Source organism: Buttiauxella sp. JUb87, from assembly GCF_004361975.1.
Lineage (GTDB): Bacteria > Pseudomonadota > Gammaproteobacteria > Enterobacterales > Enterobacteriaceae > Buttiauxella > Buttiauxella ferragutiae.
The window spans coordinates 1,588,758-1,646,428 of sequence record NZ_SNVY01000001.1; the positions used below are offsets into that span (position 1 = coordinate 1,588,758).

At 50.8% G+C, this 57,671-nt stretch carries 53 protein-coding genes (2 of these 53 cut by a window edge); 19 read left to right on the forward strand and 34 right to left on the reverse strand.

The window, feature by feature from the left end; genetic code table 11:
• Both ligA and zipA read right to left on the reverse strand, forming a co-directional pair.
• Nucleotides 1–275, reverse strand: partial view of an NAD-dependent DNA ligase LigA gene (gene ligA, locus EC843_RS07515; protein WP_064544594.1) — the start only. Its footprint begins 1,744 nt before the window's first position; 275 of the gene's 2,019 nt are visible here — the first part of the coding sequence; the start codon lies at nt 273–275; its stop codon lies beyond the left edge, outside the window.
• 68 nt (nt 276–343) lie between these two features.
• Nucleotides 344–1,354, reverse strand: a complete 1,011-nt coding sequence (zipA, locus tag EC843_RS07520) for a cell division protein ZipA (protein WP_064544592.1) — start codon at nt 1,352–1,354, stop codon at nt 344–346.
• 231 nt (nt 1,355–1,585) lie between these two features.
• On the opposite strand from zipA, the gene cysZ reads away from it, so the two are divergent.
• The 5 genes from cysZ (at nt 1,586) to crr (ending at nt 6,458) form a co-directional block, all read left to right on the forward strand.
• Complete coding sequence (gene cysZ, locus EC843_RS07525; RefSeq protein WP_064544590.1) at nt 1,586–2,347, forward strand: sulfate transporter CysZ; 762 nt, start codon at nt 1,586–1,588, stop codon at nt 2,345–2,347.
• A gap of 164 nt (nt 2,348–2,511) precedes the next feature.
• Nucleotides 2,512–3,483, forward strand: coding sequence for a cysteine synthase A (gene cysK / locus EC843_RS07530; protein ID WP_064544589.1), 972 nt, complete (start codon nt 2,512–2,514; stop codon nt 3,481–3,483).
• Between the two features lie 395 nt (nt 3,484–3,878).
• The gene (gene ptsH / locus EC843_RS07540) at nt 3,879–4,136 is read left to right on the forward strand and encodes a phosphocarrier protein Hpr (RefSeq protein ID WP_034459025.1); all 258 of its coding nucleotides are present in this window, start codon (nt 3,879–3,881) and stop codon (nt 4,134–4,136) included.
• 44 nt (nt 4,137–4,180) lie between these two features.
• The gene (gene ptsI / locus EC843_RS07545; RefSeq protein ID WP_064544588.1) at nt 4,181–5,908 is read left to right on the forward strand and encodes a phosphoenolpyruvate-protein phosphotransferase PtsI; all 1,728 of its coding nucleotides are present in this window, start codon (nt 4,181–4,183) and stop codon (nt 5,906–5,908) included.
• Between the two features lie 40 nt (nt 5,909–5,948).
• Nucleotides 5,949–6,458, forward strand: coding sequence for a PTS glucose transporter subunit IIA (gene crr, locus EC843_RS07550; protein ID WP_034459029.1), 510 nt, complete (start codon nt 5,949–5,951; stop codon nt 6,456–6,458).
• Nucleotides 6,459–6,551: 93 nt separating this feature from the next.
• On the opposite strand, the gene EC843_RS07555 is transcribed toward crr, so the two are convergent.
• The 12 genes from EC843_RS07555 to EC843_RS07610 all read right to left on the reverse strand — a co-directional run bounded on the left by EC843_RS07555 (nt 6,552) and on the right by EC843_RS07610 (nt 19,233).
• Complete coding sequence (locus EC843_RS07555; RefSeq protein ID WP_133521997.1) at nt 6,552–9,206, reverse strand: alpha-L-rhamnosidase; 2,655 nt, start codon at nt 9,204–9,206, stop codon at nt 6,552–6,554.
• Between the two features lie 42 nt (nt 9,207–9,248).
• Nucleotides 9,249–10,553 (reverse strand): MFS transporter, encoded by a 1,305-nt coding sequence (locus EC843_RS07560; RefSeq protein ID WP_133521998.1) that lies wholly within the window; start codon nt 10,551–10,553, stop codon nt 9,249–9,251.
• A 94-nt stretch (nt 10,554–10,647) separates the two neighbouring features.
• On the reverse strand, nt 10,648–11,505 hold the full coding sequence (locus EC843_RS07565; protein WP_064544583.1) for a helix-turn-helix domain-containing protein: 858 nt from the start codon (nt 11,503–11,505) through the stop codon (nt 10,648–10,650).
• A 203-nt stretch (nt 11,506–11,708) separates the two neighbouring features.
• Nucleotides 11,709–12,620, reverse strand: a complete 912-nt coding sequence (cysM, locus tag EC843_RS07570; RefSeq protein WP_133521999.1) for a cysteine synthase CysM — start codon at nt 12,618–12,620, stop codon at nt 11,709–11,711.
• A 71-nt stretch (nt 12,621–12,691) separates the two neighbouring features.
• Nucleotides 12,692–13,792, reverse strand: coding sequence for a sulfate/thiosulfate ABC transporter ATP-binding protein CysA (gene cysA / locus EC843_RS07575; protein ID WP_064544579.1), 1,101 nt, complete (start codon nt 13,790–13,792; stop codon nt 12,692–12,694).
• Nucleotides 13,782–14,657: a sulfate/thiosulfate ABC transporter permease CysW gene (gene cysW / locus EC843_RS07580; RefSeq protein WP_064544576.1), complete on the reverse strand. Its 876-nt coding sequence runs from the start codon at nt 14,655–14,657 to the stop codon at nt 13,782–13,784. Before cysW ends, cysA begins: the two co-directional genes overlap by 11 nt.
• A complete protein-coding gene (cysT, locus tag EC843_RS07585) occupies nt 14,657–15,490 on the reverse strand; it encodes a sulfate/thiosulfate ABC transporter permease CysT (protein ID WP_064544574.1) in 834 nt (277 codons plus the stop codon). The genes cysW and cysT overlap by 1 nt, the downstream gene beginning before the upstream one ends.
• Nucleotides 15,490–16,506 carry a sulfate ABC transporter substrate-binding protein gene (locus tag EC843_RS07590; protein ID WP_133522000.1) on the reverse strand — a complete coding sequence of 339 codons (1,017 nt, stop codon included), beginning with the start codon at nt 16,504–16,506 and terminating at the stop codon, nt 15,490–15,492. The genes cysT and EC843_RS07590 overlap by 1 nt, the downstream gene beginning before the upstream one ends.
• A gap of 212 nt (nt 16,507–16,718) precedes the next feature.
• Nucleotides 16,719–17,618 (reverse strand): Dyp-type peroxidase, encoded by a 900-nt coding sequence (locus EC843_RS07595; protein WP_121815127.1) that lies wholly within the window; start codon nt 17,616–17,618, stop codon nt 16,719–16,721.
• A gap of 103 nt (nt 17,619–17,721) precedes the next feature.
• Nucleotides 17,722–18,297: an RpoE-regulated lipoprotein gene (locus EC843_RS07600; RefSeq protein WP_064544568.1), complete on the reverse strand. Its 576-nt coding sequence runs from the start codon at nt 18,295–18,297 to the stop codon at nt 17,722–17,724.
• Between the two features lie 64 nt (nt 18,298–18,361).
• Nucleotides 18,362–18,808: a DUF2919 domain-containing protein gene (locus EC843_RS07605; RefSeq protein WP_133522001.1), complete on the reverse strand. Its 447-nt coding sequence runs from the start codon at nt 18,806–18,808 to the stop codon at nt 18,362–18,364.
• Nucleotides 18,808–19,233: a GNAT family acetyltransferase gene (locus EC843_RS07610; protein WP_064544564.1), complete on the reverse strand. Its 426-nt coding sequence runs from the start codon at nt 19,231–19,233 to the stop codon at nt 18,808–18,810. The genes EC843_RS07605 and EC843_RS07610 overlap by 1 nt, the downstream gene beginning before the upstream one ends.
• Nucleotides 19,234–19,429: 196 nt before the next feature.
• On the opposite strand from EC843_RS07610, the gene amiA reads away from it, so the two are divergent.
• Both amiA and hemF read left to right on the forward strand, forming a co-directional pair.
• The gene (amiA, locus tag EC843_RS07615; protein ID WP_064544604.1) at nt 19,430–20,302 is read left to right on the forward strand and encodes an N-acetylmuramoyl-L-alanine amidase AmiA; all 873 of its coding nucleotides are present in this window, start codon (nt 19,430–19,432) and stop codon (nt 20,300–20,302) included.
• A gap of 5 nt (nt 20,303–20,307) precedes the next feature.
• The gene (hemF, locus tag EC843_RS07620; protein WP_064544603.1) at nt 20,308–21,213 is read left to right on the forward strand and encodes an oxygen-dependent coproporphyrinogen oxidase; all 906 of its coding nucleotides are present in this window, start codon (nt 20,308–20,310) and stop codon (nt 21,211–21,213) included.
• A gap of 55 nt (nt 21,214–21,268) precedes the next feature.
• On the opposite strand, the gene maeB is transcribed toward hemF, so the two are convergent.
• Complete coding sequence (gene maeB, locus EC843_RS07625; RefSeq protein WP_064544563.1) at nt 21,269–23,548, reverse strand: NADP-dependent oxaloacetate-decarboxylating malate dehydrogenase; 2,280 nt, start codon at nt 23,546–23,548, stop codon at nt 21,269–21,271.
• A 269-nt stretch (nt 23,549–23,817) separates the two neighbouring features.
• Between maeB and tal the strand changes: the two genes are divergently transcribed.
• Nucleotides 23,818–24,768 (forward strand): transaldolase, encoded by a 951-nt coding sequence (gene tal / locus EC843_RS07630; protein ID WP_064544560.1) that lies wholly within the window; start codon nt 23,818–23,820, stop codon nt 24,766–24,768.
• Nucleotides 24,769–24,789: 21 nt separating this feature from the next.
• Nucleotides 24,790–26,787, forward strand: coding sequence for a transketolase (gene tkt / locus EC843_RS07635; protein ID WP_133522002.1), 1,998 nt, complete (start codon nt 24,790–24,792; stop codon nt 26,785–26,787).
• 101 nt (nt 26,788–26,888) lie between these two features.
• Here the strand turns inward: tkt and EC843_RS07640 are convergent, their stop codons facing one another.
• The 8 genes from EC843_RS07640 to aegA all read right to left on the reverse strand — a co-directional run bounded on the left by EC843_RS07640 (nt 26,889) and on the right by aegA (nt 35,455).
• Complete coding sequence (locus EC843_RS07640; RefSeq protein WP_064544557.1) at nt 26,889–27,932, reverse strand: DUF1176 domain-containing protein; 1,044 nt, start codon at nt 27,930–27,932, stop codon at nt 26,889–26,891.
• Between the two features lie 146 nt (nt 27,933–28,078).
• Complete coding sequence (gene nudK / locus EC843_RS07645; protein WP_064544556.1) at nt 28,079–28,654, reverse strand: GDP-mannose pyrophosphatase NudK; 576 nt, start codon at nt 28,652–28,654, stop codon at nt 28,079–28,081.
• Nucleotides 28,655–28,816: 162 nt separating this feature from the next.
• Nucleotides 28,817–29,419, reverse strand: coding sequence for a cytochrome c-type protein NapC (napC, locus tag EC843_RS07650; RefSeq protein ID WP_064544554.1), 603 nt, complete (start codon nt 29,417–29,419; stop codon nt 28,817–28,819).
• 8 nt (nt 29,420–29,427) lie between these two features.
• The gene (napB, locus tag EC843_RS07655) at nt 29,428–29,865 is read right to left on the reverse strand and encodes a nitrate reductase cytochrome c-type subunit (protein WP_133522003.1); all 438 of its coding nucleotides are present in this window, start codon (nt 29,863–29,865) and stop codon (nt 29,428–29,430) included.
• Between the two features lie 10 nt (nt 29,866–29,875).
• Nucleotides 29,876–32,362: a nitrate reductase catalytic subunit NapA gene (gene napA / locus EC843_RS07660; RefSeq protein ID WP_121815124.1), complete on the reverse strand. Its 2,487-nt coding sequence runs from the start codon at nt 32,360–32,362 to the stop codon at nt 29,876–29,878.
• On the reverse strand, nt 32,359–32,622 hold the full coding sequence (napD, locus tag EC843_RS07665; RefSeq protein ID WP_064544547.1) for a chaperone NapD: 264 nt from the start codon (nt 32,620–32,622) through the stop codon (nt 32,359–32,361). Before napD ends, napA begins: the two co-directional genes overlap by 4 nt.
• Nucleotides 32,612–33,103: a ferredoxin-type protein NapF gene (napF, locus tag EC843_RS07670; RefSeq protein WP_133522004.1), complete on the reverse strand. Its 492-nt coding sequence runs from the start codon at nt 33,101–33,103 to the stop codon at nt 32,612–32,614. The genes napD and napF overlap by 11 nt, the downstream gene beginning before the upstream one ends.
• A gap of 351 nt (nt 33,104–33,454) precedes the next feature.
• A complete protein-coding gene (aegA, locus tag EC843_RS07675) occupies nt 33,455–35,455 on the reverse strand; it encodes a formate-dependent uric acid utilization protein AegA (RefSeq protein WP_133522005.1) in 2,001 nt (666 codons plus the stop codon).
• A gap of 450 nt (nt 35,456–35,905) precedes the next feature.
• Between aegA and narQ the strand changes: the two genes are divergently transcribed.
• The 3 genes from narQ to acrD all read left to right on the forward strand — a co-directional run bounded on the left by narQ (nt 35,906) and on the right by acrD (nt 41,565).
• Complete coding sequence (gene narQ, locus EC843_RS07680) at nt 35,906–37,621, forward strand: nitrate/nitrite two-component system sensor histidine kinase NarQ (protein ID WP_133522006.1); 1,716 nt, start codon at nt 35,906–35,908, stop codon at nt 37,619–37,621.
• A gap of 32 nt (nt 37,622–37,653) precedes the next feature.
• Entirely contained in the window at nt 37,654–38,298 is a 645-nt protein-coding gene (gene narP, locus EC843_RS07685) for a nitrate/nitrite response regulator protein NarP (RefSeq protein WP_064544536.1), read from the forward strand.
• A gap of 150 nt (nt 38,299–38,448) precedes the next feature.
• Nucleotides 38,449–41,565, forward strand: a complete 3,117-nt coding sequence (gene acrD / locus EC843_RS07690; RefSeq protein ID WP_064544534.1) for a multidrug efflux RND transporter permease AcrD — start codon at nt 38,449–38,451, stop codon at nt 41,563–41,565.
• An 86-nt stretch (nt 41,566–41,651) separates the two neighbouring features.
• Here the strand turns inward: acrD and ypfM are convergent, their stop codons facing one another.
• On the reverse strand, nt 41,652–41,711 hold the full coding sequence (ypfM, locus tag EC843_RS07695; RefSeq protein WP_087867655.1) for a protein YpfM: 60 nt from the start codon (nt 41,709–41,711) through the stop codon (nt 41,652–41,654).
• Between the two features lie 415 nt (nt 41,712–42,126).
• Between ypfM and EC843_RS07700 the strand changes: the two genes are divergently transcribed.
• From EC843_RS07700 to EC843_RS07710, 3 genes are read left to right on the forward strand one after another with little or no spacing between them, the layout of a single operon-like run.
• Entirely contained in the window at nt 42,127–42,483 is a 357-nt protein-coding gene (locus tag EC843_RS07700) for an ArsC family reductase (RefSeq protein WP_064544531.1), read from the forward strand.
• A gap of 4 nt (nt 42,484–42,487) precedes the next feature.
• Nucleotides 42,488–43,615 (forward strand): succinyl-diaminopimelate desuccinylase, encoded by a 1,128-nt coding sequence (gene dapE / locus EC843_RS07705; RefSeq protein ID WP_133522007.1) that lies wholly within the window; start codon nt 42,488–42,490, stop codon nt 43,613–43,615.
• 30 nt (nt 43,616–43,645) lie between these two features.
• On the forward strand, nt 43,646–43,837 hold the full coding sequence (locus EC843_RS07710) for a YpfN family protein (protein WP_064544527.1): 192 nt from the start codon (nt 43,646–43,648) through the stop codon (nt 43,835–43,837).
• A gap of 72 nt (nt 43,838–43,909) precedes the next feature.
• Here EC843_RS07710 and ypfH read toward each other — a convergent pair whose 3' ends face one another.
• The 6 genes from ypfH to dapA all read right to left on the reverse strand — a co-directional run bounded on the left by ypfH (nt 43,910) and on the right by dapA (nt 50,481).
• Nucleotides 43,910–44,608, reverse strand: coding sequence for an esterase (gene ypfH, locus EC843_RS07715; RefSeq protein WP_064544523.1), 699 nt, complete (start codon nt 44,606–44,608; stop codon nt 43,910–43,912).
• Nucleotides 44,609–44,682: 74 nt separating this feature from the next.
• Entirely contained in the window at nt 44,683–46,698 is a 2,016-nt protein-coding gene (locus EC843_RS07720; protein ID WP_166642046.1) for a GNAT family N-acetyltransferase, read from the reverse strand.
• 24 nt (nt 46,699–46,722) lie between these two features.
• Nucleotides 46,723–47,598 carry a neutral zinc metallopeptidase gene (locus tag EC843_RS07725; RefSeq protein WP_133522008.1) on the reverse strand — a complete coding sequence of 292 codons (876 nt, stop codon included), beginning with the start codon at nt 47,596–47,598 and terminating at the stop codon, nt 46,723–46,725.
• A 132-nt stretch (nt 47,599–47,730) separates the two neighbouring features.
• A complete protein-coding gene (gene purC, locus EC843_RS07730) occupies nt 47,731–48,444 on the reverse strand; it encodes a phosphoribosylaminoimidazolesuccinocarboxamide synthase (protein ID WP_064544519.1) in 714 nt (237 codons plus the stop codon).
• Nucleotides 48,445–48,551: 107 nt separating this feature from the next.
• Complete coding sequence (gene bamC / locus EC843_RS07735) at nt 48,552–49,586, reverse strand: outer membrane protein assembly factor BamC (RefSeq protein WP_064544517.1); 1,035 nt, start codon at nt 49,584–49,586, stop codon at nt 48,552–48,554.
• A gap of 16 nt (nt 49,587–49,602) precedes the next feature.
• On the reverse strand, nt 49,603–50,481 hold the full coding sequence (gene dapA, locus EC843_RS07740; protein ID WP_064544515.1) for a 4-hydroxy-tetrahydrodipicolinate synthase: 879 nt from the start codon (nt 50,479–50,481) through the stop codon (nt 49,603–49,605).
• A gap of 145 nt (nt 50,482–50,626) precedes the next feature.
• On the opposite strand from dapA, the gene EC843_RS07745 reads away from it, so the two are divergent.
• Nucleotides 50,627–51,184 (forward strand): glycine cleavage system transcriptional repressor, encoded by a 558-nt coding sequence (locus EC843_RS07745; RefSeq protein ID WP_064544513.1) that lies wholly within the window; start codon nt 50,627–50,629, stop codon nt 51,182–51,184.
• Nucleotides 51,185–51,198: 14 nt separating this feature from the next.
• Complete coding sequence (gene bcp, locus EC843_RS07750; protein ID WP_064544511.1) at nt 51,199–51,669, forward strand: thioredoxin-dependent thiol peroxidase; 471 nt, start codon at nt 51,199–51,201, stop codon at nt 51,667–51,669.
• 175 nt (nt 51,670–51,844) lie between these two features.
• On the opposite strand, the gene EC843_RS07755 is transcribed toward bcp, so the two are convergent.
• A complete protein-coding gene (locus EC843_RS07755) occupies nt 51,845–52,915 on the reverse strand; it encodes an AI-2E family transporter (protein WP_133522009.1) in 1,071 nt (356 codons plus the stop codon).
• A gap of 211 nt (nt 52,916–53,126) precedes the next feature.
• Between EC843_RS07755 and bepA the strand changes: the two genes are divergently transcribed.
• Both bepA and arsC read left to right on the forward strand, forming a co-directional pair.
• Nucleotides 53,127–54,590, forward strand: a complete 1,464-nt coding sequence (gene bepA / locus EC843_RS07760) for a beta-barrel assembly-enhancing protease (protein ID WP_064544507.1) — start codon at nt 53,127–53,129, stop codon at nt 54,588–54,590.
• 11 nt (nt 54,591–54,601) lie between these two features.
• Complete coding sequence (gene arsC, locus EC843_RS07765) at nt 54,602–54,958, forward strand: arsenate reductase (glutaredoxin) (protein ID WP_064544505.1); 357 nt, start codon at nt 54,602–54,604, stop codon at nt 54,956–54,958.
• Nucleotides 54,959–55,091: 133 nt separating this feature from the next.
• On the opposite strand, the gene EC843_RS07770 is transcribed toward arsC, so the two are convergent.
• The 3 genes from EC843_RS07770 to upp form a co-directional block, all read right to left on the reverse strand.
• The gene (locus EC843_RS07770) at nt 55,092–55,793 is read right to left on the reverse strand and encodes a DnaA inactivator Hda (RefSeq protein ID WP_221200562.1); all 702 of its coding nucleotides are present in this window, start codon (nt 55,791–55,793) and stop codon (nt 55,092–55,094) included.
• Nucleotides 55,794–55,892: 99 nt separating this feature from the next.
• Nucleotides 55,893–57,179 carry a uracil permease gene (gene uraA, locus EC843_RS07775; protein ID WP_121815115.1) on the reverse strand — a complete coding sequence of 429 codons (1,287 nt, stop codon included), beginning with the start codon at nt 57,177–57,179 and terminating at the stop codon, nt 55,893–55,895.
• Nucleotides 57,180–57,382: 203 nt separating this feature from the next.
• On the reverse strand, nt 57,383–57,671 hold the 3' portion of the coding sequence (upp, locus tag EC843_RS07780) for a uracil phosphoribosyltransferase (RefSeq protein ID WP_034459132.1). Its footprint extends 338 nt past the window's final position; 289 of the gene's 627 nt are visible here — the last part of the coding sequence; its start codon lies off the right edge, out of view; it ends in the stop codon at nt 57,383–57,385.

Consider the following 57,671-nt stretch of genomic DNA (forward strand, 5'->3'; position numbering starts at 1 on the left):
AGGTAACTCGCTTCATCAAAGGCGTTATCGAGCGACAACATCGGCACTTCATGGCGAACTTGGGTAAATTCGCTTAAAGGTGCAGCCCCTACGCGCTGTGTCGGTGAATCGGGGGTAATGAGCTCAGGATGCGCTTCTTCAAGTGAGCGCAATTCCCCCATCAGGCGGTCGTATTCCGCATCAGGGATTTCTGGGTTATCAAGCACATGATAAAGGTATTCATGATGGCGAAGCGTGGTTCGCAGTTGAGTAATTTGTTGTTCGATTGTGTCCATATCGCACCATCAATATAAAAAACCCCCGACATGCGGGGGTTTAGGGATAAACATGTTCAGGATGGGTATCAGTGGGTTGCGTTTGCTTCAACCACTTCGCGGATACGATCCTGATATTCACGCATTTTTTGCGGCGTCATCATGCGACGTTGATCATCAAGCACAACACCACCGACTTCATCAGCAATATGCTGAGCAGACTGAAGCATCAGCTTAAAGTTCTGCGCCGGGTCGCCATAAGATGGTACCTGCATGAAGATTGTCACGCCAGGCGTTGCAAAATTCGTCATGCTTTCTGGGTCAAACGAACCTGGTTTAACCATATTAGCAAGGCTGAACAGAACCGGGCCGCTACCATCAGGACTCAGATGACGGTGGAAAATATTCATTTCGCCAAAAATAAAGCCCGCCTGCTGAATACTGTTTAACAGCACATCACCGTTAATCATACTGCCCGCATGAGCCGAGACATTAAGCACAATCACCGTTTCTTTACGACGTTCCGGTGGTTCTGGTGTCGGAGCCGGTTGAGCAACAGCCGGTTCAACCGCAGGTTCTACGTGCTGAACTGTTGGCTGTTGAATCGGAGCTTGCGGTGCCACTGGCGGTACAACAGGCTGTTGTAGCGCCGGTTGTGGGGCTTGATGGACCGCCGGCTGCACATGCTGTTGAGGTGCTGGCTGGTGATTAGTCGGTGCGACTGGCACTTCCTGACGCGGCATGACCGGTTCAGGCTGACGCACAGGCGAACTCTGACGTGGTTCAGCAGAAGCGTAAGGTGGCTCGTATTGGTGTTGAGGTGCTTGCGGCTGACGAGGCATTTCTGGCTCGCGAGTCACTGTTTCTGGCGCAGGAGTTACCCGACGCACACGCACCTCACCTACTCCATCATCTTGCTCATCGTCAGCCTCGTCGCCATCCGGCTCGTATTCGTCACGCTTAGACTTCATGCGCTTCAATGGACGATCACGAAAAACGGATGAACGTTCCTTACGACTCGTCCACAGACCGTGAACCAGTAAGGCTATTATGGCGATCGCGCCAACAATGATTAATATCAGACGCAAATCCTGCATCATTATATTCTCTGTTGTTCTAACACCTTGCCACCGCGGCAAACATTTACTCACTAAGAGTATTTGCCCATCTGCTCAAGTGCAAGTCCGCACAGAGTTTTCTCAGCATAAAGATGGACTGAAATCGACTTTTTGCTGTTTTTTCGACCATTTCCTAATAAGTTTTTCTGCTGACACTCAGTTATGATGGATATGCATGTCAAAGCAAAGCCCAAAAAGGAGTTCGTTCAGATTATGGTTTCACCATCAGGAAGCGTGCCACGCAGTGGCGTTTATTATTTTTCGCAGGGCTGGAAGTTGGTCCGTGAGCCTGGAATCAAACGTTTCGTGCTCATGCCGCTATTGGTCAATATTTTACTGATGGGTGGCGCATTCTGGTGGCTATTTTCACGCCTGGATGTGTGGGTTCCAACCCTACTTTCATACGTTCCAGACTGGTTGCAGTGGTTAAGCTATTTGATTTGGCCAGTGGCAGTGGTCTCTATCCTGTTGGTATTTGGTTATTTCTTCTCGACCATTGCGAACGTGATTGCCGCACCATTCAACGGATTGCTGGCAGAGCAACTTGAAGCGCGTCTGACAGGGAGCACCCCGCCAGATACCGGCGTGTTGGGCATCATGAAAGATGTCCCACGGATTATGAAACGCGAATGGCAGAAGCTGTCCTGGTATTTACCGCGTGCTTTGGTGCTGCTGGTGCTCTACTTCATACCGGGCATCGGCCAAACTGTTGCACCCGTTTTATGGTTCTTATTTAGCGCCTGGATGCTAGCTATCCAGTATTGCGACTATCCGTTTGATAACCATAAAGTGCCATTCAAGGAGATGCGCATTTCGTTGCGTGAGAAGAAAGGTATTAACATGCAGTTTGGTTCGCTGATCAGTCTGTTCACACTGATTCCTTTCCTGAACCTGGTCATCATGCCGGTTGCGGTCTGCGGCGCGACCGCGATGTGGGTTGATTGTTATCGCCCAAAACACGCCATGTGGAAGTAGTTTTTTCTGGAGCGGTTTCTACCGCTCCTTATTCCTTGTTATTCCTTCTTGCTACAGCTTATTACCCTTCTACATATAGATATACGATTTCTTTACTTCCGCATAACTTCTAAGCAGGTATGCTGAAGAGGTTTCCCAAATTTCATACAGTTAAAGGACAGGCTATGAGCAAGATCTATGAAGACAACTCTCTGACAATCGGTCATACGCCGCTGGTTCGCCTGAACCGTATCGGTAATGGACGCATCCTGGCAAAGGTAGAGTCCCGCAACCCGAGCTTTAGCGTCAAATGCCGTATCGGAGCCAATATGATTTGGGATGCCGAGAAACGCGGTGTACTCAAGCCGGGAGTCGAGTTAGTTGAGCCTACCAGTGGTAACACAGGTATCGCCCTGGCTTACGTTGCTGCAGCGCGTGGCTACAAGTTAACGCTAACCATGCCTGAAACCATGAGTATTGAACGTCGTAAACTGTTGAAAGCACTTGGCGCTAATCTGGTACTAACTGAAGGCGCGAAAGGCATGAAAGGTGCAATTCAGAAAGCTGAAGAAATCGTTGCCAGCGATCCAGAAAAATTCCTGTTGTTGCAGCAGTTCAGTAACCCGGCCAACCCAGAAATCCACGAAAAAACCACAGGCCCAGAAATCTGGGAAGATACTGACGGTGAAGTCGATGTCTTCATTGCCGGCGTCGGTACTGGCGGTACGCTGACCGGCGTGAGCCGCTATATCAAAAACACCAAAGGCAAAACGGATCTGATAAGCGTGGCCGTTGAGCCAACGGATTCTCCAGTCATTGCTCAGGCGTTAGCAGGTGAAGAAATCAAACCTGGGCCGCACAAAATTCAGGGTATTGGTGCAGGCTTCATTCCTGGCAACCTCGACCTCAAACTGATCGACAAAGTTATCGCCATCACTAACGACGAAGCTATTTCTACTGCGCGCCGTCTGATGGAAGAAGAAGGCATACTTGCTGGGATTTCATCCGGTGCGGCAGTGGCTGCAGCATTAAAACTTCAGGAAGATGAAGCATTTACCAATAAAAATATTGTGGTTATACTGCCATCCTCCGGGGAGCGTTATCTGAGTACCGCCCTGTTTGCCGATCTTTTCACTGAAAAAGAACTGCAACAGTGATGCCAACCAGGTAGGTTTGAGTAAAAAAGCACCCAAATGGGTGCTTTTTTGTGGCATCCGTCAAACTTTTAGCTACCCTGGCATTGCGTCACCCTTTCAGGTCTGGTATCTATCCAGCAAATTATTTTGATGCGCGAAATTAATCGAAGTGTGAGATACGTCTGCTGAATCGATTTATCGATTTGGTGCAAAATCACATTTCACGGCATAATGATTAATGACGAGCGAGCCGCGAAGCGCATGGTAAATGTCAGAGCACATTTCGTGGTTCCCGAAAGCATCCTGTGTCGCGTAAAGTCTTCAGTTAACGTCGACGCTAACTATACAGGCTAAAGTTTTGCCACCAGGCTAGACTTTAGTTCCACAACACAAAACCTATAAGTTGGGGAAATACAATGTTCCAGCAAGAAGTTACCATTACCGCTCCAAACGGTCTGCATACCCGCCCTGCTGCTCAGTTTGTTAAAGAAGCTAAAGGCTTCACTTCTGAGATCACTGTGACCTCCAACGGCAAAAGCGCAAGCGCCAAAAGCCTGTTCAAACTGCAAACTCTGGGCCTGACTCAAGGGACTGTAGTGACCATCTCCGCTGAAGGTGAAGATGATCAGAAAGCAGTTGAGCATCTGGTAAAACTGATGGCTGAACTCGAGTAAGTTCTGGGTTCTTCGTAAATATCAGTCACAAGTAAGGTAGGGTTATGATTTCAGGCATTTTAGCATCCCCGGGTATCGCTTTCGGCAAGGCACTTTTGCTGAAGGAAGATGAAATTGTCATCGACCGGAAGAAAATTTCTGCCGACAAAGTTGCGCAGGAAGTTGAACGTTTCTTAAGCGGGCGCGCGAAAGCGTCAGCACAGCTGGAAACGATCAAAATTAAAGCTGGCGAGACCTTCGGTGAAGAAAAGGAAGCTATCTTCGAAGGGCACATTATGTTGCTGGAAGACGAAGAGCTTGAGCAGGAAATCATAGCCCTCATCAAAGATAAATTAGTGACAGCTGATGCAGCGGCTCACGAAATTATCGAAGGCCAGGCGGTCGCGCTGGAAGAGCTAGACGATGAATACCTGAAAGAACGTGCGGCTGACGTACGCGATATCGGTAAGCGTCTACTGCGCAATATCCTCGGTCTGGCAATTATCGACCTTAGCTCTATTCAGGATGAAGTTATCCTGGTGGCTAAAGATTTGACTCCGTCTGAAACTGCACAGCTGAACCTGCAAAAGGTGCTGGGTTTCATCACCGATATCGGCGGCCGTACTTCCCATACCTCCATCATGGCGCGTTCTCTTGAACTGCCAGCGATCGTCGGTACCGGTAGCGTGACCAGCCAGGTGAAGAACGGCGATTACCTGATCCTCGATGCTGTTAACAATAAAGTTTACGTTAACCCAACCAACGACGAGATCGAAGCCCTGCGCGCTGTACAGCAGCAAGAAGCTTCTGAGAAAGCTGAACTGGCAAAACTGAAAGACCTGCCAGCAATCACTCTCGATGGTCATCAGGTAGAAGTATGCGCAAACATCGGTACTGTTCGTGATGTCGACGGTGCTGAGCGCAATGGTGCAGAAGGTGTAGGTCTGTATCGTACAGAATTCCTGTTCATGGACCGTGATTCACTGCCAACTGAAGATGAGCAGTTCGCGGCGTACAAAGCTGTTGCTGAAGCCTGTGGCTCGCAAGCAGTTATCGTACGTACCATGGATATCGGTGGCGACAAAGAGCTGCCGTACATGAACTTCCCGAAAGAAGAAAACCCGTTCCTGGGCTGGCGTGCTGTGCGTATCGCAATGGATCGTAAAGAGATCCTGCATGACCAGGTACGCGCTATCCTGCGTGCTTCCGCTTTCGGTAAATTGCGCATCATGTTCCCAATGATTATCTCTGTTGAAGAAGTGCGTGCACTGAAAGCTGAGATTGAAATCATGAAGGCGCAGCTGCGTGAAGAAGGCAAAGCGTTTGACGAAACTATTGAAGTCGGTGTGATGGTTGAGACTCCGGCTGCGGCCACGATTGCTCGCCATCTGGCAAAAGAAGTCGACTTCTTTAGTATCGGTACCAATGATTTAACTCAGTACACCCTGGCAGTTGACCGTGGTAATGATATGATTTCACATCTTTACCAGCCAATGTCACCGTCCGTACTGACTCTGATTAAGCAAGTTATTGATGCTTCTCATGCAGAAGGTAAATGGACCGGTATGTGTGGTGAGCTTGCAGGCGACGAACGTGCTACACTTCTGTTGCTGGGTATGGGTCTGGACGAATTTAGTATGAGTGCCATTTCTATCCCGCGCATTAAGAAGATTATTCGTAACACGAACTTCGAAGATGCGAAGGTGTTAGCAGAGCAAGCTCTTGCTCAACCGACAACGGACGAGTTAATGATGCTGGTTAACAAGTTCATTGAAGAAAAAACAATCTGCTAATCCACCGGATGCGGCCCAATTTACTGCTTAGGAGAAGATCATGGGTTTGTTTGATAAACTGAAATCTCTGGTTTCTGATGATAAAAAAGACACCGGAACCATTGAGATTGTTGCCCCACTTTCTGGCGAAATCGTCAATATTGAAGATGTTCCAGATGTGGTGTTCGCCGAGAAGATCGTTGGTGATGGCATTGCAATTAAACCGACTGGCAACAAAATGGTTGCTCCGGTTGACGGCACCATCGGTAAAATCTTCGAAACTAACCATGCTTTCTCTATCGAATCCGATAGCGGCATTGAGCTGTTCGTTCACTTCGGTATCGATACTGTTGAACTGAAAGGCGAAGGCTTCAAGCGTATCGCAGAAGAAGGCCAGCGTGTTAAGAAAGGCGACGTAGTTATCGAGTTCGATTTGGCCCTGCTGGAAGAGAAAGCGAAGTCTACCCTGACTCCAGTTGTTATCTCCAACATGGACGAAATCAAAGAGCTGATCAAACTGACTGGTAGCGTGACTGTGGGCGAAACCCCGGTAATCCGCATCAAGAAGTAATTATTAGATACAGGATTAACCGTCCTGTATCTAAAGAAAAAAACCGGGAATGTCAGCATTCCCGGTTTTTTTTCGTCTGTCGCTAATTCGATTCTATGCGCGCAGATATTCGACTGTGTAATTCCCCGATCCTACGTTGGCAACCCCGCTGGTTCCCTGCTGTTTGAAGTCCACGTCCTGAGCTGAAAGCAGTTCTCCCAGGCTCGAAAGTTTGATGGTGGCATGCGTGTTATGCGGCACCGTAACATTTAGCGTCACTCTTTCATCCAGTACCTTCCAGCTCACGGCGATTTCGCCATAGATGGACTGATAACTCGCATCAACAAAAGATAAACCACCACCGATAGTCGGCTCGATAATCACATGCTTAAAGCCCGGCTCATCGGCGTCAGCCTCAATCCCCGCTACAGAGCGATATAGCCACTCCCCCACCGCGCCATACGCGTAATGGTTAAACGAGTTCATATCTGCGCTCCACATTGTGCCATCGGGTTTCAGGCCATCCCAGTGCTCCCAAATGGTCGTCGCCCCAGCTTTTACTTGATATAACCAGGAAGGGAAATCCTCTTTTAGCAACAGCTCCCACGCCTCTTTTTCTCGCCCATTCTGGCTTAGTGCATGGCAAAAATAAGGTGTCCCGACAAAACCCGTCACCAAATGCCCATCATGTTCACGCAGCAGTTCAACCAGCGTATTCACCGTTCGTTCGCGGAACGGTTCCGGCACCAGGTTAAAATAGAGCGCCAGAATATGCGCAGTCTGGGTTCTCGCCGCCAGCCTGCCTGATGGCGTGAAAAATTCATCCTGAAAACGCTGGACGATTTGCTGGTGCAAGGCACTGTAGCGCTCAAAATCTTCTGTTCGATTCAACGCTTTGGCAGCCCGGCTGAATAACTCGGTTGAATGGGCAAAATAGGCCGTGCAGACAAGGTCCGTCGGCGTCGCGCCAAAATAGCTCCCTTCTTTGGCATCCAGCGCCACCCAATCGCCAAATTGCAATTTATAGCGCCATATCAGGTTCTCTGAATGAGTAAGCATGAAATCCACCCAGCCTTTCATGCTCTGATACTGGTTTTCCAGAATCCGCGTGTCGCCGTACATCAGGTACATCGTCCACGGATTAATCACCGCAGCATCCGCCCATGCCGCCGCAGAGTGCGTCCCACCTGCGGCCAGGTTGATATCATTCGCGCAATGCCCGGTGAGGATATCAGGTACCACATGCGGTACGCCGCCTTCTGGCGTCTGGTCATGTCTCAGATCCCTGAGCCATTTAGCGAAGAAGTTACGCGTGTGCATCAGATAGCTGGCAGTACGGCAAAATATCTGCGCATCACCGGTCCACCCCAGCCGTTCATCACGCTGCGGGCAGTCGGTTGGGACATCAACAAAATTGCCTTTTAATCCCCACAAAATATTGTGGTGTAGCTGGTTTAAGTCTTCATTTGAGCAGTTGAAATGCCCGGTATGTGCCATGTCAGAATGGAGTACCAGCGCTCTGAAATTCTCAGGCAATATCTTGCCAGGGTAGCTTTCGACTTTAACGTAACGGAACCCCTGGTAAGTAAACTGAGGATGATAGACCTCCTCCGCATCGCCTTTTAACACATACTCCACGCGCTGTTTCGCAGAACGCAGATTATCCAGATAGACATTGCCCTCAGCATCCAATGTCTCGAAATGGCGCAAGATAACTTTGTCACCGAGCTTGCCACTCACTTTAAATTCGACCCAGCCACTGAGATTTTGCCCAAAGTCGATAACCGTATCGCCTTGCGCAGTAGTGATAATGGCAACCGGCTCAAGTGCAGATATTTTTTCCACCTTGCAGGCACTCTGCGCGGTAAGCACTTTTTTATCATAAGGAATAAGGCTGACAGGCCGCCAGTAAGAGGCATCATAACCGGTATTATTCCAGCCTTCCCGCTCAAGGCTTGCGTCGCAAATTTCACCGTCATAGATTTCCGAGAACAGAATTGGTGAATCTTCCCCATACCAGGAATCATCTGTCACGACAATCTGCTGGGTTCCATCCAGGTAGTGAATGACTAACTGGCAGATCAGTGCGGTTTGTTCACCATAATAATTTCTGTCACGGGTAAAACCCATATCGCCTTTAAACCAGCCCGCCGCTAGCTCCGCGCCAATAACGTTATCGTCACGCTGGAGTTGCTCACTCAAATCATAAGTTTGATAAAGCAGATGGTGATGATAGCTAGTCCAGCCTGGCGTCAGCACATCATCACCGACTTTTTGACCATTGAGATAGAACTGATAAAGCCCTAATGCGGAGACATGTAAATAAGCAGAAGCAACTGCACTGCCTTTATTGAGTGAAAATGGTTTTCTCACTAATGTGACTTTAGAATTATCTTTATCAGCGGAATTCTCAGCAGAAATAAAATCACCTGACCACGGGGTATCCATCATCCCGGTAATAAACTCAGCGACTGCACTCCACGGGCTTTCCTCTCCGTGGTTATCGTTAATTCTCACCCGTACAAAATAACGCGTTGAAGGATGCAGCAAAATGTCATTAATATTAACATTCGCCGAAGCATCACTATTTATCAATCCACTATCAAATAAAATAACGTCGAAATATTTATCATGACTAACCTGTAACTGATAGCAAATTTGCTTAACACTCTGTTGATCACTGGCAATTTCCCAACCGATAACCGGAAAGTTATCGACTCCCGATAAAGACAATTCATAGTCAAGCGTGATCTTTTTTACTGATAGCATAATGATATGCTCCTTAGATTACTGAATATTTATACGAGATAATTATTTTGTCTGAATGGCCTCTACGGGCAAGGTCGATGCTGTAATCTGTTTCTCGGTAATCATTTCTCCTTCGCTGGAGAATTCATTACGTTGTTGGCGATGGAAACACAACCAGCCTATAAACATGCCTAATGCAACAATCGAAGTCAGAATGGTGTACAACGCCACCGGTCCGGCATCGAGTAATACCGGTGTGACAAAAGCTAATAAAGCACATGATAAACGAGCGACACCCACAATCGCGCCCTGCGCCGTTGAACGTAACATGGTCGGGAATGACTCTTGCGACCATACTTTCATAATTCCTTCAAAAGCCATACCGCTACCGGTAGCCGTAAATAAAAGGAAGCAGAACCATGATAACTGAGAGAAATTAAGCAACACCGGCATCAAGAAACCACCGGCAAAAAAGAATGCGCCAATAATAAACACCAGCATCCTTTTTGAGGTATCGACCATCTTCATAAATAACAAACCGGACAACACGCCCACCGGCATTAACAACAGGTTCCAGAGAGAATTTTCTTCAACCGTAATACCAACCACATTCACCGCGACATAAGTCCCGAATTGCCCACCGGTATTTGCCGCCAGATTGACCAGCGTATAAAAAAAGCATAATGCGACAAACGGCCATAAGTACTTCCCATGCAGCAAATCTTTAAACGATGACTTTTGTGCGCGAACGGTTGTCGCACCTCGACGGTTCTCATCACGAGCAACCAGCCACATCGGTGATTCAGGAATAGTCCAACGCAACAGCAGTAATACGGCGGCGACAATACCGACATGGAGATACATAATTTGTGCCCCCAATTGCCCCCAACCCCCAACAACGGCTGAAACTCCCATCGTGGTACTGATGCCCACCAGCCAAAGAAGATTGGATAAGCCGATTATCTTGCCGCGGTTGTTATCGTTGGCAGCCTCTGCAATGGTTGCTAAAGAAACCGGTAAATCGGCACCTGTCGCCAGACCAACAAACATTGTCCCAGCCAGCAACACGACAAAGACTTCACCGAATGCCAACATCAGCGACCCCAGAACAATCATTGCCATGGTGGCAATAAACACTTTGCGCCTGCCAAGGCGATCCCCCAGCCTGCCACCTAAAAATGCCCCGATAGCAATACATAGCGTTAACACGCCTGAAAGGACACCGATATCAGCAGAAGTAATACCAATAGCCTTCTGATAAATAACTAAAGCGGTACCATTGGAAACTATAGCGGCCGAGTCGATATAAGAAGCCATCCCTGAAACCACCCCAACATACCAGGGGTTAGTTACTTTCAATTTGCCCATATTATTTACTCCATTAAATTATGACTTACATCATGTGTTACTTCTTCCCATGAAAATAAAAACACATTCGTATAAAGGATTAATACAATGATATTTATGACTCTGCTATTGAAAAACTTAGATGTCTTTCTTGTGTAGGGGTGCGGGAAAATCTCTTCTTATAAACATCAGTCAATCGAGAGGCATTAACATATCCACAAAATAAGGCAACATCTCTTATTGGCCAGTCAGTCGTGCGTAACAGTTCCTGAGCTTTTAACAGGCAACAAATTTGCTGAAATTTCTCAGGCGTGGTACCTGTGATCTGTTTAAAAAAACGAAACATCGTGCGTTTAGCCATGCCACACTCATCACATAGATTGCTCCAGTTAATGTTCTTCGCGTAATTTTGCCGCACATAATTAATAATTTTTTGTCCGCTATTCTCTATGCTTCGATTTCTTTCACCTTTGCGCGCAATGCAACGGCACAACAAAGAAATTATTTCCAGAATAACCGCCTCTGTTGTCGAGAAGTAAATCGCATCAAAAGGATCATCACGCCTCGCCGTGACCCCATCGGTTAACAATACGATTTTATCCAGTTCACTTTCGGTTAAAGAGAGAAACTCTCTCGATGGAGGACGGATACTTTCCCTTACTACATCAAGCAATACATCAATATTATGTATAAAACTAAAATGCCGGTCTTTATGAAACAGAAGATTAATCAAAGAAAGATTATTGGTCGACTCGTAGTAGTGCGTGTCATTTGCAGAAACAAAAAAGAAGTCTCCCGCATAAACCAACTCCACCTGATCATTAATAATATGAAAACCACTACCACCGCGAACAATAACCAGCTCATCAAAATCATGACCATGAACATCCGCCACCTCCTGATTATTCAACATGAATAAACAGAAAGCGTGTGCCTGTGAGAGAAAAAAGTCCTCTGGTTGTTTAATTTCCATCTATTCACCTGCCAATTATTTATTACATCGTGGTGATAGAGATATTAGAGCTTAATATTAATGACAAGTCATTATAGTGAAATGGCACTACAGCGTAAGTCGCCGTGACATTACTATCATTTTTGCCGATTAACTCAGCATCGGGAGGATAACTGCGAGGGGAAAAGGTTTTGCAGAGCGTTATCTACAAAACCATTTTGAACTTAGATGCCGGAACCTTGCGAATAACTCTCTTCGCCAAAAACGCCGGTTGATAAATAGCGGTCGCCACGATCGCAGATAATTGCCACCACCACAGAACCAGGGTTTGCCTGCGCTACACGCATCGCGCCAGCAACTGCACCGCCAGAACTCACACCGCAGAAAATCCCCTCTTCACGCGCAAGTTTTCGCATGGTTCGCTCGGCTTCGACTTGTGACATATCCATCACCTCATCAACCAGGCTGGAATTGAAAATCTTCGGTAGCCACTCTTCAGGCCAGCGGCGGATCCCCGGAATGCTGCTGCCATCTTCCGGCTGGAGGCCAACAATTTTGACCGGTTTTTCTTGCTCACGCATAAACTGGCTGACACCGGTAACTGTGCCGGTGGTTCCCATGCTGGAAACGAAGTGTGTGATTCGCCCTTGCGTCTGGTTCCAGATTTCTGGCCCGGTGGTGCTGTAGTGCGCATAAGGATTATCGGGATTATTGAACTGGTCGAGAACTTTGCCCTCACCACGCTCATCCATCAAACGCGCCAGTTCGCGCGCGCCTTCCATGCCCTGCTCTTTGGTCACCAGAATCAACTCGGCACCATAAGCCTGCATCGCCGCTTTGCGTTCCATACTCATGTTGTCCGGCATCAACAGTTTCATGCGGTAGCCTTTCAGGGCAGCAATCATCGCCAGCGCAATTCCGGTATTCCCGCTTGTCGCTTCTATGAGCGTATCTCCAGGCGCGATTTCACCGCGAGCTTCAGCGCGCACAATCATCGAGAGTGCCGCTCGGTCTTTTACCGAACCTGCCGGATTATTGCCTTCAAGCTTGACCCAAATTTCACTGCCATTATCAAGGCCAGTGCGTTGTAATTTAACCAGAGGCGTATTGCCAATTGTGCTTTCTAAGGTGTTCACTTGCCTGTCCAAAAAATAAGAAAAGCGGCCACGTGGGCCGCCTTTGCGTGTCGTGTTGTGCGGTAAACTTATCAGGCAGTCTGCGCCAGGTCTACCTGGTCATTAAAAACGCGCTGGATTCGATTCTTCCCTTCATACAAACGTGCATGTTGCAGGCCAACGAACAGACGTTCGCCGCGCACCGGAACATGGTTTTCACGCAAAACCACGGTTAACGGTTCGTCGTACCAGCCCAGTGGCTGAACCACCAACTGCATGTAATGCCCACGCGGGCTGATTTCCAGCACCTGCACCGGCAGCGGTGAATCCAGATTAGTACGGCGGCTAACGTCTACTTCCCACGGGCGTAAGAACAAATCCACCGCGCCCTGATAAGCAGGCGTAAATCCAAGCGGCCAGCGGTGCGCACCAACATGGAACTGGCTGCCGCGAATGGTGCCTTTCATGCGATTCACTTCACCGAGGAATTCCAGCACGAAGCGAGTCGCAGGTTCACGCCATACCGCTTCCGGTGTATCAACCTGTTCGATATTCCCCTGGCTCATCACTACCACGCGATCGGCGACTTCCATCGCTTCTTCCTGATCGTGGGTGACGAAGACGCTGGTGAATTTCAGCTCTTCATGCAGCTGGCGCAACCAGCGGCGTAACTCTTTACGCACCTGCGCATCCAACGCGCCAAACGGCTCATCAAGCAGCAGAATTTGCGGTTCAACCGCCAGCGCACGCGCCAGTGCCACACGCTGTTTCTGCCCTCCGGAAAGCTGTGCCGGGAAACGATCCGCCAGATGGGCTAACTGCACCATTTCCAGCAAACGCGTCACTTTCTGTTTGATAACCGCGGCTGAAGGACGCTCACGGCGTGGCAAAACCGTCAGACCAAAAGCGATGTTGTCGAACACGTTCATGTGGCGAAACAGCGCGTAATGCTGGAAGACAAAGCCCACTTTACGCTCACGCGCATGAATGCGGCTCACATCGGTGCCATGGAAACTAATGCGCCCGCTGTTCTGGTGCTCAAGCCCGGCGATAATACGCAGCAGCGTGGTTTTACCGGAGCCAGACGGCCCCAACAGCGCTACCATTTGACCCGAAGGGATATCAAGCGTGATATCGTTCAGCACCTGGGTGCGACCAAAAGATTTCTTAATATTGGTAATATCAATGCTCATGATTCCCCTCCTGTTGCAGGCGTTTTTCCTGGCTATTCAAACGCCACTGCACCGCACTCTTTAAGAACAACGTAACGATAGCCATCAGGGTCAATAACGCGGCGGCAGTAAACGAGCCGACGGTGTTGTAATCCTGCTGTAGCAATTCAATCTGTAACGGCAGCGAGAAAGTCTCACCACGAATAGAACCGGAAACCACCGACACGGCACCAAACTCGCCAATGGCGCGGGCGTTGGTTAACACCACGCCGTAAAGTAGCGCCCAGCGGATATTCGGTAACGTGACGCGTCTGAACATTTGCCAACCGGATGCGCCAAGCAAAATAGCCGCTTCATCTTCCTGGCTGCCCTGGCTTAACATCACCGGCACCAGTTCACGCACCACAAACGGGCAAGTGACAAAAATCGTCACCAATACCATGCCCGGCCAGGCGAACATAATCTGAATATTATGCGCATCCATAAAGCCAGCAAGCGGGCCGTTGGAGCCGTAAAACAGCAGATAAATCAGGCCTGCAACAACAGGCGAAACCGCAAATGGAATATCCAGCAGCGTCAGTAATAACTGGCGGCCAGGGAAATCAAAACGCGTCACCAGCCAGGCCAGCAAAATACCGAACACCAGATTCACCGGCACGGTAATCAACGCAATCATCACCGTCAGCCAGATGGCGTGTAGCATGTCCGGGTCAACAATATTTTGCAGCGCAGGCATCAACCCTTTCGAGAAAGCCTGCGCAAAAATAGACGCCACCGGCACCACCAGCAGTAAAAACGAAATCAGTACGCCGAGACCAATCAGCGTCCATTTTCCCCAGTTAAAACCGGTGCGGCGATAGCTTTTCAATTCAGTTACGTCCGTCATCAGTGACCTACCACGCGCCGACCAAAGCGACTTTGCAACGTGTTAATGGTGAACAGCAACAGCAGTGAAGCGGCCAGAATCACCGAAGCAATCGCGCTGGCTGCCGGGTAATCGAACTCCTGCAAACGCACGAAAATCATCAGCGATGTCACTTCGGTTTTCCAGGCGATGTTACCGGCGATGAAAATAACCGCGCCGAATTCGCCAAGGCTGCGCGTGAACGACAGCGCAACACCCGCCATCAGTGCCGGTGAAAGCTCGGGTAAAATCACGCGACGGAAACTCTGCCAGCGCGTTGCACCCAGGGTTTCAGCCGCTTCTTCATATTCAGGCCCCAGTTCTTCAAGCACTGGCTGAATGGTGCGTACCACAAACGGGATACTGGTAAACGCCATCGCAACGGCAATGCCCAGCCAAGTATAAGTCACTTTAATGCCGAACTGCGCCAGCCATTCGCCGTACCAGCCATTGACCGAAAACAGCCCCGCAAGGGTTAAACCCGCCACCGCCGTTGGCAAGGCAAACGGCAAATCCATTAACGCATCCAGCAGACTGCGGCCTGGAAACTGGTAGCGCGTTAAAATCCACGCCATCAGCATGCCGAAGAAACCGTTGAAGATGGAAGCCACGCCCGCTGACAGCAGCGTCACTTTATAAGCGGCAACCACCTGCGGGTTGGTAATCACTTCCCAATACTGCGCCAGCGTCATCTCAGAGAGTTGCATTACCAGCGCGCTGAGCGGCAGCAGTAAAATCAGGCAAACGAACAGCAAACTGGTGCCGAGACTTAAGGTAAAGCCTGGCAGCACCCGTTTGGAGGCAACAGCAAACATTACTCACGCCCCTTTCCGAGCAGCTTGTCGAACTCACCGCCGCTGGCAAAATGGGTTTTCATCGCTTCAGGCCAGCCGCCGAATTCATCTTCCACGCGGAATAGCTCGGTCTGCGGGAATTTATCTTTCAGCTTCGCCATCACTTCCGGGTTATTCACGCGGTAGTAATAATCCGTGATGATGATTTGCGCCGCCGGGCTGTACAAGAAGTTCAGATACTCTTTGGCGGCTTTTTCAGTGCCGTTGGCTTTAACGTTTTTATCCACCCACGCCACCGGGAATTCAGCCAGAATATTGACCTTTGGGACGATCACTTCGTAGCCGTCTTTTTCGTATTGCTTACTGATGTTATTCACTTCAGATTCAAAGCTAATCAGCACGTCACCCAAACCACGCTCAACAAAAGTGGTGGTTGCGCCACGGCCGCCGGTATCAAACACTTCAACGTTTTTCAGGAACTGCGTCATGTACTGTTCGGTTTTGGCTTTATCGCCACCGCCCGCTTTGTTCGCCGCACCCCACGCGCCTAACCAGGTGTAACGCGCGTTACCGGAAGTTTTTGGATTAGGGAAAATCAGCTTCACGTCCGGGCGAACCAAATCGCTCCAGTCGTGGATGTTTTTTGGGTTACCTTTGCGCACCAGGAATGCCATGGTGGAGTAGAAAGGCGAGCTGTTGTTTGGCAAACGGGTCTGCCAGTCGGCTGGGATCAGGTTGCCTTTGTCATGCAGGATCTGCACATCTGAAACCTGGTTATAAGTTACAACGTCTGCTTTTAAACCCTGCAAAATCGCCAGCGCCTGTTTTGATGACCCGGCATGAGATTGTTTAATCACCAGCTTGTCACCGCTATTTTCCTGCGCCCACTGTTTTTCGAAGGCCGGATTCAGCGCGGCAAACAGCTCGCGAGACACATCATAAGAGCTGTTCAGCAGTTCTGTAGCATGGGCTGAACCTGCCAATAATGCAGAAACAACAAGCGCACTCCAGAGTTTTTTCACAGATGTATTGGCCATTGGGCACCCTTATAATTGTGGTAACGGTCATGCTTTATGGTTACCAGTGTATTTATAACGAGTGTCAAAGCTGTAACGGTTTTATATATCGTTTGGTGATTTGCAATAAGAAAGGGGTATAAGGTTTTTTTGCGGGGATTTGTCGGGCATAGCGAACGCTAACCCGACGGGTTGTAAGGTGGATAAGCGCAAGCACCATCCACCATTTAATTCTACAGGTTCAATAACTTATCTAATGACGGTGCGAAGTAATAACCGCCGGTCACTGGTCGGGTGAAACGCAACATGTCGTCACGCTTGCCGTCGGTTTCGCCAAACATGCTCAGCAATTGCTGCTCGATGTTATGCAAACGCGCGCAATAAGCGATGAAGTACAGGCCGTGAGCGCCGCTGGCGGTGCCGTATGGCAGGCTCTGGCGCACAATCTTCAGACCTTTACCGTTTTCTTTTAAATCGACACGGGTCAGATGCGACGTGACCGGGCGCTCGTCACCATCAATCTCTTCATTGGCTTCTTTGGTACGGCCAATGACCATTTCCTGGTCACTAATGCTCATGCGGTTGAGCTGCTTGAGATTGTGTTCCCAACGCTGCACCATCACATAACTGCCGCCGGCATCAATGCCATCGTTAATTACCGCGACTTCACGGCGCGTCCCTTCGCCTTGCGGGTTTTCAGTACCATCAACGAAACCACTGAGATCGCGTTCTTCAATCCAACGGAAGCCGTGGATCTCTTCTTCAATTTTCAGCGCGTCGCCAAATGCCGCCAGTGCCGCTTGCGCCACAGAGAAATTCACATCGTGGCGTAAAGAAAGAATGTGGATCATCACATCGTGCTGGGTCGCTGGTGCCAGGCCTTTGCCTAACGGCGTGAAGTTTTTCAGCTCGCTTGCACCCACGCCGCCACTTAAATCGCGCCACAGGTCATGACCAAATGCCACTACCGCGCCTAAATTGGCTTCCGGGAATTTATCCTGCAAAGCACTCAGTGACTGATTGAAGGTTTTGCAGCCCTGACGAATGGCATCGAAATCGCCCTGAAAACTCGCTTCCAGCCAAACAGCGGCGCGACAATGTTCTGGCAGAATGCCAGTTTGAACACGAGACATGAATCCTCCTAAATGAACACGCCACTCTACGTGGCGTTTATTCCCTGATGATACCCAATCGCGGCGGCGCCTTCTTGAGAAGACGCAAACCCAGGGTTAATTTTTATCGACGCCAGATAATTTTACTGATTTTCCAGTTTTTGAGCGTGTCGTCAGATGGCATCAACTCCGGCGCACCATGCCATTCGCCGCTAAACAGATAGCTAATATGCTGGCTGTTAGGTGCTTTGCACTCAACGCCATCGCTGTCGTCACCGGTCGCTTTGACACACGAACCAAATGCTTTGTCATAAAGAGTGCTAAAGGTGGTGCCAATTTTAACGCCACTATCGGTTTCAATATCGCTATCCAGCACATCGACACGACTGACCGTACCTTTTTCGCCGTTAACGACAACCATCACCGTTCTGTCAGTCATGGCTTCATAGAAGCGCACAATCTCGCCGTTATCGGTTTTCATGCCGCTGCGCAAACGGTAGTTATCGTTCAATGCACTGCTAACGGCTTTTTCATCCATTGGTGTGCTGGCAGTGATTTCACCCACACCTTGCTCACTCACTTCAAGCGACGAACCGAACCAGTTCATTGGATTTGCCGCAGACCAGTTGACCGAAGACAGCGTCGAGCACCCACTTAAAACCAGTGGCAATCCTATTAGCATCAGGCGCAGTGTTTTCATCAGAAATTCCTTTATTAAGCATGGGGACGCGTTTTGGAGTACAAACTTTCCCAAAAGTGCCAGGTTAATCACGGCTAAGGGTGAAGTAATCGCGTAAACGTTGGCTGCTACACAGCCACCACAAGGCAAAGATATCGGCTATCAGCAGCGATAAAGTCACAGCGGTTAACTCTTCGCCTTGCCATAAAAGCAGCAGTTGCCAGGCCAGAACGATACCCTGCGCGGCAACTAAAACCCAGCGCCAAATCGCCCATAACCGAGGGTACAAATGGCGACGGCCGCTAATCATGAATGCCAGCGCGGCGGGGATACCGGGCAATAATCCAAACCAAAAAGTATCGCGGTCAGGATAGAACACACTGAGGATGGCATCGCCCTGCTGGCGGGACGCCGCTGCAAGCACCAACACAAACCAGGTTCGTGCCTGCAGCAGGAGAATACACCAAAACAAAATGGGTGTTTTCAGATTACCGTGAGTATCGTAATCCGACGGTGGATACAGCTCAGGCATTAATATTCCTGGTCTTCAATCAGCCGTTTGCCGAGTAGCATCACATCCTGCTGCTCGTACTCGAGCCGCTCATACATGCCAATCACCAGGTCGTTTTCTTCACGCACCATGATTTGAATTTTTGGGCAACCGCGGGCAATCAGCTTTTTTTCCAGCCGACTGAGCAGCGCATTGGCGATGCCGCGACCACGAAATTCTGGGTGCACGCCGAGGTAATAAGCGGAGCCACGGTGGCCGTCATAGCCGCCCATTAATGAGCCAACTACTTCGCCACCCACTTCCGCGACTAAGAACAGATCCGCGTCATGATTAAGTTTGCGCTCAATATCCATTTCAGGATCGTTCCACGGACGCAGTAAGTCGCAACGTTCCCAAAGCGTAATGACTTCTTCGAAATCATCCTGGCGAAAAACACGTATTTCCATGGGATCAGCCACCTGAAAGTCTAAAAGCCTGATTATGGCTTTAAGTTTCCGTTTAGCCAATAAGCAGCGAAAAAATGGCATACTAGCCACTCATTCATTTTTCGAAATAAAAATTCCGGAAAATGCTTGTCGTTTACCCTTTGCCGATACGCTATAAATGCCTATCAGCAATTTTGAAGATAAAAAAACTCGCCGTATGAGCAAAATTAAATCACTGACGCATTTGACTACTCGCCGCCAGCTACTGCTGACTGGTTTGGCTGCCTTAACCTTAACAGGCGTAAATAAGGCTTTGGCCAGTTCCGAAGCTAAACCCCTTAAAACCACCACTAACCACAGCAAACCGACGAAAAAATCTGGCGCTCGCCGGGTGGTGATGCTCGACCCTGGTCACGGCGGTATTGATACCGGCGCGATTGGTCATAATGGTTCCAAAGAGAAACATGTGGTACTGGCCATTGCTAAAAATGTGAGAAACATTTTAAAAAGTAATGGGATAGAGGCCAAACTCACACGTACCAGCGATGAATTTATTCCGCTATACGATCGCGTTGAAATCGCCCATAAACACGGTGCCGATCTCTTTATGTCGATTCATGCCGATGGATTTACCAACCCATCCGCAGCCGGTGCGTCGGTGTTTGCCCTTTCCAATCGTGGCGCCAGTAGTGCGATGGCAAAATACCTTTCTGATAAAGAAAACGCCGCCGATGACGTCGCGGGCAGCAAAGTGAAACACAAAGATCAGTATTTACAGCAGGTTCTGTTCGATTTGGTTCAAACCGATACCATCAAAAACAGCCTGACACTCGGCTCACATATCCTCAAACAGATAAAGCCAGTGCACAAACTGCACAGCCGTAATACGGAACAAGCGGCGTTTGTGGTCCTGAAATCACCGTCGATCCCGTCAGTACTGGTCGAAACCTCCTTCATCACTAATCCCGGTGAAGAGAAACTGCTTGGCACGACCGCGTTCCGCCAAAAAATTGCTAATGCCATTGCCTCTGGCGTCATTAGCTACTTCCATTGGTTTGATAACCAAAAAGCTCACAGCAAAAAACGTTGATGCCTATGAACACGCCTGATATTCACGCCGTAAAACAATTCCTGCTGCAATTGCAGGACACCATCTGCCAACAACTCAGCGCCGTTGATGGTGCCTCATTTGAAGAAGATAGCTGGCAGCGCGAAGGTGGCGGCGGTGGGCGCAGTCGGGTGTTACGTGGCGGGGGTATTTTTGAGCAAGCGGGAGTTAACTTCTCTCACGTTCATGGTGATGCCATGCCTGCATCAGCCACCGCACATCGTCCGGAACTTGCCGGACGCAGTTTTGAAGCAATGGGCGTGTCGCTGGTAGTGCATCCGCTCAACCCGTACATTCCCACCAGCCACGCCAATGTGCGTTTTTTCATCGCAGAAAAACCGGGCTGTGAACCGGTGTGGTGGTTCGGCGGTGGTTTTGACTTAACGCCGTTTTACGGTTTTGAAGAAGATGCCGTTCACTGGCATAAAACTGCGCACGACCTGTGCCAACCGTTTGGCGATGACGTATTCCCGCGTTACAAAAAGTGGTGCGACGATTACTTCTTTATTAAGCATCGCAACGAACAGCGCGGTATTGGCGGCTTGTTCTTTGACGATCTCAACACGCCTGATTTTGCGCATTGCTTTAGCTTTATGCAGGCAGTGGGCAACGGTTATCTGGATGCGTATTTGCCAATTGTCGAGCGACGCAAAGCGTTGCCGTGGGGCGAGCGTGAGCGCGACTTCCAGCTTTATCGTCGTGGCCGTTATGTCGAGTTTAATCTGGTGTGGGATCGTGGCACGTTATTTGGTTTGCAGACCGGCGGGCGTACAGAGTCGATTTTAATGTCGATGCCACCACTGGTGCGTTGGGAATATAACTATCAGCCAGAAGAAGGCAGCCCGGAGGCTGCCTTGTATCGTGATTTCTTGCCGGTTAAAGATTGGGTCTAACCCTGTTGTCGGATGACGCTTACGCTTATCCGACCTACAAGACTCCACCAAACAATCACAACGGAACGGTCTGCGCCTCAACTACCGCCAGCGCCACCATATTCACAATACGACGAACAGAAGCAATCGGCGTTAACACGTGCACCGGTTTCGCCACGCCCATCAGTACTGGCCCGACGGTCACCCCTTCGGAGCTTGAAACACGCAGTAAGTTGTAGCTAATGCGTGCCGCTTCCACGTTCGGCATGATCAGGATATTTGCTGAACCTTTCAGCGGGCTGTCTGGCATACGTTCGTTGCGAATGCTTTCCACCAACGCCGCATCACCGTGCATTTCGCCATCAATTTCCAGCTCTGGTGCACGAGCACGCACCATCTCCAGCGTCGCGCGCATTTTGCAGGCGGCTTTCGAATCGGAAGAACCGTAGTTGGAATGCGACAGCAGCGCAACTTTCGGTTCGATACCAAAGCGGCGCACCGTTTCTGCAGCCAGCAAAGTGATTTCGGTCAACTCTTCCGGCGATGGATCGTCATTGACGTAGGTGTCAGCAATAAAGGTGTTGCCGCTTGGCAGCAACAGCGCGTTCATCGCCCCCGCCGCTTTCACGCCTTCACGGTAGCCGAACAGCTTCTCAACCACACTAAAGTGCTCGTGATATTCACCGATGGTGCCACAAATCATCGCGTCAGCTTCACCACGATGCACCATGATAGCGCCGATCACCGTCGTGTTGCTGATCACCGCACGCTGCGCTTGTTCTTGCGTAATGCCGCGGCGTTTCATGATGTTGTAGTACTCGTTCCAGTACTCTTTGAAACGCGGATCGGATTCGTTATTCACGATTTCGAAGTCGACACCAGCGCGCATTTGCAGGCCCAGTTTCTTCAGACGCATTTCGATAACCGCCGGGCGGCCAATCAGAATCGGCTTCGCCAGGCCCAAGGTAATCAGTTCCTGAGTCGCATGCAGCACACGCGCTTCTTCACCTTCGGTCAGCACCACACGTTTCGGATCTTTACGCGCCTGCGAGAAGATCGGCTTCATAAACAGGTTAGTTTTGTAAACGAACTCGGTCAGTTTTTCGCGGTAAGCGTCGAAATCCTGAATTGGGCGCGTAGCCACACCGGTGTCCATTGCCGCTTTCGCTACCGCTGGTGCGATTTGCACGATTAGACGCGGGTCGAACGGTTTTGGAATCAGGTAATCCGGGCCGAAAGTCAGCTCTTCTTCGCCGTAAGCTGAAGCCACCACATCACTTTGCTCGGCATGTGCCAGCTCTGCAATGGCGTGAACTGCTGCCAGTTTCATCTCTTCGTTAATTGCCGTTGCACCAACATCCAGCGCGCCACGGAAGATGAACGGGAAGCACAGCACGTTGTTCACCTGGTTTGGGAAGTCAGAACGGCCGGTGCAGATAATCGCATCAGGGCGCACTTCTTTTGCCAACGGTGGAAGGATTTCCGGTTCAGGGTTCGCCAACGCCAGAATCAGTGGCGAACGCGCCATCTTCTTGACCATTTCCTGTGTCATGGCTTTCGGGCCAGAACAACCGAGGAAAATATCCGCACCTTCAATGACTTCAAGCAGCGTGCGCTTGCCGTTATCGTCCACCGCGTAGGCCGCTTTAGTTTCCGCCATGTTGGCTTCACGGCCTTTGTAGATAACGCCTTTCGAGTCGCAAACCACGATGTTGTGTTTCTGGATACCCAACTGAACCAGCAGGTTCATACAGGCAATCGCAGAAGCGCCCGCGCCAGAAACCACCAGGCGGACATCAGAAATATTCTTCTCAACTACGCGCAGGCCGTTAAGCACCGCAGCGGTACAAATGATGGCTGTGCCGTGCTGATCGTCATGGAACACAGGAATGTTCATGCGCTCACGCAGTTTTTTCTCGATGTAGAAACACTCTGGGGCTTTGATGTCTTCTAAGTTGATGCCACCAAAAGTAGGTTCGAGCGCTGCGATAACTTCAATCAGCTTATCCGGATCCATTTCATCGACTTCGATATCAAACACATCGATACCGGCAAATTTCTTGAACAGAACCCCCTTACCTTCCATCACCGGCTTGCCTGCCAGTGCGCCGATGTTGCCCAGACCCAGCACTGCGGTGCCGTTGGAAATCACGCCGACCAGGTTGCCACGTGCGGTGTATTTGTAGGCCGCAAGCGGGTCTTTTTCTATCTCAAGACAAGGTGCCGCCACGCCCGGGGAGTATGCCAATGCCAGGTCACGCTGAGTGGCGAGTGGTTTGGTTGGTGATACCTGAATTTTTCCGGGAGTTGGGAATTCATGAAAATCGAGGGCACTTTGCTTCAGTTGTTCATCCATTTCTTCGTTCCTTTCTTATTACTCTCAAGGGTCGGTAAGGACTTTGTAGGCCACGTAGTATCGCGCTTGCAGGCGCTCTAAACTTTGAACATAGCCATACTATCAGCAACGACTTATAAAAATGTTAGAAAACCAGAACTACTATGTTACCTGGCATTAACAACAATGCCATGCCTATCTGCTATGCTTTTTAGTTATGCCTTTGATGAATTTTCGTCACAAGCAACATGGAGCATGTAAGTAATATTCTGTATTTTAAGGAGATAGTCATGAGCCAGCTAGAGAGTATCAAGAAGTTCACCACCGTTGTTGCCGACAGCGGCGATATCGAATCTATCCGCCATTACCAGCCTATTGATGCAACTACCAACCCCTCGTTATTACTGAAAGCCGCAGGTTTAGCGCACTATCAAACGCTCATTGATGATGCCATTGCTTACGGTAAACAGCGCGGAGACACGCTAGAAGCGCAGGTTGTACAGGCCAGCGACAAACTGGCAGTTAATTTCGGCGCGGAAATACTTAAAAGCATTCCTGGCCGTGTTTCGACGGAAGTCGACGCCCGCCTCTCTTTCGATAAAGAAAAAAGCATCGCCAAAGCGCGCCATTTGATTGCGCTTTATGAAGAAATTGGCATTGATAAATCGAGAGTTCTTATCAAACTCGCTTCAACATGGGAAGGGATTCGTGCTGCCGAGGAACTGCAAAAAGAAGGTATCGACTGCAATCTGACGCTACTGTTCTCATTTGCCCAGGCGCGTGCCTGTGCCGAAGCGGGCGTATTCCTGATATCACCGTTCGTTGGCCGTATCTACGACTGGTATCAGGCTCGTAAACCGATGGACCCGTATGTGGTTGAAGAAGATCCAGGCGTCAAATCGGTGCGCAATATCTATGATTACTTTAAGCAGCATAACTACAACACCATTGTGATGGGCGCGAGTTTCCGCCGCACCGAGCAAATTCTGGCGTTGGTGGGCTGCGACCGCCTGACTATCGCCCCTAACCTGCTGCAACAATTGCAGGAAAGTGATGAACCGGTAGTGCGTAAATTGGTGCCGACTTCGCAAGGCTTCCGCCGTCCAGAACCGATTAGCGAAGCTGATTTCCGTTGGGAACATAATCAGGATCCAATGGCCGTCGAAAAACTCGCAGAAGGCATCCGCCTGTTCGCCATTGATCAACGCAAACTGGAAGATTTACTCGCCGCCAAACTTTGAACGACAACCACGGAGTGAAACATGTCATCTCGTAAAGAGCTTGCTAATGCCATTCGTGCCCTGAGTATGGACGCGGTACAAAAAGCCAATTCGGGCCACCCAGGTGCACCGATGGGGATGGCAGATATTGCCGAAGTGTTATGGAATGACTTCTTGCACCATAATCCGACGAACCCCACCTGGGCTGACCGGGACAGATTTATTCTCTCCAACGGTCACGCCTCGATGCTGCTCTACAGCCTGTTGCATCTGAGCGGGTATGACTTGCCGATGGAGGAATTAAAAAACTTCCGTCAGCTTCACTCCAAAACCCCTGGCCACCCGGAAATTGGCTATACGCCAGGCGTGGAAACCACCACCGGTCCACTTGGCCAGGGTCTCGCAAATGCCGTCGGCATGGCGATTGCTGAACGCACATTAGGGGCGCAATTCAACCGCCCCGACCATGAAATTGTCGATCACTTTACTTACGTTTTTATGGGTGATGGTTGCCTGATGGAAGGCATCTCCCATGAAGTTTGTTCGCTAGCAGGAACCCTCGGGCTGGGCAAACTGATTGGCTTCTACGATCACAACGGCATCTCAATTGACGGTGAAACCGAAGGCTGGTTTACCGACGATACCGCGAAACGCTTTGAGGCTTATCACTGGCATGTGGTGCACGAAATTGACGGTCACGACCCCGAAGCCCTGAAGAAAGCCATTCAGGAAGCGCAGAGTGTTAAAGATAAACCGTCGCTGATTATTTGCCGTACCGTCATCGGTTTTGGCTCACCCAATAAAGCCGGTAAGGAAGAAGCGCATGGCTCACCGCTTGGTGAGCAAGAAGTAGCGCTCGCCCGTAAACAACTGGGCTGGAACTATCCGGCGTTTGAAATCCCAAAAGAGATTTATCACGCCTGGGATGCCAAAGAAAAAGGCGAGCAAGCGCAAGCCGTATGGAATGATAAATTCACCGCTTACGCCACAGCTCATCCTGAACTGGCCGCTGAATTTAACCGCCGGATGCACGGAGACATGCCAGAAAACTGGCAGGAAACTACGCAGAACTTCATCGAAAAATTGCAGGCTAATCCGGAAAAAATTGCCACCCGTAAAGCCTCGCAAAACGCGCTCAACGCCTATGGCCCGAGTTTGCCAGAGTTGCTTGGCGGCTCTGCGGATTTGGCCCCAAGTAACCTGACCATCTGGAAAGAGTCCAAATCCATCAAAGAGGACATCGCCGGGAATTACATTCACTATGGCGTGCGCGAATTCGGTATGACCGCCATCGCCAACGGCATCGCCCACCATGGCGGTTTTGTGCCATATACCGCCACGTTCCTGATGTTTGTTGAATATGCGCGTAATGCTGCGCGTATGGCAGCACTGATGAAAGCGCGGCAAATTATGGTGTATACCCACGATTCGATTGGCCTGGGTGAAGATGGCCCAACTCACCAGGCAGTTGAGCAACTCGCCAGCCTGCGCATGACACCAAACTTCAGCACCTGGCGCCCATGCGACCAGGTGGAAGCCGCGGTGGCGTGGAAAACGGCAATCGAGCGGCATAACGGCCCGACAGCTCTGATTCTTTCACGCCAGAACCTTGCGCAAATGGAACGCACGCCAGAACAGGTCAACGCCATCAGCCGTGGGGGTTACATTCTCAAAGACAGTGGCGGTACGCCGGATGTGATTCTGATCGCGACAGGTTCAGAGATGGAAATTACGGTGCTGGCGGCAGATAAGCTGGCGGCTGAAGGCCATAAAGTGCGCGTAGTTTCACTGCCTTCCACCGATATTTTTGATGCGCAGGAAGAGGCGTATCGCGAGTCAGTGTTGCCTTCTGGAGTTGCTGCACGAGTGGCGGTGGAAGCGAGTATTGCGGATTATTGGTACAAGTATGTCGGCCTGAAAGGGGCGATTGTTGGCATGACCACTTACGGGGAATCGGCACCTGCCGATAAGCTGTTCCCGTTCTTTGGCTTTACCACCGAGAATGTGGTGGCGAAGGCGAAGAAGGTTTTAGGTGTCTGATTCGTTTACGCTCTTGTAGGGCGGATAAGCTTGCGTCATCCGCCGTTGTACTCCGGTGCAATTGGCGGATGACACTGCGTTTATCCGCCCTACAATAAATCTTACTTCGTCACCCACAACGTCGGCCACGACGGGCTAGCATTCCAGCCGTCACACGTCGGTTCCTCGGCATAACGCACCAGACGGAAACGTTGCCCGTCGAAACGCCAGCGCGTCGCGACTCCGCAGTCACCGATACCGCGCCCTTTCGCAAGCGTGGTCAGCTCTTTATTGGTTTCGTCGTATCCTGAATTCATCAGTTCAAGTTCGGTGTTACCGCTTGCTGGTGTGAAAGGCAGTTTTAGATGGATTTGCCGTGCAGCGAACGGCTTCTGGCGCGATACCACCCACGCGAGATCGACAATATTGTAAGCTCCGGCCTCACAACCAATCATCAGCAACGCTTTGTCGTCACTGACAGCAAACACGCGAACATCCCGACGCGCAGGATCTAACGAGCATTGGCTGCTATTGATGCGCCAGGATCCATAATCCATTAAGTCGCTGACTTCCACTTGCGTCAATGGCGTCGGTGTTGGGTTAGTCAGTTTGACGGCTTTTAGAGCGGGAGCGGGCGGGACACTCAATGGCGGATCGTCACCTTTTTTGACCCAGGCTGTTTCGCTACCGACGCGCTGTTGCTGGCTATCAATAAACAGCAACGACGCTTTTAGTCCGCTGAGCGAGATGTTTCCTTTCCCTTGTTTCAGGGTAATGGCATCCGCATTGCCGACTTTTTCGAGGAAACCATTTATCGCATCCGCATCACCGGTTTTGAGATGGTGGGGTGTTATCTGCCATTTTTCCGCATCCAACACCAGCAGCTCGCCATCCACTAACAGCTGTGAGGCAATCGGCAGCGCTGTCATGTCGGCAGTGGTCATATTGCCTAAATCGATTCTCAGCGTCGCGTCGGTATGCGCACCGGCACTGCGGGTCAGTGTCATGACCAGACCTTTATGCAGCCCAGAATTACGGGCTGAACAAAAATTTTGGTTGTTGCAGGTGACTTGCCAATCGGAAAACGATTTTTGTGCCGCTGCCGCAAAGGCAGAGTTCGCTATAAAGAATAAAAACAGTAACAGCGATGCTTTGCGCAGAAACATTGGCGACACGTATCCTGAGAAGACGAAGAGAAAAAATGGACAAAATGTGGCGATATCTTCGTCTGGTTAACGTTTGTGCTCAATCAGATTTATCGGATAGATATTGTTAAAAAAACCCATCCATAATCCATTGAATTTTAAACTCTTTAATCCATAAATCCGCGTAATTTCAGCTGTTGTAACAGAATGACTGTTTTTCCATCACGAATTTCACCTGTCGCGACCATTTCCATCGCTTGTTGGAAGGGAATTTCGAGCACATCGATATCTTCGTCATCAATCCCACCACCCGCATTTTCGCGTTGAGCGTCGCTGTATTCCGCCATGTAGAAATGGATTAACTCGGTGACACCGCCCGGCGACATATACAGCTCGAACAATTTTTCAACGTCCCCGACCTCGTAACCCGTTTCTTCGATGGCTTCTTTACGCGCACAAACTTCCGGTTCGTCGGCATCCAACAGCCCCGCGCAAGTTTCAATCAACATGCCGTCAGGGTTACCGTTGACCCACGTCGCGACGCGGAACTGGCGTGTCAGCACCACGGTTTTTTTATCGCGGTTATACAGCATCATAGTCGCGCCGTTACCCCGGTCATAGACTTCGCGTTTATGGCGAATCGCTTCGGAGTCGTTACGGTATAAATCGTAGGTGATATTGCGCAGGATGAAGTAATTATCTGAGAGGATTTTATCTTTGATGACTTCGATTTTAATCGACATACCGTCTCCACAGCGAGTTAGGGGAGCCGATAATCATAGGCTGCTAAGTGGGTAAGCGTCAATTTGATTACCCTCACCCCGGCCCTCTCCCACAGGAGAGGGAGAGAACCGAACCCGTTCCTTCTCCCTCAGGGAGAAGGTCAGGATGAGGGTGGTTACAGACTAAAAGCCATTTTTTACTTCGCTCATATCCGGGAGCTTATGCGCAATCCCCTTGTGGCAATCCACACAGGTTTGCCCATCTTTAACTGCTTTATCGTGCATTTTCGCCGCTACAGTTTTCTGCGCGGTGAAATCCATGTAGTCAAAGTTGTGGCAGTTGCGGCACTCTTGCGAGTTGTTGTCTTTCATCCTGCGCCACTCGTTTTGCGCCATCGCCAGACGATGGTCATTAAACTTTTGTGGCGTGTCGATTATGCCAAACGCTTTGGCATACAACTCTTTGCTGGCCTGAAGTTTACGGATAATTTTCGGCACCCACTCGTGCGGGACGTGGCAATCCGGGCAAGTGGCCCGCACGCCGCTACGGTTGTTGTAATGCACGGTCTGCATGTATTCCTCGTAGACGTTGGCGCGCATTTCATGGCAGCCGATACAAAATTCTTCGCGGTTAGTCATTTCCATGCCGGTGTTAAAACCGCCCCAGAAAATAATCCCACCAGCGAAGCCAATCAGCAGCAACGTGCCCAGAGCCAGGCGGCTCGGGCGACGCCACCACTGCCATATACGGCGGATGATGCCTGGTTTACCGGTTGATTTATCCATAATGGCCCCTAGTTTCCAAAGCCTTTAGACGGCGTGAAGGTGTTTTCCACAATCGGTGTCGCATCGGTTTGAGGAACATGACATTGCAGGCAGAAATAGCGGCGCGGTGCGACGTTCGAAAGCACTTTGCCATCGCTATCCATGAAGTGCGTCGGGCTGACACGCGGCGCTCCTGTGGCGCGGTAATGTTCAACGCCATGGCATTGCAGGCAACGGTTAGTGTTTTTGCTCACCTGATAACCGTCAACGCTATGCGGGATCATTGGCGGCTGGTTCACGTAGTTGAGCGCCATACGCCCCTGCTGTTTAGGCATTTTTACCGAACCTTCCGGCGTGCCTGAAACTTCAGGTGATGGTGTGAGATCGACGCTGTTCGCCGCCCACAATGCGCCACTCACCAGCAGCGTCAATGCCGCCATCCATTTGAATAACATTCTGTTTTTCATGATATCCCCCTTACACCTTCGCCAGTTTGACAGCGCATTTCTTATAATCCGTCTCTTTTGAAAGCGGATCGGTCGCGTCGAGCGTCAGGTTATTGACCAGTTGCGCGGCGTCGAAGAACGGCATGTACACCAGCCCCTGCGGCGGCTTGTTACGACCACGGGTTTCGACAATCGAAATCACTTCGCCACGGCGTGAAATCACTTTCACTTTGTCGCCACGACGCAAATCACGCGCTTTGGCATCAAGCGGATGAATAAACAACACCGCTTCCGGGAAGGCACGATGCAGTTCCGGTACACGGCGTGTCATGCTGCCGGTATGCCAGTGTTCCAGCACGCGCCCGGTGGATAACCACAGGTCGTATTCCTGGTCCGGGGATTCTGCCGCAGGCTCAAATGGCAGTGCGAAGATCACCGCTTTGCCGTCGGGTTTGCCATAGAATTTGAAGCCTTCGCCCGCTTTCACATACGGGTCGTGGCCTTCGCTGTAGCGCCACAGCGTTTCTTTGCCATCAACCACCGGCCAGCGTAAACCGCGCGCTTTGTGGTAATCATCAAACGGAGCCAGGTCATGCCCGTGGCCACGCCCAAAACTGGCGTACTCCTCGAACAACCCTTTTTGCAGGTAGAAACCTAACTCGTGGGATTCGTCATTCAACTGCCCTTCAGCCAGTTCCGTGACCGGGAATTTGCTGACACTGGAGTTGGCAAACAGCACGTCAAACAGCGTTTTGCCACGATACTCCGGTTTCTGGTCGAGCAATTCAGCTGGCCACACTTCTTCAACTTTGAATCGCTTCGCAAACTGAACGAGCTGCCAGAGATCGGATTTAGCCTCGCCCGGCGCTTTAACCTGCTGACGCCAGAACTGGGTGCGGCGTTCGGCATTGCCGTAAGCGCCTTCTTTTTCCACCCACATTGCGGTTGGCAGGATCAGATCCGCGCTTAATGCGCTGATCGTCGGGTAAGGATCGGAGACAATCACGAAGTTGCGCGGATCGCGCCAGCCCGGCATTCGTTCTTCGGTAATGTTCGGCCCGGCCTGCATGTTGTTGTTACACATCACCCAGTAAACGTTGAGCTTGCCATCTTTCAGCGCACGGTCTTGTGCCACGGCATGTAAACCGACTTTCGCCGGGATGGTGCCAGCAGGAAGTTGCCAGGTGTTTTCGACGATTTGGCGGTGTTTCTCGTTGGTGACCACCATGTCGGCTGGCAGGCGGTGAGAGAAAGTCCCGACTTCACGCGCCGTACCACAAGCCGAAGGCTGGCCGGTTAACGAGAACGGCCCACAGCCAGGCTGGGAAATTTTGCCGGTCAATAAGTGGATGTTGTAAACCAGGTTGTTAGCCCAGACACCGCGTGAGTGCTGGTTGAAGCCCATCGTCCAGTAAGAAATGACTTTCTTGTTCGGGTCGGCGTACAACTTCGCCAGCGCTTCGAGTTGGTCTGTCGGTACACCGCTCATCTCAGCGGTTTTTTCCAGCGTGTACTCGGCAACGAACGCTTTGTAATCCTCAAAGCTCATCGGCTCGGAGGCATCAGAACCTGGGTTTTTGGCGGCTTTTTCCAGCGGATGGGTTGGGCGCAAACCGTAGCCGATATCCGTCACGCCTTTGCGCAGATTCACATGCTGCTTAAAGAACGATTCGTTGATGGCATTGTTCTGAATGATGTAGTTCGCGATGTAGTTAAGAATCGCCAGGTCGCTTTGCGGCGTAAACACCATGCCGTTGTCGGCCAGCTCAAAGCTTCGATGCTCGAAAGTCGAAAGAACCGCGACGTTAACATTTTCATTCGACAGACGACGGCTGGTGATGCGCGACCATAAAACCGGATGCATCTCGGCCATGTTCGAGCCCCACAGCACGAAGACGTCGGCCTGCTCGATGTCGTCGTAGCAACCCATCGGTTCGTCCATGCCGAAAGTGCGCATAAAGCCCACCACCGCCGAAGCCATGCAGTGGCGCGCGTTCGGGTCGAGGTTGTTAGAACGAAAACCGGCTTTGAATAATTTAGAGGCAGCGTAACCTTCCCAAACCGTCCACTGACCGGAGCCAAACATCCCGACCGCTTCCGGCCCTTTTTCCTTCAGGCTGGCTTTAAATTTTTGTTCCATGATGTCAAAGGCCTGCTCCCAGCTGATGGGAGCGAATTCGCCTTCTTTATCGAACTGGCCGTCTTTCATGCGCAACAGCGGCTGGGTAAGACGGTCTTTTCCGTACATGATTTTTGGCAGGAAGTAGCCTTTGATGCAGTTCAGGCCACGGTTTACCGGCGCATCAGGGTCGCCCTGGCTTGCCACTACGCGTCCATCTTGTGTGCCGACTAATACGCCACAACCGGTGCCACAAAAACGGCACGGGGCTTTATCCCATTTGATGGCGTCTTGTTTCCCGACAACGGCTCGGGCAACGCTCGGTACGCTAAGACCTGCGGCAGCCGCCGCGGCTGCAATAGCGTTCGCTTTCATAAAGCTACGACGACTGAGTTTCATGGTGTTTCCTCACCTTGCTCATCCTGCTGGTGATAAACCAGCGACACCGCCAGCACACCCGCAATATTGCGTGCCGACTCAATTTGATTCAGCAGCACATCACTGCGCGCTGCCTCCATAACCACGACTAATTTGCCGTGTTCAGCATCACTTGCTGCAACTTCGCTGCCCGGTAGTTCGTTTATTGCGGCGCCAACCGCGAGAATATTGTGGGGTTGGGCCTGAACCACCAGGCCTGCGACGTGCCAGTTAGCCTGCATTTGCGTGTCTCATAGTGATGGCTGAAACCGGACAACCGGCAATACATGCGCCGCAAGCGGTGCAATCAGCGTGGTTAAGTAGAGGTTGTGCGATGCCTTGTAGCGAGGGGCGAAAGGCAATCGCCTGAGTTTCGCAACTGTCCTGGCAACTGCGGCACTCGATGCTGTTTCTGGCAAGGCAGTTATCGCCAATCGACAAGGTATGTTCCCAGGGGGAAACCTCGCGTTTAAGAAAGATTTTTTCAGGGCAAGCTTGCGCGCAGGCGTAGCAGAAGGTGCATTCACCGTGGGCAAAGTTAACTTCGGGATAGCCACCCTGACCGCGTTTTAAAACACGTGTTTCACAGGCCGACAGGCAGGCATCGCAGCGCGTGCAATCCACCAGAAAATGGTTTTCATCTCCGCTCCAGGGTGGGCGGAAGGCAGTACCGGAGCGGCGAAAGCTGCCGGTTAATAGTCCACGTCGGGAAAAATCAGCCATAAGGCACATCCTTGCATCACAAAAGCCAGGCTCCACATCGCGAAGCTGGCAAAGATAACTTTGTTATTTCCATACTTTTTATGAGTTTTGTAGGGTGGATAAGCGTTAGCGTCATCCACCATTTACGCCTGTGGTGTCGGATGCCGCTGCGCTTATCCGACCTACGAAGACGTTTGTCATCAGTCTCAGATAACGTTGTTATTTCCATACTTTTTATGAGCGTTACCATATGTGACGAAGGGGTGGTAGAGGCATCACCCTTTAGGGGTAAATACAGGGGTGGGATCAAAAAGGAATTCGTTTTGTAAAACAAACACTCACCCCGACACAAAGCTGGGGTGAGATTTGCCGTTAATTCAGGCGCTGAGGGGGAACCGCCAGATATTCCATTATTCCCGCAGCGGCATGGCGGCCTTCCGCCATCGCGGTCACCACCAGGTCGGCTCCACGTACCGCATCGCCCCCGGCAAAAATTTTCGGGTTGCTGGTTTGGTATCGCAATTTATCCTCAACGCTGGCGATGATTCGCCCCCAGCTGTCGAGTTTCACGCTGTGCTCTTCCAGCCACGGCATACCGTGCGGGTGGAAGCCAAATGCCATAATCACCGCATCTGCTGGCATCACAAATTCGGAACCTTCAATCGGTTCCGGACGACGGCGGCCTTGCTCATCCGGCTCACCCATGCACGTGCGCAGCATGCGAATTCCCATCACCTGGCCACTTTCATCAAGTTCAATGTTCAGCGGCTGCACGTTGAACTCAAACAATGCCCCTTCTTCGCGGGCATTTTTGACCTCTTTTTTGGAGCCCGGCATGTTGGCTTCGTCGCGACGATAAGCACATGTCACCCGCTCCGCCCCATGGCGTAAAGAAGTGCGCACACAGTCCATTGCCGTGTCACCACCGCCCAAAACTACCACCTGCTGACCCGCCATATTGATATACGGTTCATCAGGTAATTCAGGCAGCCCCATCACCTGTTTAGTGTTAGCAATCAGGAACGGTAGCGCGTCGTAAACCCCTGGCGCGTCTTCGTTTGGCAGCCCGGCTTTCATTGAGCGGTACGTGCCAACACCAACAAATACCGCATCAAACTCAGCCAGAACCTGTTGCAGCGGAATGTCACGACCCACTTCAGTGTTGAGTTTAAATTCGATACCCATCGCACTGAAAATCTCACGACGACGGCTTAATAACGATTTATCCAACTTGAACGCAGGAATGCCAAACGTCAGCAGCCCGCCGATTTCTGGATGGCGGTCAAACACCGTGGCCTGAACGCCGTTTCGCGCCAGAATATCTGCACAGGCAAGCCCAGCCGGGCCTGCGCCAATCACCGCGACACGGCGGTTTGTCGGTGTGACATAAGAGAGGTCCGGCGTCCAGCCGCTCGCAAACGCATTATCGGAAATATAACGTTCAATATTGCCGATGGTGACAGCACCGTATTCATCTTTGAGGGTACAGGCGCTTTCACATAAGCGGTCTTGCGGGCAGACGCGTCCGGTCACCTCCGGCAGGCAGTTTGTCTGATGCGAAAGCTCGACCGCTTCCAGAATGCGCCCTTCTTTGACCAGTTCAATCCACTGTGGAATATGGTTGTGCAGCGGGCAAGTCCATTCACAAATACTGTGTTCACCGCATTTCAGACAGCGGTCGGCCTGGCTTTCCGCCTGGATTTTATCGAAGGTACGATAGATTTCACCAAAGCCGGTTTTGCGTGATACCAGGTCAATTTTGTCGGGGTCTTGTCGCGCTGGTGTGGCGCGCATTTTGTTCACTTTGGTTAAGTCAGCAGCCAGCAACGGCTGTTGCGCCATGTGTTGCTGCGCGCTACTGTGCCACGGCTGAGATTCCTGAGCCGCGGAGCGTAAACGCCGGGCTTTTGCCAGCCCAGCAAGTGTTTCACTGCTGATGAGTTTCAGTGCTTTACTGGGGCAGTTTTCTACACAAGCCGGGCCATTTTCACGGTGCTGGCATAAATCGCATTTATGGGCGCTGGCTTTTACCGACCGGCCATCATTAAGCGGAACGGTGATGATTTGCATGGCACCAAACGGGCAGGCTACCACGCAGGATTTGCAGCCGATGCACTTGCGCTGGTTAACCTGCACACTCTCTCTGACGCGGGATATTGCTTCATTTGGACAACTGCTGGCACATGGGGCATCTTCACAGTGGCGGCAAGTCACGGCATTGCGTCGTCCCTCATGCTTCATCACCGCAATCCGTGGCTGGAATTGCTGGCTGGTCAGAACATGCTTTTCTTCATTGTGGGACATCACACATGCCACTTCGCAGGCATGGCAGCCAATACATTGTTGAGCATTAGCGAGAACAAAACGATTCATCTTTACCCCTTGCCTGTTATCAAGAACAGAAGGCGATTACTCGTTAGCATTCAAGTTGCAGGTAGGCGGCCAGGGAGCTTATCCCGATGAGCTTACTTAAGTAAGTGATTCGGGTAAGTGAGTGCAGCCAACACCCCTGCGGCTTGAAGGATGACGGGTAAATTTTTTATGGGGTGATGTTATCACCTGGCGATGTATTAACTGGCAATGGTCATTTGCCCAGTTTGCTCTGAAATCTGCTAATAACCTGGTACGGATCAATTTCTTTTCGTGTTTGATGAAACCTCGTTTTTCTGCGTTTTGTTATGCAGCAGTTATGCTTGTGATGTCACAGAGTTAATTCCTAAGCTCTATTTTGGAAGATATGCCGAAATATAAACAACGAGGATTTGTGACGAAGCCAGTTTCTGGTACGTTTCGCTCTCTATTATTTCGACGGGTAAATATTTAGTGATAGTAAAACGCTCGGTTTCCACGAGCCTGGCCCGCGCCTTTTTTTATATTATTTTGCTATCGCTGCTTTCTACAGGCATTGCGATGCTTACCCTTGCGAGCAGTTTACGTGATGCCGAAGCGGTGAATGTCGCAGGGTCATTGCGTATGCAAAGCTATCGCCTGGGTTATGATTTGCAGGGCGACCGTGCCCATATCGATAAGCACCTTGAGCAATACAGCCAATCATTACTCTCACCTGCCCTGCTTAAAATCGAGAAATTCTGGGTGCCAGCGGAAGTCCGAACTCGCTTTGCCACAATTAATTACGCCTGGGCGGAGATGGAACAACACATCCGCCAGGGCGATTTGCAATGGTATCGGGCAAACATCGCAGGCTACGTCGAGCAAATCGATCTCTTTGTGCTGGCGCTTCAGCATTATGCTGAACGCAAAATGATGCAGGTTGTTATCGCCTCGGTGGTGGGTTTTATTGCCATTTTCACGCTGGTGTTTTTCACGTTACGCCGCTTCCGCCAGCAGGTGGTGGCTCCACTCAATAAACTGATGGAAGCCAGCCGCGCTATAGAGCGCGGTGAATTCGATTACCCGCTATTGAGTATGCAGTTGCCGAACGAACTGGGTTTGCTGTCACAGACCTTCACTCGCATGTCCGGTGAGTTGAAGAAACTTTATCGCTCACTTGAAGAGAGCGTGCAGGCAAAAACGCTGGATTTACAAGAGGCCAACCGCACACTGGAAGTCTTGTACGCCTGCTCGCAAGCACTGACGGTCAGTACCATCGATCAACACTGTTTCGAGCGCGTGTTGCAGCAAGTAAGACAGAAAACGCAGGTCAATTATCTTGAGATGAAAACCGGTGAAAACTGGAAGATACAAAACGGCGTTCAACATAATGATCAGGCATGGCAAACCTTGCCGATTGTGCTTGAGGATAAAGAACTGGGTCTGCTCCGTTGGCAAGCCCCACAAGGTGTTCCACCGCTGCCGCTGATGCAAAGCCTGGCCAATATGCTGGGGCGCGGGCTCTATTTCAATCAGGCGCAAAAGCACTATCAGCAGCTATTGTTGATGGAAGAGCGCGCGACCATTGCCCGAGAACTGCATGATTCGCTGGCGCAAGTGCTCTCCTATTTACGCATTCAACTCACCTTGCTAAAACGTGCAGTTCCGGCCCAGAACCAGCCTGCACAGCACATTATTAATGATTTTTCCCAGGCATTGAATGATGCCTATCGCCAGTTACGCGAGTTGTTGGCCACCTTCCGCCTGACGCTCCAGCAAGCAGACTTACCTTCGGCATTGCAGGAAATGATCGCTCCGCTGCGCAAGCAGACCGACGCAACTCTCACTCTGGATTGTAATATTCCGACTCAGGCGTTAGATGCCTCGCAGCAGGTGCATTTACTGCAAATTATTCGCGAAGCTGTGTTAAATGCGATTAAACATGCGCATGCCACTAAAATATCCGTAAGCTGTAGCACTTCACGCTCAGGAATTCATACTGTGAATATACTCGATGACGGTACTGGGATTGCCAGCCTGACCGAACCCGAGGGACATTACGGACTTAACATCATGCAGGAACGTGCCACCCGTTTAGGTGGTGAGCTGGCTATTTCCCGCCCTCCTCAGGGTGGGACTTTGATTGCGTTGAGTTTTAGATCGCCACCGGCAGAACAAGCGACGCACGAAACATCCATAAATTTATAATGATAAAAATGTGAAACATATTGGGGTATATGATGAGTGAGAAAACTGTCTGTCAGGTGTTGATCGTTGATGATCATCCGTTAATGCGTCGTGGCATCCGCCAGTTGCTGGAAATGGATGACAGCTTTCGCGTGGTGGGTGAAGCCAGCAGCGGTGCTGAGGCTATTAGTCTGGCGAATCGCCTGGCTCCCGATCTGATTTTGCTCGACCTCAATATGAAAGGTTTGAGTGGGTTGGACACGCTCAATGCGATGCGTCGTGATGGTGTCAGTGGGCGTATCGTGGTGCTGACGGTATCTGATTCACGTAGCGATATTTTCACGCTGATTGATGCCGGTGCCGATGGATATTTGCTGAAAGATAGCGATCCCGACGTGCTGCTCGAAGATATTCGTCGTGGAGCCACTGAGGGCGAAGCCTATAGCAAACAAGTCGCGGAATATTTACGTACCCGCAGTTTCGAAAAATACAGTGAAGATCCGTTTGCCGTGTTGACCGAACGTGAATTAGACGTGTTACAAGAAGTCGCCAGAGGGTTATCAAATAAACAAATTGCTTCAGGCCTGCATATTTCTGAAGAAACCGTGAAAGTGCATATTCGCAATTTGCTGCGTAAACTTCAGGTTCGTTCCCGAGTCGCAGCAACCGTCTTATATCTTGAACGTCGTGGCTTTTAACATCGCCAACAGCAAACCGATTCCACTACAGAGCGCGAAGATTTTTTACAATATCTCCTCAATTTCTCCACGTTTGGACCTGCGGTAAAGGCTACAGTGACGACTGAGACTCATAATCACAATCTGAAGTACTAACGAGGTCCTGACTGAATGGCGAATTTCTTTATCAATCGCCCCATTTTTGCGTGGGTATTAGCCATTATTTTGTGCCTCACTGGTTTGCTCGCGATTTTCTCTCTTCCTGTCGAACAGTATCCAGACCTCGCACCGCCAAACGTGCGTATCACCGCAAACTATCCAGGTGCATCGGCACAAACGCTGGAAAACACGGTTACGCAGGTGATTGAGCAGAATATGACCGGGCTGGATAACCTGATGTATATGTCGTCACAAAGCAGCGCCACCGGCCAGGCTAGTGTGACACTGACATTTATAGCAGGAACCGATCCTGACGAAGCCGTGCAACAGGTGCAAAACCAGCTGCAATCCGCCTTGCGTAAGCTTCCGCAAGCGGTGCAAACCCAGGGCGTAACCGTCAGGAAAACCGGCGATACCAATATTTTGACGCTCGCTTTCGTTTCTACTGACCACAGTATGGATAAGCAGGACATTGCCGATTACGTCGCCAGTAATATTCAGGAACCGCTGAGCCGTGTGAACGGTGTCGGCGATATCGACGCCTTTGGTTCGCAGTTCTCAATGCGCATCTGGCTCGATCCGAACAAACTCACTAGTTACCAAATGACCGCCAAAGACGTGACGGACGCCATTTCCTCCCAAAATGCGCAGATCGCCGTTGGGCAATTAGGCGGCACGCCATCGGTCGATAAACAGGCATTAAACGCCACCATTAATTCGCAATCCCTGTTACAAACTCCAGAGCAGTTTCGCGATATTACGCTACGGGTGAACCAGGACGGCTCCGTTGTCACCCTCGGTCAGGTGGCCACGGTGGAATTGGGGGGAGAGAACTACAACTACATCAACCGCTACAATCGCGACCCGGCATCCGGCCTTGGCATCAAGCTGGCTTCCGGCGCGAATGAAATGGCGACGGCGGAAAGAGTTCTCTCTCGCCTCGACGAACTGGCCCCCTATTTCCCCCACGGGCTGGAATATAAAATTGCCAATGAAACCACCTCTTTTGTTAAGGCCTCCATTACCGATGTAGTCAAAACATTGCTGGAAGCCATCGCGTTGGTTTTCCTTGTCATGTATTTGTTTTTACAAAACTTCCGCGCAACACTCATTCCCACGATTGCCGTTCCTGTGGTCCTGATGGGAACGTTCGCGATTCTCTATGCCTTTGGCTACAGCATTAATACGTTGACCATGTTTGCTATGGTGCTGGCGATAGGTTTGCTGGTGGATGACGCTATCGTGGTGGTGGAAAACGTCGAGCGCATCATGACCGAGGAAGGGTTATCGCCCAAAGAAGCGACCCGAAAATCAATGGGCCAGATTCAGGGCGCACTGGTAGGCATCGCGATGGTGCTTTCAGCCGTATTTGTGCCCATGGCCTTTTTCGGTGGCACTACTGGAGCTATTTACCGCCAGTTTTCCATCACGATTGTTGCCTCCATGGTGCTGTCAGTGCTGGTGGCGCTGATCCTCACCCCAGCGCTGTGTGCAACATTATTAAAACCGCTGCACAAAGGTGAACAGCACGGACAAAAGGGCTTTTTCGGCTGGTTTAACCGTATGTTTAACCGCAATGCCTTGAGATACGAAAATGCCGTTGGCCGGATTTTGCACCGCAGTCTGCGCTGGATCCTGGTTTATGTTCTGCTGCTGGGGGGCATGGTAGTGCTGTTTTTACATCTGCCCACTTCATTTTTACCGCAGGAAGACCGCGGAATGTTTACCACCTCGGTTCAGCTTCCAAGCGGTGCGACCCAGCAACAAACGCTACAGGTTGTAGAGCAAGTGGAAGATTACTTTTTCAGCCATGAGCAGGAAAATATTCTCTCCATCTTCGCCACCGTAGGCTCCGGTCCAGGGGGGAATGGTCAGAACGTCGCACGTATGTTTATTCGTCTGAAAAACTGGGACGATCGCGATGCTAAAACCGGCACTTCATTTGCCATTATCGAGCGAGCCACCAAAGCATTTAACCGTATTAAAGAAGCACGAGTCTTCGCCAGCAGCCCGCCTGCTATCAACGGTTTAGGCAGTTCGGCAGGTTTTGATATGGAATTGCAAGATCACGGTGGCGTCGGTCACGACGTGCTAATGGCCGCCAGGGATCAGCTTTTGGACCTGGCGGGGAAAGACGATCGCCTCACTCGAGTGCGCCACAATGGCCTTGATGACAGCCCACAGTTGCAAGTCGATATTGACCAGCGCAAAGCTCAGGCATTGGGTGTCTCCATCGACGATATCAACGACACCCTGCAAACAGCATGGGGTTCGAGTTATGTGAATGACTTTATGGACAGGGGTCGCGTGAAGAAGGTGTATGTGCAGGCGGAAGCGAAATACCGCATGCTGCCGGAAGACATTAACCAGTGGTATGTGCGCAACAAAGACGGCGGAATGGTGCCTTTCTCGGCGTTTGCCAGTTCACATTGGGAAACCGGCTCGCCACGTCTTGAGCGCTACAACGGCTATTCAGCATTAGAAATTGTCGGCGAAGCAGCACCAGGCGTCAGCACCGGTACAGCAATGGATATTATGGAAAACCTGGTGCACCAGTTACCTGGCGGGTTGGGTCTTGAGTGGACAGCGATGTCCTATCAGGAACGCCTCTCCGGTGCGCAAGCGCCAGCGTTATACGCCATTTCCCTGTTAGTGGTTTTCCTGTGTCTGGCTGCACTTTATGAAAGCTGGTCTGTGCCATTCTCGGTGATGCTGGTTGTGCCATTAGGGGTAATCGGTGCGTTACTTGCCACCTGGATGCGTGGGCTGGAAAATGACGTCTACTTCCAGGTCGGCCTGCTGACAGTCATTGGGCTATCAGCGAAGAACGCTATATTAATCGTCGAATTTGCCAATGAAATGAATCAGAAGGGTCAGGATTTGCTGTCGGCTACGCTGTATGCCTGCCGCCAACGTTTACGCCCAATATTAATGACTTCTCTGGCATTTATCTTTGGCGTGTTGCCGATGGCCACCAGCAGTGGCGCAGGCTCCGGTAGCCAGCATGCGGTGGGGACAGGCGTGATGGGCGGGATGATTTCTGCCACGATACTGGCGATATTCTTCGTTCCCCTGTTCTTTGTGCTGGTGCGGCGGCGCTTCCCGCTTAAAGAGCATGCTGAAAAGTAGTCCACAAAAAAGCGACCTGAACAGGTCGCTTTTTGTATGGCTCAAAGTGTATTGAGAATAAGAGCATCATGCTCTTGCTGTTAGTTTCATTTACGAAGCATATCTTCGATGAAATCTTTCCAGTTCCCTAGTTCGTGTTCGATCATAACCGCCTCTCTTATAACTGCTCTAATTATACGTAATCCCTTCCATGGAGTGAAGCGACGATACTTAGTGGCTTCACTGGCTATCATCAAATATTGAGAGTCGACTGCGTATTGCGTTAATTATCAGCTCAGCAGGTAATTTAAAATGTGACGACGAACTTGAAACAAAATGATTCACCAACTTTCGGATTTTTACCCTGTAGGCCACGAAAAATCTGACTTATCGCAGCGTTCAAAGGCTCCGAGTTTATGTAACATCTAATGGCTATAAATTAACCACCCCGGTAAAAAGAAACGCTATTACCTAACTTTTAGATTAGCTATTAGGCTATATTTTGCCTTGCGACTTTTTTATCATTTTAATTATTCTAATTACCTGCATAAATAATCACCTCTAAAGATAAGGATTGACTCCGTGATAATTCTCTACGGTATTAAAAACTGCGACACCATCAAGAAAGCACGCCGCTGGCTGGAGACTCAAGGTGTGGATTATCAATTTCATGATTATCGCGTCGACGGGCTGGATGCGGATTTATTGAATAGTTTCATCGCGCAGTTAGGCTGGGAAGCGCTGTTAAATACCCGAGGAACAACATGGCGGAAACTCGATGAAGCCCATCGGGCGAGCATAACTGACGCGCAGAGCGCAGCGGATCTGATGATTTCAATGCCTGCAATCATCAAACGCCCATTGCTCTACGCGCCCGGTCAGCCTATGCTGCTGGGTTTCAATGAATCGAACTATCAGCAGTTTATCAACGAGGTGTAGTCCTATGTCTTGCCCAGTTATTGAGCTGACGCAACAGCTTATCCGCCGTCCTTCCCTGAGCCCAGACGACGCTGGCTGCCAGGCGCTGATGATTGAGCGACTGCGTGCTATCGGTTTTACTATCGAGCACATGGATTTTGGCGATACACAAAATTTCTGGGCATGGCGAGGAAAAGGCGAAACGCTCGCGTTTGCTGGCCATACCGACGTGGTACCTTCAGGTGACGCCGATCGCTGGATTAACCCGCCGTTTGAACCGAATATCCGCGATGGTCTGCTGTTTGGCCGTGGTGCGGCTGATATGAAAGGTTCGCTGGCAGCCATGGTGGTTGCGGCAGAGCGTTTTGTTGCACAGAACCCGCGCCACAAAGGCCGCCTCGCGTTTCTGATTACTTCAGATGAAGAAGCCAGCGCCAAAAATGGCACGGTGAAAGTGGTTGAAACCTTGATGGCGCGTAATGAGCGCCTCGATTATTGCCTGGTCGGAGAACCGTCCAGCACTGAAGTCGTCGGTGATGTGGTGAAAAATGGTCGTCGCGGCTCATTGACCTGCAATCTCACCGTACATGGTGTGCAGGGGCATGTTGCTTATCCGCATCTGGCCGATAACCCGGTGCACCGCGCAGCACCGATGCTGAACGAATTAGTCACTATTGAGTGGGACAAAGGAAACGAGTTTTTCCCGGCCACCAGTATGCAGATTGCCAACGTTCAGGCCGGAACCGGCAGCAACAATGTCATTCCTGGCGATTTGTACGTGCAATTCAACTTCCGTTTCAGCACCGAACTGACTGACGAAGATATCAAACAGCGCGTGATTGCCCTGCTGGATAAATATCAACTGCGCTATACCCTCGACTGGTGGCTTTCCGGCCAGCCGTTCCTGACCTCACGCGGCAAGTTGGTCGATGCGGTAGTGAATGCAGTTGAGCACTATAATGAAATTAGACCGCAACTGTTGACCACGGGCGGCACGTCAGATGGACGCTTTATCGCGCGTATGGGTGCGCAGGTGGTGGAGCTTGGGCCAGTCAACGCGACCATTCATAAAATTAATGAGTGTGTGAACGCCGCAGACCTGCAACTGCTTGCCCGTATGTATCAACGTATTATGGAGCAGCTTGTCGCCTGACAGGCTGCGCAACTTAAGTGAGGTATTGGCATGGAATGGCTATCACACTACTGGTGGATTATCGTACTGGTATTTCTACTCGGTATTTTCCTGAATGTTATTAAGGATCTGAAGCGTATCGATCCGAAAAAATATATGGAGAATAAACCCGAGCTTCCCCCGCATCGTGACTTCAACGACAAGTGGGATGACGAAGACGACTTCCCGAAGAAAAAACCTTAGTTTTTGCCCTCACCCCAGCCCTCTCCCCCAGGAGAGGGAGAAGAACCACTCCCGGGGTGAGGGAGTCCCATCTCACATAAACTCAACAATATCGTCGTCGTTCGGTTTACCGCCGCTCAGCGCTTCATCGAAATAATGCTTCGGCACGGTATAACGCAGATGGTCCAGCGCAATCTGAATGCTGCGGTCATCAATGGCGTGGCCTAAATTGTCAATCACATCCAGCGTCACATCGCCTCCAAGTTCCGTTAACTTTTCCGAGGCGTCAAAGGCATGTTTCACATCAATCACCCCGTCAATATCACCATGAATCAAATGAATGGTGGTTGAGGTTGATGCGCTTTCAGGAAGCGTTGCATAGCGACCATTAAAAGCAACTACGCGAGAAGCGAGGTACGGCTCGGCTTTCACGCCTTCAAGCGCCATGATAGCCCCTTGCGAGAAACCAATCAGCGCAGTGGCATTTGCCGCGACACCGCTGTGTCTCTGCCAGTCACGCACCACTTCGATAAACGTTGGCATGATGGCATCAACCCTTGCCTGGCGGTTTTCTTCCGTCACTCCGGCAACGGAAAACCATTCCCGACCTTGATACGGGCCACTGGGTGCCGGGCCGCCAATGCTGACCACCAACGCATCAGGAAAATGTGGTGCAAACCAGCCGCCAATTTCACCCATGGCAACAGGATTATCGCCAACACCATGAAATAACAACATCAGTTGCTTAGCCGGAGTGGCAGGGCTTTGGACTACAAAATGGTCATGTTGCATGGTGTTCTCCTTAAGTTTCTGGAGTTGACTATACGCCGACGAATCGCGATGACCATGCCATTTGACTGAACGACTTAGTGGAAAAATTGCAATTGCAAAAGCGCGCTTTTCAGCGCAATGCACTGTTGCTCATCGAGTTTTTCCAGCGCCTTTTGCACTTCCTGGCGCATGACGTTCAACAGCGCTTTGCGCCCGGATATGCGCCATTGTTGGCAGAGCATTTCTACACTCAGGTGTTGCTGGATGCGGCCACGCAATGCATTCAGTGGCATATCACTAGTGAGTAATAAGCGATTCAGGGAACCCAGACAGGCTTCCAGCGGGCGATGCCCAAACGCAAAACCTGCCAACTCCAGCCAGTCATCACTGTTTAGCGTAGCCTCTTCACAGCCAATCACGGGTAATGGATGGTCAATCCACGGCTGTAACCAGGCAATATCGCGCTGTAATCGGTGCTGTTCGTGGTGAGTGAGTGCTTCCCCTTGTGGTGTAAGCGGTAACAACGCCATCGCGTTATAGCACCCGCTGCTGGCCTCACGATGGCTGCCCACGCGCACCAGCACGAAGCCACAACTTTCCCAAAAGCGCCAAAGCTCGTCGGTAAAACCAAAACTGACTGAAAGGTAATCTGCGGCCTGCTGCGCGTGAGCTTTCACTCTGGCAATCATTTGTTGGCCGATTTGCTGGCGCTGGCGCAGCGGATGCACCGCAATGCGGCTGACGCGCAAGCCTTTAAACGTGGCAGCTAATGGGCTACCGCCGTGAGCCGCCAGTGATTGTGCAACCAGATTCCCACGCGGGCGCCGGAAGCCAGCCCATACAGCACGGCTCAGGTTCTCACTCAGCCCGCCCTCTTCCACCAGCCAGCTGGCACCTATGGTTTCTTCACCGCAGTTGGCGGCAATGAAATGCTGCCCTGGCGCATCCAGCATCCGCCGCCAGTCCAGTGGTGAAGTGCGATAGTGCGCACCTGACAGTAAGCGATACATATGTTGTAGTTGAAGCGAGGGTTGTGCTTCACGATTGTGTTCAATGAGTTGCAGGGAAATCGTGCCCTGTGCAACGGTGCTGACATCTACCTCATCAAACAGCAAAACCGTATCGATGAGTTTTTCCAGCGGGTCGTTGATAGCCCAGCGAATAGGTGTCGACAGGGTATAGCGCGTTAACGTGTCGAGGCTTGCGCAAAATTTGAGGATAAAGCCTCTTCCGGTTCCTTCGTAACCCTGAACCGTGGTGGTCAGCAACACACGAGGAAAATGGGAGATTAACTGGCGTAATTGAGGAGCCGGAATAGCGGCCGCCTCATCAATGATTAGCCAGTCGGCCTTAAAGGCCTCACTATTGGTGAGCAGCGCGTCTGGTGCCACAAAATTAAAACAATCACCGGCATGTTCAGCGAGCACATCCGTTGCCGCTTTGGCGGGCGCTGTCACCAGCCCCGTACCGGTAATCCTGCGCAGTAACATACCCGCAAGAGCGGATTTTCCACGCCCCCTCGGCGCGGTTACCACCGCAATCCCTTCAGGCATATCCAGCAATGTATCCAGAATAGTCGCCTGCTCATCGAAAGGCGCACCATTAGCCATATGCCACTGTGGACGTGGGGGAAACCCCGAGAATTTTAGCGGCTGGTGCTGCTGCCAGAGCACACATTCATTGTCGGCTTGAATACAGTGTTGCAGATGAGAGATAAAGTGCGGCGTGGGAATGGCTTCAGATTGCTCACTCCAGCGGGTCGAATCGGAATCGGGACGTAGCGGCCAACTGTTCCACGCGGGCGCAAGCAGTACTAACCAGCTTCCCGCTTTGAGTGTACCGGCCAGGGCTGCGAGCGCTTCGGCATCCAGCCCGTTTCGCGCGTCAAATACTGCGTGCTGAAACTCTCGCCCCAGCAACGTGCGCAGCGCGGTGGTGGCGCAGTGAAGTGGCAGCTCAGGCGCAGCTCCTACCCACAACCAGTCTCCTGGCAGTTGCCGGACGAGAGACTGGACTTGTTGGCTGCTCCACGTGCTTTCACCGGCCAGTATCAACATGCGACGAATACCCGCATCTACCATGCGGGTGGTGGCTTGCCGAAGCTGTTCCATAGCTTGAATCCTTGTCACATCTTGTTATTTGACAGTGTTGCCAAAGGTATTGCACTGGGTAGGGTCACCGCTATCGAAACCGCGTTTAAACCAAGTGTAACGCTGCTCGGAAGTACCATGGGTGAAGCTATCTGGCACTACACGCCCCTGCCCTTGTTGTTGCAGGCGGTCATCGCCAATGGCTTCTGCGGCATTCAATGCTTCCTGTAAATCTCCGGCATCCAGCACTTCTTGTTTCTGCATGCTGTTACCCCAGACACCCGCGAAGCAGTCTGCCTGTAATTCCATTTTGACCGACAGACGATTTCCTTCAGCCTGGGTCGCCCCCTGCTGGAGCTGACGAACTTTCGGTTCAATGCCGAGCAATTTCTGAACGTGATGCCCCACTTCATGAGCAATGACATAACCCTGAGCGAAATCACCATCTGCGCCCAGTTTGTTTTTCATTTCATCGTAGAAAGACAGATCGATATACACCGTGCTGTCTGCCGGGCAGTAAAATGGCCCCATGATTGACTGACCAGTGCCGCACCCGGTACGTGTCGCGCCACGGTACATCACCAGTTTTGGTTGCTGATACGTCCGCCCCATCTTCTGGAAAATTTGCCCCCAGGTATCTTCCGTGGTTGCCAGAATCACCGAGGTAAATTTGGCAGCTTCATCATCATTAGGGCTGATTGAACGCTGTGTAGATTGCTGTTGAACGGGTTGTCCGCCAGACAACAGTGAAGTCAGGTCAACGCCGTAATAACTCGCGACCACGACCACAATGAGAATGACAATACCGCCTTTACCGCCAGGTAAACGGAACCCGCCACCTCCACCGCCAAAGTTTGGACCTGAAGATTGACCTCTCCTGTCTTCTACATTGTCGCTTTCGCGACGACCTTGCCAGCGCATAATAGACCTCAATATTCACATCTTGTAATCAGTAGATCGTAGGTGGTTAATAGCAGGATTACCATAGGAAACAAGATGTGAAAAAGCCGAATGTGAAAACACATTCGGCTTTAAAAATAATTATGCAGGAAATTAGTCTAATTTAACGCCAAGACGATGAGCCACTTCTTCGTAAGCTTCAATCAAACCACCGAGGCTCTGGCGGAAGCGGTCTTTGTCCATTTTGTCGAGCGTTTGTTTGTCCCACAGGCGGCTACCGTCCGGGGAAAACTCATCACCCAATACGACCTCACCTTTGAATAAACCAAACTCCAGCTTGAAATCGACCAGGATCAGGCCTGCGTCATCAAACAACTTGCTCAGCACGTCGTTAGCTTTGTAGCTCAGCTCACGCATACGCGCCAGGTTCTCTTTGTTCACCCAACCAAACGTTTCGCAATAAGATTCGTTGACCATCGGGTCGTGCATCTCATCGTTTTTCAGGAACAAATCAAACAAGGGTGGATTCAGTTCAATGCCTTCTTCAATACCCAGGCGTTTAACCAATGAACCCGCAGCACGGTTGCGGATAACGCACTCAACCGGCACCATATCGAGCTTCTTCACCAGTATTTCGTTGTCGGAGAGCAGTGCTTCCATTTGCGTAGGAATGCCAGCTTCTTCCAGTTTGGCCATAATGAAATGGTTAAACTTGTTGTTCACCATGCCCTTACGGTCGAACTGTTCGATGCGGGCACCGTCCCCTGCTGACGTATCATTGCGGAATTCGAGCACCAACAGATCCGGGTTTTCCGTGCTGTATACGGTCTTCGCTTTGCCACGATACAACTCAGCTTGCTTTTGCATCTTTCTTACTCCAGGTGTGATTTAACTAAAAATTTCGTTATCCATCGCTACGCACACGTTTGCGTAGCCTGGCAGAAAAAAGGCCAGATTGCTCTGGCCTCTAAAAGTTACTTGCTGAATGCTGCCTGGAATACAGCGACCAGAGCATCGTTCTGGGACTGCGTCAGCGTGTGACCTTTTGGATCGATGAACTGCAGACTGCTGCGGTTATCGAGGTCGCCCACTTGCAGTTTATAGTCGCCACTGGACAGACCTGGGTCTTTCGCCCCTAAATCTTGCCATGCGCTATCAGACAATGGTTTGTAGGTCACCGCCACGCTACCGGTTGAACGCGTAGCATCGGTGACTTTCATGCCGACTTTCTCAAGCGTTGCAGGTAAACGGCCCCAAACAACGTTGTACGGAGCACGCACTACCAGCATTGGTAAGCCAGTGTCGTCAGCGGCACTTTGCACATCAAGTTGCGTCGCTGCACGGTTGTCTTTCGCGTTCTGCTGGTCAGTCTGGGTTTTATCCAGGCCTGCGCTAATGCTGTTCAACATTTCTGCGCTGTAACGCTGCAGGGATGCAGCGTCAGAAACTGGCTTGCCAGCCTGTTCCAGATTCAGCAGTTTAACCACCACAGCTTGTTGATAGCCCTGCGGTTTCACACTGATCTGGTAGCGCCCACGGTACTGTTGATCTTCATCAGCACGGTTCCATTCTACCCACTCAGTGGACAGAGTCTGGCTCGCGTCATCACGTTTATCAATGCCGTAGTTTTTTGCCTGAAGAACACTGACAACTTGCGGCCACAGCGTTGCGCTACGCGCACTTTCAACCATCAGCGTGGCGGTATCCCCAGTAAACTGAGTGCGCGCGCCACTGACTAATGCCAGAGGTTGAGCTGGCGGACGAATATCCAGCTCTTTGCCTACTGCGCCGCTGCCGTTGGTGACCGGAACATTATATTCACCGTTCTGCACCGGCAGGATCATCCCCGCCGGAGAATGGATTTCCGCAAGTGGTGCTGCATCTAAGTAGGCTTCGTCACCGCTAACCTGGCGCTTATAACGCTGGTCGGTGCTGCATGCTGCCAACAGCATGGCTAACGAAACCACTGCAACTTTCGCCACCATCGACTTCTGTACTGAGTGAGCCATCAAATCTCCCTAAACTTTACAGCAAACCGGCATGCTTGAGCGCGCTAATAATCACCGGACGACTGGCTTCAGTCAGCGGTGTCATTGGCAGGCGTAAGGTATCGGTTGCCACAAGTCCCAACTCCCGACATGCCCATTTGACTGGGATAGGGTTGGGTTCAACAAATAATTTATTGTGCAGCGGCATCAAACGTTCGTTGATAACGCGCGCTTGCGCATATTGCCCATTGGCGGCCAGTTTACACACTTCTGCCATTTCACGCGCTGCTACGTTTGCCGTCACAGAAATCACACCGTGGCCACCTAATTGCATGAAGTCCAGTGCACTAGCATCGTCGCCGCTAACCAGGATGAAGTCATCTTCAACCAGCTCTTTGATCTGATTTACTCGAGTTAAGTTCCCGGTAGCTTCTTTGATACCGATAATATTTTTGATTTGCGCCAGGCGGCCTACTGTTTCAGGCAGCATGTCACAACCGGTACGAGAAGGAACATTGTACAGCATCTGCGGCAGGTCGGTGCTTTCAGCAATCGCTTTGAAGTGCTGGAACAGTCCTTCCTGAGTTGGACGGTTGTAGTAAGGCGTTACCGTCAGGCAACCGACGATCCCGCTATTTTCAAAACGCTGAGTCAGGGAGATAGCTTCAGAGGTGGCGTTTGCGCCAGTCCCTGCGATAACCGGAATACGGCCAGCGGCCAGCTCCAGCGTCATCAGAACCACATCACCGTGCTCTTCATGGCTCAACGTAGCAGACTCTCCGGTGGTCCCCACCGAGACAATCGCCGCAGTCCCGCTGGCAACATGGTAATCAATCAGTTTTTTCAGGCTTGACCGGCAGACATTACCTTTCTCATCCATCGGCGTCACAAGCGCGACAATACTTCCAGTGAACATTGGCCATCCTCTGTGCTAACAAGTGTCTCAATGGTACGTTTGGTGCAGGATCAAAAGCAAGTCACCAGGTGACGCTACACGGTTGTACGCAGGTTTTTTTTATGCTTTCCTTATGATATCTCACCGATTCACAGGAAGAATACGTTTGACTCCCTCACCACACCATTATTTGGTCATTACGGCCCTTGGGGCGGATAGACCTGGTATTGTTAATACCATCACCCGCCATGTGAGCAGTTGCGGCTGTAATATTGAAGACAGTCGCCTGGCTATGCTCGGTGAAGAGTTCACGTTTATTATGCTGCTGTCAGGCAGTTGGAATGCGATTACCCTGATTGAATCGACTCTCCCCCTGAAGGGCGCAGAGTTGGATTTGCTGATTGTCATGAAGCGTACCGCCGCGCAAGAACGCCCAGCAATGCCAGCGACAGTCTGGGTACAGGTGGAAGTCACTGATTCCCCTCATTTAATCGAACGCTTCACCAATCTGTTTGATATTCACCATATGAATATTGCCGAACTGAGTTCTCGTACCCAACCGACTCAAGATGGCCAACCAGCACAGCTTTATATTCAGATTACTGCGCATAGTCCCGCCTCAGAAGATGCGAGCCGGATCGAAGATGAGTTCAAGGCCCTCTGTACAGAACTCAAAGCACAGGGCAGTATTAACGTTGTGAATTATCCACAGCAAGATGATTAAGACGGAGAGTTGTAATGAGCCCACTGAAAGCCGGTGATATCGCACCGAAATTTAGCTTACCCGATCAAGACGGTGAGCAAATAAATTTAACCGACTTCCAGGGACAGCGCGTTCTGGTTTATTTCTATCCTAAAGCAATGACGCCAGGCTGTACCGTGCAAGCATGCGGGTTGCGCGACAACATGGACGAGTTGAAAAAGAAGGGTGTAGAAGTGCTGGGTATTAGCACCGACAAACCAGAAAAACTGTCACGTTTTGCCGAAAAAGAGTTACTTAACTTCACCCTGCTTTCTGATGAAGACCATCAAGTCTGCGAACAATTTGGGGTGTGGGGCGAGAAATCGTTTATGGGTAAAACTTACGACGGCATCCATCGTATTAGCTTCCTGCTTGATGGCGAAGGGAAAGTCGAGAAAGTGTTTGATGATTTTAAAACCAGTAACCATCACGATATTGTGGTGAACTGGCTGAAAGAAAACGCTTAATTAGCGCATCACCCGATTAAAGACAAACGTCTTCGTAGGTCGGATAAGCGCAGCGTCATCCGACACCACTGGCGTAAATGGTGGATGACGCTAACGCTTATCCACCCTACAAAACACATTTATAACCCTTTGCCAGCAATCTGAAAGCCGACTTAACGTCGGCTTTTTACTGTCTCTAATTTGGCTTGTCGTCGATAAGCAGAGTATCTGGCCAGGCATGCACCACCGCTTTAATCAGCGTGGCAAGTGGGATAGCAAAGAACACCCCCCAGAACCCCCACAGTCCACCAAAAATCACCACCGACAGAATAATGACCAACGGGTGCAGGTTAACAGCCTCGGAAAATAGCACCGGCACCAGCAAGTTTCCATCCAGTGCCTGAATGATTAAGTAGACGGCAAACAGCGTCCAGAACTCAGTGCCAAGGCCAAACTGGAATAAAGCGACACACACTACCGGAATAGTCACGACAAATGCGCCAATGTAGGGAATCAGCACCGAGAACCCGACCAGTACCGCCAGCAGCAACGAGTAATTCAGGCCAAACACCACAAAGCCAATGTACGTCACCACACCCACAACCAGCATTTCCAGCACTTTACCGCGGATATAGTTGGTAATTTGTTGGTTCATCTCCAGCCACACCTGCCCCGCAAGCCCACGATTTCGGGGTAACACGCGGCGCACAGCATTCAGCATCTGCTCTTTATCTTTGACCAGGAAGAACACCATTAGCGGGACGAGTACCAGATAAATAGCTAGCGTTAGCAGGCCAACTAAAGAGGCAAGCGAATACTTCACCACCTGATCGCCCATGCCTATCATGCGCCCGCGCATATTTTCCGCCATCGCATCAATGATGCCCGCGTCCATCAGTGCCGGATAACGCTTCGGCAGCGTTGCGGCATAATCAGAGAGTTTATTCAGCATCCCCGGCATGTCACGAATCAGGTAGATACCCTGTTGCCAGGCGACGGGAGCCACCACTAAGACTAACAACAACAAAATACCAACAAATAACACCAGAACAATTGTCGTCGCCCAGGTACGGGAACACCCGACATGCTGAAGACGCGCAGTGGGCCACTCCAGCAAATAAGCCAACACAATCGCCATCAATAACGGCGCTAACAGCCCATGGAAGAAGAAAAGAATAACAAATCCTGCAACCAGAATGACCAGCAGTGCGATAGCCTCGGGGTCGCTAAACCGCCGTCTATACCACTGCAACAACATTTCGAGCATACATCCCTTCCCTGACAGCATTGTGCGAGGATCGATTGTATCTAAATGTCACAATAAAGACTTCGCTTTTTATCGCTGTTCAATAGCAGTTTAAAATTGACGCAGATAAGATATGTCTTAGTCATGCGGTGAGTTAGAGTTCATCGTAGTGTGCGAACAAAATCAGGTAACACTTGTCGAAGATTAACTTTGATTAAACAGGACAGGACGTATGTTCAAGCAGTTGAAAAAATCGCTGGTTGCAACACTGATGGCAGCTTTGCTTGCGGGTCCGGTCACACCAGCGTTTGCTGATGTGACCGATCAACTGCCAGATATGGGAACTTCAGCCTCAAGCACCCTGTCAATCGGCCAGGAATTGCAGATGGGCGACTATTATGTTCGCCAACTGCGAGGCAGCGCCCCATTAATCAATGATCCTTTACTCGTACAGTACATTAATAAACTCGGCATGCGCCTGGTGAGTAATGCCAATTCGGTTAAGACCCCGTTCCACTTCTTCCTGATTAACAACGACGAAATTAACGCCTTTGCTTTCTTCGGCGGAAATGTGGTGCTGCACTCAGCCCTGTTCCGTTATGCCGATAATGAAAGCCAGCTCGCCTCGGTTATGGCGCACGAAATTTCACACGTTACGCAGCGCCACCTGGCACGTGCCATGGAAGATCAGAAAAAGAACGCCCCCCTGACTTGGGTGGGTGCGTTAGGGTCCATTTTACTGGCGATGGCTAGCCCACAAGCGGGTATGGCGGCACTTAGCGGTACGCTTGCGGGAACGCAGCAGGGCATGATCAGCTTTACACAACAGAACGAACAGGAAGCTGACCGCATCGGGATTCAGGTGTTGCAGCACGCGGGCTTTGATCCGCAAGCGATGCCGACATTCCTGGAGAAACTCCTCGACCAGTCACGTTATTCCTCGCGTCCGCCGGAAATTCTTCTTACTCACCCATTACCAGAAAGCCGTTTATCAGATGCCCGTAACCGCGCCAACCAAATGCGGCCAGTGGTGGTGCAATCTTCTGAAGATTTTTACATGGCAAAAGCCCGTACGCTTGGGATGTACAACTCTGGTCGTAATCAGTTAACCAATGATTTGTTGGATAGCTGGTCGAAGGGCAATATCCGTGAACAGCATGCCGCCACTTATGGCCGTGCGCTTCAGGCAATGGGGGCAGAAAAATGGGATGAGGCGCGCAAGCTATTGCAACCGCTACTCTCAGCGCAGCCGGCTAATGAGTGGTATCTCGATTTATCGACCGATATCGACCTTGGGCAGAAGAAAACCGCAGATGCGATTAATCGCCTGAAGAACGCCCCAGGCCTGAAACAAAACCCGGTGTTGCAGCTAAACCTTGCCAACGCCTACGTGCAGGCGGGCCAGCCTAACCAGGCAGCAGAAATTCTTAATCGCTATACCTTTGCTCATCCGGACGACAGCAACGGCTGGGACTTGTTAGCGCAAACCCAGGCTGCATTGGGTAATCGCGATCAAGAACTCGCCGCTCGTGCCGAAGTTATGGCGCTGGTCGGGAAACTCGATCAGGCTATTACGCTGCTCAGTGGTGCCAGCGCACAAGTTAAGTTGGGTAGTTTGCAACAAGCGCGTTATGACGCGAGAATCGATCAGTTCCGCGAATTGCAAAAACGTTTCCTTCAGTATTCGAAGATGTAACAGGAGTTACGATGTCCACAACTGTTTCTATTTATCACAATCCACGCTGCTCCAAGAGCCGTGAAACATTAAGCCTGCTGAAAGCGAATGGCATAGAACCTGAAGTGGTGTTGTATCTGGAAACCCCGCCCGATGCCGCAACGATAGAATCATTGCTGAGCAAACTGGGTTTTGGCAGCGCACGTGACCTGATGCGTCAGAAAGAGGATTTATACAAGGAGTTGAATCTGGCTGAGCCGACATTAAGCGAGGATCAATTGATTCAGGCGATGGTCAAGAATCCAAAATTGATTGAACGCCCGATTGTGCTGGCGAATGGCGAAGCAAGAATTGGCCGCCCACCGGAGTCGGTGCTGGAGATTTTGTAATCTAGTGATTTAACGCCCTCACCCTAACCCTCTCCCCCAGGAGAGGGAATTTCCCTGTTTTCTCCTTCACACTCAGGAGAGGGAATTGGTTTTCTCCTTCGCCCTCAGGGAGAAGGCCGGGATGAGGGTGGTTTTACAGCCCCAAAATCTCTTTCACAAACGGGATAGTCAATTTACGTTGCGCTGTAATCGAAGCCAGATCAAGCTGATCAAGCGTCATAAACAGCGTACGCATTTCCCTGTCCAGACGTTTTAGCAGGAAACGCCCCACGTCCTCGGGCAATTCAAAACCACGAAGTCGGGATCGCAATTGCAGCGCCTGGAGTTTGTCATCATCGGAAAGCGGTTGCAGCTTATAGATTTGGCCCCAATCAAGGCGTGATGCGAGATCGGGCAATTGCAGGTTGAGCTGGCGCGGTGGGCGATCGCCGGTAATTAACAGCCGCGTTTTGCCAGATTCCAGAATGCGGTTATAGAGATTAAAAATCGCCATTTCCCACAGTTCGTCGCCCGCAACACACTCAATATTGTCGATACACACCAACGAAAGCTGTTCCATGCCATCAAGCACTTCCGGAACAAACCAGGTGCGTTTATCGAGAGGCACATAGCCAACGGCTTCGCCACGTTGCGAGAGTTCCGCACAGGCTGCATGAAGCAAGTGGCTACGTCCTCCTCCTTCTCGCGACCAGAAATAGATATATCCGCTGTGATCCTGACGGAGCACGGACTGGAGTGCGGCGAGTAAAGAAGGGTTATCACCCGGCCAGAAACTTGCAAAAGTTTCGTCATCAGGCAAATAGAGTGGCAGTGATAGCTGTGCCGGCGTATTCAGAATTACCTCAACCATAACAGGCAGAAAAACGCAGAGAGTCTATCACAGAATTGGCGATCAGGAGAACCGGGCGCACACGTCGCCCGGCTTGCATCAAAACTACGGTTTTACGTTGGTTTCTTCTGCATCAAGCACCACTTCTTCCGGACGCAGGATACTGATCAATTTGAAGATCAGGCTCAGACCAATACCGACGATAGTCGCCAGCGCCATCCCTTTCAGCTCAGCCGCACCAATATGTAGGGTCGCACCGCTGACGCCAACGATCAGAATGATAGCGGTCAGGATCAGGTTTTGCGTTTTGTTGTAATCCACTTTCGAATCAATCAGCACGCGGATACCTGAAGCGCCGATCACCCCATACAGCAACAGAGAAACACCGCCGATTACCGGAACCGGGATGATTTGGATCGCCGCCGCCAGTTTACCGACACACGACAACAGAATCGCGATAATCGCCGCACCGCCGATAACCCAGGTGCTGTACACGCGGGTGATCGCCATAACGCCAATGTTTTCACCATAAGTGGTGTTCGGCGTAGAGCCGAAGAAACCGGAAATCACGGTGGAAAGACCGTTAGCAAACATCGAACGATGCAGACCTGGGTCGCGGATCAGATCCTTTTTGACGATATTCGCCGTCACCACCAGGTGCCCAACGTGCTCGGCGATAACCACCAGCGCTGCTGGCAAAATGGTGAAGATGGCAAACCACTCAAAGCGCGGCGTGTAGAAGGTTGGCAGTGCAAACCACGGAGCCTGAGCAATCGCCGCGGTATCCACAATGCCGACGGCAAATGACAGCGCGTAGCCAGTCAGCACGCCGATCAGAATTGGGATAATTGCCAGAAAACCACGGAACAAGACTGAGCTAAATACCGTCACACCCAGCGTTACCAGCGAGATCAGGATGCTGGTGGTATTCGGTTCGGTACCCGCAGCTGGCAATAGGCCTGACATTTCTGCGGCAACACGTGCCAGTTCCAGGCCGATAACCGCCACAATTGCGCCCATTGCCGCCGGAGGGAACATCACATCCAGCCAGCCGGTACCGGCTTTTTTCACAATCAGCGCCACGATACAGAACAACACACCGCACATAATAAAGCCGCCCAGCGCCACTTCATAACCCAATGGCAACAGCAGCAGCACTGGCGAAATAAACGCAAAACTTGAACCGAGATACGCCGGGATTTTGCCTTTACAGATAAAGAGGTACAGCAGCGTCCCGATCCCATTAAACAGCAAAACCGTAGCCGGGTTGATGTGGAACAGGAATGGCACCAGAACGGTAGCTCCAAACATAGCGAACAGGTGCTGTAAGCTTAACGGTATCGTTTGCAGCAGGGGTGGTCTTTCGTGTACCCCAATGGCGCGGCGCGTCATAATGTTGTCCTCTGAATGATGGTGTTGTTGTGTTTTAGTCAAAAAAAAGCCGACTCTCAAAGTCGGCTCAATTTTTTAATGCTCAATAGATTTCGGATTGCAGGAAGGCGGCAACTGCGCAAATCCCTGGGAGCGTAGATTTGCTACGTGACCAAGGTGAGCAAAGGCAGCCAACGCATCAGCAATTCGAAAGATGAAGAGCATTATTTGGTACCAAAAATCTTATCGCCGGCATCGCCAAGCCCCGGAATAATGTATCCGTGCTCGTTCAGACCCTGATCGATAGAAGCAGTAAACAGCTCTACGTCCGGGTGCGCTTTTTCCAGTGCCGCGATACCTTCTGGTGCTGCCACCAGAACCAGCACCTTAATGCTGGTACAACCGGCATTCTTCAGCAGGTCGATAGTGGCAATCATAGAACCGCCGGTTGCCAGCATTGGGTCAACCACCAGCGCCATACGTTCTTCAATGTTAGAAACCAGTTTCTGGAAG

Coding starts and splice junctions, on each gene's coding strand:
- zipA (WP_064544592.1), bottom strand. CDS start 1,354: ATGATGCAGGATTTGCGTCTGATATTAATCATTGTTGGCGCGATCGCC.
- cysZ (WP_064544590.1), top strand. CDS start 1,586: ATGGTTTCACCATCAGGAAGCGTGCCACGCAGTGGCGTTTATTATTTT.
- cysK (WP_064544589.1), top strand. CDS start 2,512: ATGAGCAAGATCTATGAAGACAACTCTCTGACAATCGGTCATACGCCG.
- ptsH (WP_034459025.1), top strand. CDS start 3,879: ATGTTCCAGCAAGAAGTTACCATTACCGCTCCAAACGGTCTGCATACC.
- ptsI (WP_064544588.1), top strand. CDS start 4,181: ATGATTTCAGGCATTTTAGCATCCCCGGGTATCGCTTTCGGCAAGGCA.
- crr (WP_034459029.1), top strand. CDS start 5,949: ATGGGTTTGTTTGATAAACTGAAATCTCTGGTTTCTGATGATAAAAAA.
- EC843_RS07555 (WP_133521997.1), bottom strand. CDS start 9,206: ATGCTATCAGTAAAAAAGATCACGCTTGACTATGAATTGTCTTTATCG.
- EC843_RS07560 (WP_133521998.1), bottom strand. CDS start 10,553: ATGGGCAAATTGAAAGTAACTAACCCCTGGTATGTTGGGGTGGTTTCA.
- EC843_RS07565 (WP_064544583.1), bottom strand. CDS start 11,505: ATGGAAATTAAACAACCAGAGGACTTTTTTCTCTCACAGGCACACGCT.
- cysA (WP_064544579.1), bottom strand. CDS start 13,792: ATGAGCATTGATATTACCAATATTAAGAAATCTTTTGGTCGCACCCAG.
- cysW (WP_064544576.1), bottom strand. CDS start 14,657: ATGACGGACGTAACTGAATTGAAAAGCTATCGCCGCACCGGTTTTAAC.
- cysT (WP_064544574.1), bottom strand. CDS start 15,490: ATGTTTGCTGTTGCCTCCAAACGGGTGCTGCCAGGCTTTACCTTAAGT.
- EC843_RS07590 (WP_133522000.1), bottom strand. CDS start 16,506: ATGGCCAATACATCTGTGAAAAAACTCTGGAGTGCGCTTGTTGTTTCT.
- EC843_RS07595 (WP_121815127.1), bottom strand. CDS start 17,618: ATGTCTCGTGTTCAAACTGGCATTCTGCCAGAACATTGTCGCGCCGCT.
- EC843_RS07600 (WP_064544568.1), bottom strand. CDS start 18,297: ATGAAAACACTGCGCCTGATGCTAATAGGATTGCCACTGGTTTTAAGT.
- EC843_RS07605 (WP_133522001.1), bottom strand. CDS start 18,808: ATGCCTGAGCTGTATCCACCGTCGGATTACGATACTCACGGTAATCTG.
- EC843_RS07610 (WP_064544564.1), bottom strand. CDS start 19,233: ATGGAAATACGTGTTTTTCGCCAGGATGATTTCGAAGAAGTCATTACG.
- amiA (WP_064544604.1), top strand. CDS start 19,430: ATGAGCAAAATTAAATCACTGACGCATTTGACTACTCGCCGCCAGCTA.
- hemF (WP_064544603.1), top strand. CDS start 20,308: ATGAACACGCCTGATATTCACGCCGTAAAACAATTCCTGCTGCAATTG.
- maeB (WP_064544563.1), bottom strand. CDS start 23,548: ATGGATGAACAACTGAAGCAAAGTGCCCTCGATTTTCATGAATTCCCA.
- tal (WP_064544560.1), top strand. CDS start 23,818: ATGAGCCAGCTAGAGAGTATCAAGAAGTTCACCACCGTTGTTGCCGAC.
- tkt (WP_133522002.1), top strand. CDS start 24,790: ATGTCATCTCGTAAAGAGCTTGCTAATGCCATTCGTGCCCTGAGTATG.
- EC843_RS07640 (WP_064544557.1), bottom strand. CDS start 27,932: ATGTTTCTGCGCAAAGCATCGCTGTTACTGTTTTTATTCTTTATAGCG.
- nudK (WP_064544556.1), bottom strand. CDS start 28,654: ATGTCGATTAAAATCGAAGTCATCAAAGATAAAATCCTCTCAGATAAT.
- napC (WP_064544554.1), bottom strand. CDS start 29,419: ATGGATAAATCAACCGGTAAACCAGGCATCATCCGCCGTATATGGCAG.
- napB (WP_133522003.1), bottom strand. CDS start 29,865: ATGAAAAACAGAATGTTATTCAAATGGATGGCGGCATTGACGCTGCTG.
- napA (WP_121815124.1), bottom strand. CDS start 32,362: ATGAAACTCAGTCGTCGTAGCTTTATGAAAGCGAACGCTATTGCAGCC.
- napD (WP_064544547.1), bottom strand. CDS start 32,622: ATGCAGGCTAACTGGCACGTCGCAGGCCTGGTGGTTCAGGCCCAACCC.
- napF (WP_133522004.1), bottom strand. CDS start 33,103: ATGGCTGATTTTTCCCGACGTGGACTATTAACCGGCAGCTTTCGCCGC.
- aegA (WP_133522005.1), bottom strand. CDS start 35,455: ATGAATCGTTTTGTTCTCGCTAATGCTCAACAATGTATTGGCTGCCAT.
- narP (WP_064544536.1), top strand. CDS start 37,654: ATGAGTGAGAAAACTGTCTGTCAGGTGTTGATCGTTGATGATCATCCG.
- acrD (WP_064544534.1), top strand. CDS start 38,449: ATGGCGAATTTCTTTATCAATCGCCCCATTTTTGCGTGGGTATTAGCC.
- dapE (WP_133522007.1), top strand. CDS start 42,488: ATGTCTTGCCCAGTTATTGAGCTGACGCAACAGCTTATCCGCCGTCCT.
- EC843_RS07710 (WP_064544527.1), top strand. CDS start 43,646: ATGGAATGGCTATCACACTACTGGTGGATTATCGTACTGGTATTTCTA.
- ypfH (WP_064544523.1), bottom strand. CDS start 44,608: ATGCAACATGACCATTTTGTAGTCCAAAGCCCTGCCACTCCGGCTAAG.
- EC843_RS07720 (WP_166642046.1), bottom strand. CDS start 46,698: ATGGAACAGCTTCGGCAAGCCACCACCCGCATGGTAGATGCGGGTATT.
- EC843_RS07725 (WP_133522008.1), bottom strand. CDS start 47,598: ATGCGCTGGCAAGGTCGTCGCGAAAGCGACAATGTAGAAGACAGGAGA.
- purC (WP_064544519.1), bottom strand. CDS start 48,444: ATGCAAAAGCAAGCTGAGTTGTATCGTGGCAAAGCGAAGACCGTATAC.
- bamC (WP_064544517.1), bottom strand. CDS start 49,586: ATGGCTCACTCAGTACAGAAGTCGATGGTGGCGAAAGTTGCAGTGGTT.
- dapA (WP_064544515.1), bottom strand. CDS start 50,481: ATGTTCACTGGAAGTATTGTCGCGCTTGTGACGCCGATGGATGAGAAA.
- bcp (WP_064544511.1), top strand. CDS start 51,199: ATGAGCCCACTGAAAGCCGGTGATATCGCACCGAAATTTAGCTTACCC.
- EC843_RS07755 (WP_133522009.1), bottom strand. CDS start 52,915: ATGCTCGAAATGTTGTTGCAGTGGTATAGACGGCGGTTTAGCGACCCC.
- bepA (WP_064544507.1), top strand. CDS start 53,127: ATGTTCAAGCAGTTGAAAAAATCGCTGGTTGCAACACTGATGGCAGCT.
- arsC (WP_064544505.1), top strand. CDS start 54,602: ATGTCCACAACTGTTTCTATTTATCACAATCCACGCTGCTCCAAGAGC.
- uraA (WP_121815115.1), bottom strand. CDS start 57,179: ATGACGCGCCGCGCCATTGGGGTACACGAAAGACCACCCCTGCTGCAA.